Source organism: Nostoc sp. (genome assembly GCF_036917375.1).
Lineage (GTDB): Bacteria > Cyanobacteriota > Cyanobacteriia > Cyanobacteriales > Nostocaceae > Nostoc.
This window is the reverse complement of sequence record NZ_JBALDN010000105.1, coordinates 230,028-287,698: the sequence shown is the minus strand read 5'-3', so window position 1 is coordinate 287,698 and position 57,671 is coordinate 230,028. Positions and strand designations below refer to the sequence as shown.

The 57,671-nt window shown below is 41.5% G+C and carries 52 protein-coding genes (2 of these 52 cut by a window edge); 23 read left to right on the top strand and 29 right to left on the bottom strand.

What is annotated here, in order from left to right; translation table 11 throughout:
* From V7K45_RS29460 to V7K45_RS29450, 3 genes are all read left to right on the top strand, one after another.
* Nucleotides 1–33, top strand: partial view of a LysR family transcriptional regulator gene (locus V7K45_RS29460; RefSeq protein WP_335008966.1) — the 3' end only. The gene continues 885 nt to the left of window position 1, outside the view; the window shows 33 of its 918 coding nt (coding positions 886–918); the start codon falls outside the window, past its left edge; it ends in the stop codon at nucleotides 31–33.
* A 174-nt stretch (nucleotides 34–207) separates the two neighbouring features.
* A complete protein-coding gene (locus V7K45_RS29455; RefSeq protein ID WP_335008964.1) occupies nucleotides 208–948 on the top strand; it encodes an RNA methyltransferase in 741 nt (246 codons plus the stop codon).
* Nucleotides 949–1,122: 174 nt separating this feature from the next.
* Nucleotides 1,123–2,694, top strand: coding sequence for a serine hydrolase (locus tag V7K45_RS29450; protein WP_335008962.1), 1,572 nt, complete (start codon nucleotides 1,123–1,125; stop codon nucleotides 2,692–2,694).
* A gap of 148 nt (nucleotides 2,695–2,842) precedes the next feature.
* On the opposite strand, the gene V7K45_RS29445 is transcribed toward V7K45_RS29450, so the two are convergent.
* Both V7K45_RS29445 and V7K45_RS29440 read right to left on the bottom strand, forming a co-directional pair.
* Complete coding sequence (locus V7K45_RS29445) at nucleotides 2,843–3,379, bottom strand: peroxiredoxin family protein (RefSeq protein WP_335008960.1); 537 nt, start codon at nucleotides 3,377–3,379, stop codon at nucleotides 2,843–2,845.
* A gap of 156 nt (nucleotides 3,380–3,535) precedes the next feature.
* Nucleotides 3,536–4,147 carry a peroxiredoxin gene (locus tag V7K45_RS29440; RefSeq protein WP_322651784.1) on the bottom strand — a complete coding sequence of 204 codons (612 nt, stop codon included), beginning with the start codon at nucleotides 4,145–4,147 and terminating at the stop codon, nucleotides 3,536–3,538.
* A gap of 131 nt (nucleotides 4,148–4,278) precedes the next feature.
* On the opposite strand from V7K45_RS29440, the gene V7K45_RS29435 reads away from it, so the two are divergent.
* The 3 genes from V7K45_RS29435 (at nucleotide 4,279) to V7K45_RS29425 (ending at nucleotide 9,449) form a co-directional block, all read left to right on the top strand.
* Complete coding sequence (locus V7K45_RS29435; RefSeq protein ID WP_335008958.1) at nucleotides 4,279–6,501, top strand: amylo-alpha-1,6-glucosidase; 2,223 nt, start codon at nucleotides 4,279–4,281, stop codon at nucleotides 6,499–6,501.
* A gap of 466 nt (nucleotides 6,502–6,967) precedes the next feature.
* Complete coding sequence (locus V7K45_RS29430; RefSeq protein WP_335008955.1) at nucleotides 6,968–8,452, top strand: galactose oxidase-like domain-containing protein; 1,485 nt, start codon at nucleotides 6,968–6,970, stop codon at nucleotides 8,450–8,452.
* A gap of 61 nt (nucleotides 8,453–8,513) precedes the next feature.
* Entirely contained in the window at nucleotides 8,514–9,449 is a 936-nt protein-coding gene (locus tag V7K45_RS29425) for a hypothetical protein (RefSeq protein ID WP_335008953.1), read from the top strand.
* 592 nt (nucleotides 9,450–10,041) lie between these two features.
* Here the strand turns inward: V7K45_RS29425 and rpsU are convergent.
* Together rpsU and V7K45_RS29415 are read right to left on the bottom strand one after the other, a co-directional pair.
* Complete coding sequence (gene rpsU, locus V7K45_RS29420) at nucleotides 10,042–10,233, bottom strand: 30S ribosomal protein S21 (protein WP_069073774.1); 192 nt, start codon at nucleotides 10,231–10,233, stop codon at nucleotides 10,042–10,044.
* Between the two features lie 120 nt (nucleotides 10,234–10,353).
* Entirely contained in the window at nucleotides 10,354–10,674 is a 321-nt protein-coding gene (locus V7K45_RS29415) for an RNA recognition motif domain-containing protein (protein ID WP_335008951.1), read from the bottom strand.
* A gap of 378 nt (nucleotides 10,675–11,052) precedes the next feature.
* On the opposite strand from V7K45_RS29415, the gene V7K45_RS29410 reads away from it, so the two are divergent.
* The 4 genes from V7K45_RS29410 to V7K45_RS29395 all read left to right on the top strand — a co-directional run bounded on the left by V7K45_RS29410 (nucleotide 11,053) and on the right by V7K45_RS29395 (nucleotide 16,876).
* Entirely contained in the window at nucleotides 11,053–12,447 is a 1,395-nt protein-coding gene (locus V7K45_RS29410) for a TldD/PmbA family protein (protein WP_335008949.1), read from the top strand.
* Nucleotides 12,448–12,979: 532 nt separating this feature from the next.
* Nucleotides 12,980–13,510, top strand: a complete 531-nt coding sequence (locus tag V7K45_RS29405) for a pentapeptide repeat-containing protein (protein WP_335008948.1) — start codon at nucleotides 12,980–12,982, stop codon at nucleotides 13,508–13,510.
* Nucleotides 13,511–14,348: 838 nt separating this feature from the next.
* On the top strand, nucleotides 14,349–15,938 hold the full coding sequence (locus tag V7K45_RS29400; protein ID WP_335008946.1) for a DUF1565 domain-containing protein: 1,590 nt from the start codon (nucleotides 14,349–14,351) through the stop codon (nucleotides 15,936–15,938).
* A gap of 119 nt (nucleotides 15,939–16,057) precedes the next feature.
* Nucleotides 16,058–16,876: a hypothetical protein gene (locus V7K45_RS29395; protein WP_335008944.1), complete on the top strand. Its 819-nt coding sequence runs from the start codon at nucleotides 16,058–16,060 to the stop codon at nucleotides 16,874–16,876.
* Nucleotides 16,877–16,880: 4 nt separating this feature from the next.
* On the opposite strand, the gene V7K45_RS29390 is transcribed toward V7K45_RS29395, so the two are convergent.
* On the bottom strand, nucleotides 16,881–18,776 hold the full coding sequence (locus V7K45_RS29390; RefSeq protein ID WP_335008942.1) for a tetratricopeptide repeat protein: 1,896 nt from the start codon (nucleotides 18,774–18,776) through the stop codon (nucleotides 16,881–16,883).
* A 484-nt stretch (nucleotides 18,777–19,260) separates the two neighbouring features.
* On the opposite strand from V7K45_RS29390, the gene V7K45_RS29385 reads away from it, so the two are divergent.
* Nucleotides 19,261–19,521: a hypothetical protein gene (locus V7K45_RS29385; RefSeq protein WP_179068682.1), complete on the top strand. Its 261-nt coding sequence runs from the start codon at nucleotides 19,261–19,263 to the stop codon at nucleotides 19,519–19,521.
* A 182-nt stretch (nucleotides 19,522–19,703) separates the two neighbouring features.
* Here the strand turns inward: V7K45_RS29385 and V7K45_RS29380 are convergent, their stop codons facing one another.
* A complete protein-coding gene (locus V7K45_RS29380) occupies nucleotides 19,704–22,043 on the bottom strand; it encodes a PhoX family protein (RefSeq protein ID WP_335008940.1) in 2,340 nt (779 codons plus the stop codon).
* 252 nt (nucleotides 22,044–22,295) lie between these two features.
* Between V7K45_RS29380 and V7K45_RS29375 the strand changes: the two genes are divergently transcribed.
* Entirely contained in the window at nucleotides 22,296–23,255 is a 960-nt protein-coding gene (locus tag V7K45_RS29375) for a glycosyltransferase family 2 protein (protein WP_335009025.1), read from the top strand.
* 144 nt (nucleotides 23,256–23,399) lie between these two features.
* Nucleotides 23,400–24,359, top strand: a complete 960-nt coding sequence (locus tag V7K45_RS29370; protein ID WP_335008938.1) for a pentapeptide repeat-containing protein — start codon at nucleotides 23,400–23,402, stop codon at nucleotides 24,357–24,359.
* Between the two features lie 286 nt (nucleotides 24,360–24,645).
* Here the strand turns inward: V7K45_RS29370 and recG are convergent, their stop codons facing one another.
* From recG to rpsB, 4 genes are all read right to left on the bottom strand, one after another.
* A complete protein-coding gene (gene recG / locus V7K45_RS29365) occupies nucleotides 24,646–27,195 on the bottom strand; it encodes an ATP-dependent DNA helicase RecG (RefSeq protein ID WP_335008936.1) in 2,550 nt (849 codons plus the stop codon).
* A 91-nt stretch (nucleotides 27,196–27,286) separates the two neighbouring features.
* Nucleotides 27,287–28,165, bottom strand: a complete 879-nt coding sequence (locus tag V7K45_RS29360) for a hypothetical protein (protein WP_335008935.1) — start codon at nucleotides 28,163–28,165, stop codon at nucleotides 27,287–27,289.
* Nucleotides 28,166–28,392: 227 nt separating this feature from the next.
* Nucleotides 28,393–29,337, bottom strand: a complete 945-nt coding sequence (gene tsf / locus V7K45_RS29355) for a translation elongation factor Ts (RefSeq protein WP_335008933.1) — start codon at nucleotides 29,335–29,337, stop codon at nucleotides 28,393–28,395.
* Nucleotides 29,338–29,598: 261 nt separating this feature from the next.
* On the bottom strand, nucleotides 29,599–30,393 hold the full coding sequence (gene rpsB, locus V7K45_RS29350) for a 30S ribosomal protein S2 (protein WP_190913288.1): 795 nt from the start codon (nucleotides 30,391–30,393) through the stop codon (nucleotides 29,599–29,601).
* On the opposite strand from rpsB, the gene V7K45_RS29345 reads away from it, so the two are divergent.
* Nucleotides 30,318–30,482 carry a hypothetical protein gene (locus V7K45_RS29345; RefSeq protein WP_335009027.1) on the top strand — a complete coding sequence of 55 codons (165 nt, stop codon included), beginning with the start codon at nucleotides 30,318–30,320 and terminating at the stop codon, nucleotides 30,480–30,482. The two genes, rpsB and V7K45_RS29345, sit on opposite strands and share 76 nt — an antisense overlap.
* 129 nt (nucleotides 30,483–30,611) lie before the next feature.
* Here V7K45_RS29345 and V7K45_RS29340 read toward each other — a convergent pair whose 3' ends face one another.
* A complete protein-coding gene (locus V7K45_RS29340) occupies nucleotides 30,612–30,776 on the bottom strand; it encodes a hypothetical protein (RefSeq protein ID WP_335008931.1) in 165 nt (54 codons plus the stop codon).
* 514 nt (nucleotides 30,777–31,290) lie between these two features.
* Nucleotides 31,291–31,485, bottom strand: coding sequence for a helix-turn-helix domain-containing protein (locus tag V7K45_RS29335; protein ID WP_335008929.1), 195 nt, complete (start codon nucleotides 31,483–31,485; stop codon nucleotides 31,291–31,293).
* A gap of 258 nt (nucleotides 31,486–31,743) precedes the next feature.
* Between V7K45_RS29335 and V7K45_RS29330 the strand changes: the two genes are divergently transcribed.
* Nucleotides 31,744–33,309: a nuclease-related domain-containing protein gene (locus V7K45_RS29330; protein WP_335008927.1), complete on the top strand. Its 1,566-nt coding sequence runs from the start codon at nucleotides 31,744–31,746 to the stop codon at nucleotides 33,307–33,309.
* Here the strand turns inward: V7K45_RS29330 and V7K45_RS29325 are convergent.
* From V7K45_RS29325 to V7K45_RS29315, 3 genes are all read right to left on the bottom strand, one after another.
* On the bottom strand, nucleotides 33,306–35,018 hold the full coding sequence (locus V7K45_RS29325) for an RNA-directed DNA polymerase (protein ID WP_335008925.1): 1,713 nt from the start codon (nucleotides 35,016–35,018) through the stop codon (nucleotides 33,306–33,308). The genes V7K45_RS29330 and V7K45_RS29325 overlap by 4 nt on opposite strands.
* A gap of 446 nt (nucleotides 35,019–35,464) precedes the next feature.
* Entirely contained in the window at nucleotides 35,465–36,226 is a 762-nt protein-coding gene (locus V7K45_RS29320) for a Uma2 family endonuclease (protein WP_335008923.1), read from the bottom strand.
* A gap of 50 nt (nucleotides 36,227–36,276) precedes the next feature.
* Nucleotides 36,277–37,074, bottom strand: a complete 798-nt coding sequence (locus tag V7K45_RS29315) for an HAD family hydrolase (protein ID WP_335008921.1) — start codon at nucleotides 37,072–37,074, stop codon at nucleotides 36,277–36,279.
* A 104-nt stretch (nucleotides 37,075–37,178) separates the two neighbouring features.
* Between V7K45_RS29315 and V7K45_RS29310 the strand changes: the two genes are divergently transcribed.
* Nucleotides 37,179–38,003 carry a hypothetical protein gene (locus tag V7K45_RS29310; protein ID WP_335008919.1) on the top strand — a complete coding sequence of 275 codons (825 nt, stop codon included), beginning with the start codon at nucleotides 37,179–37,181 and terminating at the stop codon, nucleotides 38,001–38,003.
* Nucleotides 38,004–38,076: 73 nt separating this feature from the next.
* On the opposite strand, the gene V7K45_RS29305 is transcribed toward V7K45_RS29310, so the two are convergent.
* The 4 genes from V7K45_RS29305 to V7K45_RS29290 form a co-directional block, all read right to left on the bottom strand.
* Nucleotides 38,077–38,784, bottom strand: coding sequence for a DevA family ABC transporter ATP-binding protein (locus tag V7K45_RS29305; RefSeq protein ID WP_335008917.1), 708 nt, complete (start codon nucleotides 38,782–38,784; stop codon nucleotides 38,077–38,079).
* A 128-nt stretch (nucleotides 38,785–38,912) separates the two neighbouring features.
* On the bottom strand, nucleotides 38,913–40,067 hold the full coding sequence (gene devC, locus V7K45_RS29300) for an ABC transporter permease DevC (protein ID WP_335008915.1): 1,155 nt from the start codon (nucleotides 40,065–40,067) through the stop codon (nucleotides 38,913–38,915).
* A gap of 168 nt (nucleotides 40,068–40,235) precedes the next feature.
* The gene (locus V7K45_RS29295) at nucleotides 40,236–41,660 is read right to left on the bottom strand and encodes an HlyD family efflux transporter periplasmic adaptor subunit (RefSeq protein WP_335008913.1); all 1,425 of its coding nucleotides are present in this window, start codon (nucleotides 41,658–41,660) and stop codon (nucleotides 40,236–40,238) included.
* 815 nt (nucleotides 41,661–42,475) lie between these two features.
* Nucleotides 42,476–43,213 carry a phycocyanobilin:ferredoxin oxidoreductase gene (locus V7K45_RS29290; protein ID WP_335008911.1) on the bottom strand — a complete coding sequence of 246 codons (738 nt, stop codon included), beginning with the start codon at nucleotides 43,211–43,213 and terminating at the stop codon, nucleotides 42,476–42,478.
* 201 nt (nucleotides 43,214–43,414) lie between these two features.
* On the opposite strand from V7K45_RS29290, the gene V7K45_RS29285 reads away from it, so the two are divergent.
* The gene (locus V7K45_RS29285; protein WP_335008909.1) at nucleotides 43,415–43,645 is read left to right on the top strand and encodes a hypothetical protein; all 231 of its coding nucleotides are present in this window, start codon (nucleotides 43,415–43,417) and stop codon (nucleotides 43,643–43,645) included.
* Nucleotides 43,646–43,708: 63 nt separating this feature from the next.
* Here the strand turns inward: V7K45_RS29285 and V7K45_RS29280 are convergent, their stop codons facing one another.
* The 5 genes from V7K45_RS29280 to V7K45_RS29260 form a co-directional block, all read right to left on the bottom strand.
* Nucleotides 43,709–44,305, bottom strand: a complete 597-nt coding sequence (locus V7K45_RS29280) for a Maf family protein (RefSeq protein ID WP_335009023.1) — start codon at nucleotides 44,303–44,305, stop codon at nucleotides 43,709–43,711.
* A 127-nt stretch (nucleotides 44,306–44,432) separates the two neighbouring features.
* The gene (gene psbP / locus V7K45_RS29275; protein WP_335008907.1) at nucleotides 44,433–44,978 is read right to left on the bottom strand and encodes a photosystem II reaction center PsbP; all 546 of its coding nucleotides are present in this window, start codon (nucleotides 44,976–44,978) and stop codon (nucleotides 44,433–44,435) included.
* 319 nt (nucleotides 44,979–45,297) lie between these two features.
* Complete coding sequence (locus V7K45_RS29270; RefSeq protein WP_335008905.1) at nucleotides 45,298–45,627, bottom strand: ribulose bisphosphate carboxylase small subunit; 330 nt, start codon at nucleotides 45,625–45,627, stop codon at nucleotides 45,298–45,300.
* A gap of 45 nt (nucleotides 45,628–45,672) precedes the next feature.
* Nucleotides 45,673–46,080, bottom strand: a complete 408-nt coding sequence (gene rcbX / locus V7K45_RS29265) for a RuBisCO chaperone RbcX (RefSeq protein ID WP_335008903.1) — start codon at nucleotides 46,078–46,080, stop codon at nucleotides 45,673–45,675.
* 137 nt (nucleotides 46,081–46,217) lie between these two features.
* Nucleotides 46,218–47,648 (bottom strand): form I ribulose bisphosphate carboxylase large subunit, encoded by a 1,431-nt coding sequence (locus V7K45_RS29260; protein WP_163930558.1) that lies wholly within the window; start codon nucleotides 47,646–47,648, stop codon nucleotides 46,218–46,220.
* 933 nt (nucleotides 47,649–48,581) lie between these two features.
* Between V7K45_RS29260 and V7K45_RS29255 the strand changes: the two genes are divergently transcribed.
* The 6 genes from V7K45_RS29255 to V7K45_RS29230 all read left to right on the top strand — a co-directional run bounded on the left by V7K45_RS29255 (nucleotide 48,582) and on the right by V7K45_RS29230 (nucleotide 53,534).
* Complete coding sequence (locus V7K45_RS29255; protein WP_335008900.1) at nucleotides 48,582–49,688, top strand: ligand-binding sensor domain-containing protein; 1,107 nt, start codon at nucleotides 48,582–48,584, stop codon at nucleotides 49,686–49,688.
* A 116-nt stretch (nucleotides 49,689–49,804) separates the two neighbouring features.
* Complete coding sequence (gene panB / locus V7K45_RS29250; protein ID WP_335008898.1) at nucleotides 49,805–50,575, top strand: 3-methyl-2-oxobutanoate hydroxymethyltransferase; 771 nt, start codon at nucleotides 49,805–49,807, stop codon at nucleotides 50,573–50,575.
* Nucleotides 50,572–51,096 carry a hypothetical protein gene (locus V7K45_RS29245; protein ID WP_335008896.1) on the top strand — a complete coding sequence of 175 codons (525 nt, stop codon included), beginning with the start codon at nucleotides 50,572–50,574 and terminating at the stop codon, nucleotides 51,094–51,096. Before panB ends, V7K45_RS29245 begins: the two co-directional genes overlap by 4 nt.
* A 693-nt stretch (nucleotides 51,097–51,789) precedes the next feature.
* Entirely contained in the window at nucleotides 51,790–52,626 is an 837-nt protein-coding gene (dapB, locus tag V7K45_RS29240; RefSeq protein ID WP_335008894.1) for a 4-hydroxy-tetrahydrodipicolinate reductase, read from the top strand.
* A 32-nt stretch (nucleotides 52,627–52,658) separates the two neighbouring features.
* A complete protein-coding gene (locus V7K45_RS29235) occupies nucleotides 52,659–53,345 on the top strand; it encodes a phosphate ABC transporter permease (RefSeq protein ID WP_335008892.1) in 687 nt (228 codons plus the stop codon).
* A 12-nt stretch (nucleotides 53,346–53,357) separates the two neighbouring features.
* A complete protein-coding gene (locus V7K45_RS29230) occupies nucleotides 53,358–53,534 on the top strand; it encodes a hypothetical protein (RefSeq protein ID WP_335008891.1) in 177 nt (58 codons plus the stop codon).
* A gap of 147 nt (nucleotides 53,535–53,681) precedes the next feature.
* Here V7K45_RS29230 and V7K45_RS29225 read toward each other — a convergent pair whose 3' ends face one another.
* The 5 genes from V7K45_RS29225 to V7K45_RS29205 form a co-directional block, all read right to left on the bottom strand.
* Nucleotides 53,682–55,094, bottom strand: coding sequence for a right-handed parallel beta-helix repeat-containing protein (locus V7K45_RS29225; RefSeq protein WP_335008889.1), 1,413 nt, complete (start codon nucleotides 55,092–55,094; stop codon nucleotides 53,682–53,684).
* 101 nt (nucleotides 55,095–55,195) lie between these two features.
* Nucleotides 55,196–55,825: a precorrin-8X methylmutase gene (locus tag V7K45_RS29220; protein ID WP_289799093.1), complete on the bottom strand. Its 630-nt coding sequence runs from the start codon at nucleotides 55,823–55,825 to the stop codon at nucleotides 55,196–55,198.
* 110 nt (nucleotides 55,826–55,935) lie between these two features.
* On the bottom strand, nucleotides 55,936–56,745 hold the full coding sequence (locus V7K45_RS29215) for a TPM domain-containing protein (protein ID WP_322673523.1): 810 nt from the start codon (nucleotides 56,743–56,745) through the stop codon (nucleotides 55,936–55,938).
* A 292-nt stretch (nucleotides 56,746–57,037) separates the two neighbouring features.
* Complete coding sequence (locus V7K45_RS29210; protein ID WP_335008886.1) at nucleotides 57,038–57,577, bottom strand: DUF948 domain-containing protein; 540 nt, start codon at nucleotides 57,575–57,577, stop codon at nucleotides 57,038–57,040.
* 11 nt (nucleotides 57,578–57,588) lie between these two features.
* Nucleotides 57,589–57,671 carry the end of a YtxH domain-containing protein gene (locus V7K45_RS29205; RefSeq protein WP_335008884.1) on the bottom strand. It continues 268 nt past the right edge of the window, so 83 of the gene's 351 nt are visible here — the last part of the coding sequence; its start codon lies off the right edge, out of view — the gene reads right to left on this strand; it ends in the stop codon at nucleotides 57,589–57,591.

Here is a 57,671-nt window from a genome sequence, read left to right as displayed (position 1 = left end):
GGTGCATTAAAGCGAGTTGATGTTGTAGATTGAAAGCTCGAACCAGTGGAAGAATGACTAGCCCAACGGCAAAGATTGCGCTGAACTCTTCAGACCTGACGCAGGCATTCACTTACACAGCTAAAATGATTTCAAGGAAACTCTTCAGCAGAACTACGATGCTGAAAATTAGTCTGTAAGTACTGGTGCGATCGCAGGAGGCAAAAAATGGGCTTGGCTGGATTAAGAATTGTGTTGGTAGAACCAGCTGGGCCGATAAATATCGGCGCGATCGCCAGGGTAATGAAAAATTTCGGGCTATATAATTTAGTATTAGTGAACCCCCAATGCGATCCGCTATCGACGGAAGCTCTGATGATGGCTGTTCACGCTCAGGAAATTATAGAATCTGCGGTAATAGTGGCAACCTTACCAGAAGCATTGCATGGATGTGTACGGGCGATCGCTACCACTGGTCGCGTTCGCAGTTTAGAAACACCCTTAGAAAATCCTCGCACTGCACTACCCTGGTTACTGGAGGAACTAGAAAAACCCACAGCACTGATTTTTGGCAGGGAAGACCGGGGATTAAGCAATGAAGAATTAAATTATGCACAGCGGTTTGTTGGCATTCCCACAAGTAAAGATTATGTCGCCCTAAATTTGGCTACTGCTGTCGCAATTTGTTGTTATGAATTGTCACAATCTGCCCAAAAACTTGACATTCAAACCTTACCTCCAACTGAACTCGCACCCTTGGATGTTGTGGAAGGATACTACCAGCAATTAGAATCAATATTACTGAAAATTGGTTATATATATCCTCATACGGCAGCTAGTCGTATGGGAAAATTTCGCCAATTGTATAATCGCGCTCACTTGAAAACTGGGGAGGTGGCTATGCTGCGAGGAATTTTGCAGCAGGTAGAATGGGCCCTGAAAAACCAGAGGGATAGTGAAAACTTGTAATTATTCGTTTAATATATACGCAATCATCCCCCCAAAATAATTAATATGGCTTAAACTAAACACAAAAATGCTACTTAGTGGCAAAGTGGAATTTGAGTATTAATATTGCTTAGAGATTAAGTTTGGGGTCAAGAGTCTGCAAGAAAACAGTCAAGTGGGTCACAAGGAGTAACGGTGTCAGAATCAAGTGGCGAACTAACAGCTTTCTCGCGGCGTCAACCCTTAAATCGCCGCCAGCAGCCACAAAAAGTTCAAAAAGTGGTAAAGAAGAGAGTTAAAGCTAACAGTCAGCAGCAAACTACAAATGGACAAGAAGGGGCACTAACACGCCCAAAAAATCAAATAAGTCCTCCCCCAATCTCTGGCGCTACACGTAGGGTAAAATCGGGGTTAGTTATGCCAACAGCAGTAAAATCAATACCTAGTGTTAAAGGAAAAATTCCTCCCTTTCGACCGGGTGCTGTGATGGTTAAAACAGTGCGGATGGAAAAGCCAAAAACAGGCAGACGCTCATCGCGAAAAACCCAGTTAAAGCCAATGGCCAAAACCGTATTGTATGTTTTGCGCTTATTGATTGTAGGTATTGGCATGGGTGCAATTGTGGGCACTGTATTGTCAGTATTAGACCCAGCCAATCGTATTAGCACGAACTCGGCGTCGCAATCTAATAATAATGTTAGTAATGTGGCGCGATCGCAGCCACAACCTACCCAAACTCCCCCAGATGGGGCTTCGAGTCTATACCTATCTCAAGAAATTACCTCTTTGAAAAATGCCGTGCAAAATTTGGCGGCCACCAACCCAAATCTCACACCTGGAATTTTCTTAGTAGATTTAGATACTGGTAATTATGTAGATATCAATGCCTCTACCAGTTTTCCGGCGGCTAGTACGATCAAAGTACCGATTTTGATTGCCTTTTTTCAGGATGTGGATGCGGGGAAGATTCGCCTAGATGATATGCTGACCATGCAACAGGATATGGTAGCCGGCGGTTCGGGAGATTTGCAATACAAACCACCAGGAACTCAGTACGCCGCTTTGGAAGTAGTCACTAAAATGATTACAATCAGCGATAACACAGCGACAAATATGCTGATTGCTCGACTGGGAGGAATGGACGCTTTAAACCAGCGTTTCCGTAGTTGGGGATTGACAACCACAACAATTCGTAATCAACTCCCAGATTTGCAAGGGACAAATACCACTAGTCCCAAAGAACTAGGGAATTTGATGGCAATTGTGAGTCAAGGAAATTTAGTCAGTATGCCATCACGCGATCTCATGCTTGATATCTTGCGTCGCACCCAAAAAGACACTCTGCTGCCAGCAGGTTTGGGAACAGGTGCCAGAGCATACCACAAAACGGGTGATATCGGCACAATGTTGGCAGATACAGGTTTAATTGTTGTTCCAACTGGCAAGCGCTACATAGCCTCTGTAATGGTACAACGTCCAGCAAACGATCCCCGCGCCGAAAAATTGATTAGCTCAATTTCTCGTGCAGCCTACCAAGAGTTTAGCCAAAATCCTGTCACGCCAAACACCACTACAAACATACCCACAAATGGTTATCAGCCCCAGGTTGCGAATCCTGCTTTACCTAACAGTACAACAGGCACTGCGCCCATGAGCATTTATCAGCCTCCTGTTGCCACTCCTGTACCTAACGGCATGGGAAGTACAATACCCACAAACGGTTATCAGCCCCAAGTTGCGAATCCTCAATATTATCCTCAAAGATAATTTGTCATTCGTAATTCTTTTTAAAGAAATGAAACTATTAAGATTTGATGATTTGATTAAGCTCTGAATTACCATTCAAATCTTAAGAGTTCCAATTCCTAATCCCTAATTTTCAACACCAAATGCAATTTATTTTGAATATTTATAGTCAATTGAATTGTTCTAACAATGTCTCAACACTAGCATTACGATCCAAAAAAGAAAATAAATGCCAGTAGCGCAGTTTTCCTTCTTTATCTAATACAAACTGTGCTGGTAAAGGCGCTCCCAGTGCTTGTCCTGCTTGATATGTTCGAAAAACTCGACAACTAGGATCGCTCAATAGTGGCATTTTTAATCCTAAATCTTTGACAACTATTTGACTTTGCTTTTCATCGGTACTAGTAATCATCAAAACTTCTATGCCGCGATTTTTAAATTGTTCGTAATTTTCCTTCAAAGCTTTGATGTGAGGAAAACAAAAAGGGCAATATTGCTTTTCGGTAAAAATGCGAGTAAAGGCGAGTAACACTGGTTGTTTGCCTTTATAATCAGACAACTTTACTAAAGTTCCGTTGGTAATATCTGGCAATTGAAAATCAGGTGTTCCCACTCCCAATCTGAGTTGATTGCTAGCTGGAACTGGTAAAAAATTACGGAAGAATCGCTCATTTAATAAGCCACTAAAGTCAGTTGAAGTCAACATATTTTTAGCCTTGATTATTTAAATACTATTTTATAAAAAACCACAGATATTGACGAGATTGACATTGTTTAATGTGTATCTCTGTTTATCTGTGGTTTTCATTGATTTTGCTTTCAACTCCAAAAGGCTGGATTAGAGTTGTTTAGCTAGCGAAATTTAGACGGCAGAGAAGTAGACTTTAGACTTCACTGGGTCAGGATTCATGGTCTTGTCACCAGGTTGCCAACCAGCTGGGCAAACTTCATCAGGGTGAGACTGAACATACTGAATTGCTTGTAATGTCCGCAGGGTTTCATCAACGCTACGACCAAAAGCTAGATTATTAATGGTGGCGTGCTGTATGATACCATCTTTATCGATGATGAACAGACCACGCAAGGCAATGCCTGCTGCTGGGTCAAGAACGTTGTAAGCGGCGCTAATCTCTTTCTTGATGTCAGAGACTAGAGGATAATTCAGGTCGCCGACGCCACCAGACTTACGATCTGTTTGAATCCAAGCGAGGTGAGAGAACTCACTGTCAACGGAAGCCCCAAGGACTTCAGTATTGATTTTCTTGAATTCTTCGTAGCGATCGCTAAATGCTGTAATTTCAGTAGGACAAACAAAGGTAAAGTCTAGTGGGTAGAAAAACAGGATGACATACTTACCGCGATAATCGGAAAGTTTGATTGTTTTAAATTCCTGGTCTACCACAGCCGTTGCTGTGAAATCGGGAGCTTGTTGACCAACGCGGAGGCTTCCTTCGGTTCCGTAAGTAAGGGACATTAACCTAATTCTCCTTTATCGGTTTAGTAGCGTTGGAATTTGGGTCAAGTAAAATTTACCCATCCACGCTCTCACAGTTTAATTACGATCTGTTACGACTATATCATACTCATAACGATTTTGAGTAGCAAATGCCTGATTTAGATACAAGAGAATGGTTGCTTACCAACGGCTTAGGAAGTTTTGCCAGCGGTACAGTTTCTGATGCCCGCACGCGCACCTATCATGGTTGGCTGTTTGCTGCAACAAACCCACCTTCTGGAAGGACTCTGCTGTTTTCGCACCTAGAAGCTAGCTTGGAAATATCAGGGCACATTGTGGCACTGGGGACAAATGTTTGGGGTAACGGTCAGATTGAGCGGACAGGCTACGAACAGCTACGCCGTTTTGATATTAACCCAGTTCCCAAATGGACTTGGGGTCAAGATAACTGGCAATTAACTAGACAATTGGTGATGCCTTATGGTTTGGTGTGGACTGGGGACGAAGGGCAGGGGAGCAGGGGAGCAGGGGAGCAGGGGAGCAGCACTTCGGCTACGCTCAGTGACCAAGGAGAGGTTGCAGTAAGTTTTTCCCCTCTGCCCCTCTGCCCCTCCGCCCCTCTGCCTCTTATACCTAATGCCCAATTTTGCCATCGAATTTTAATCCAGTATCGCTATGAGGGAACTGAAACAGCGATTTTACGGTTGCGGCTGTTGATAGCAGAACGTGACTTTCACCACCAGCAAATTGCTAGTCAAGAATTACAGTTTTCACAATTGCTAGGGCAACAGCACGTCTGTTTACAAGCAATCAATTCTGGGCGCTTCGGCATACCTTGGCACTTGCGCTGGACACAAGGAAATTATCAACCAGATGCAGTTTGGTATTGGGATTATAGATTGTCTGAGGAGACAAAACGGGGATTAGGCGACAAGGAAGACCTCCACAGTCCTGGTTACTTGATAGTCACACTTCAACCAGGAGATACGGTGACTTTAGAAGCACGAGTAGGTTTTCCCGACTCAGTGCCAGGTGTTCTCAGCGTCAAAACTTTCGCAGAAGCTGTAGAGGCAGAGCAAGAAAGGCTCTCACAGATTTTTGGATGGAGAGACTCAGACAGGGGAGCAGGGGGGCAGAGGAGCAAGGGGGCAGGGGAGCAGGGGAATAACTACGAATATCCAGTGCCCAACGCCCAACGCCTCATGCCCAATGCTCAATTCCCAATCTGGCAACAACTACTCAAAGCAAGCGATCGGTTTATTGTCTATCGAGCCTCAATTGCAGGCCCTACGGTCATTGCTGGTTATCACTGGTTTAATGATTGGGGACGCGATACATTAATCGCTTTACCAGGGTTGGCACTAGTTCCACAGCGCTTTGACCTAGCAAAAAGAGTATTGCAAACTTTTGGGCATTATTGTCGCCACGGTTTGATTGCGAATGCATTTCCCGATCTCAATGGCGAACCAATTTATAACAGTATTGATGCGGCATTGTGGTGGATTGAAACTTTAGGACTTTATTTAGAAGCTACCCAAGACTGGGATTTTTTAGCAGAGCAATTCCCTGTAGTACAGCAAATCTATAAAGCGTTTGTCGGTGGTACACATTTCAATATCCAGGTCGATGCTACCGATGGGCTAGTTAGTTGGGATGCTCGTGGTGTAGCTCTCACCTGGATGGATGTGGTAATTGGGGCACAACCCGTCACACCCCGTTACGGGAAGCCAGTGGAAATCAATGCGTTGTGGTATTCTGCTTTATGTTGGCTGAGTCAGTGGGCAGAGCGCTTGAGCCAAATGGAATATGGCTCACCAGTGCGTCTCACTAAGCAAGCACAACGTTATGCTAACCAAGCACAACATGTGAAAACCTCACTGCAAAAATTCTGGAATCCTCAGCTAGGTTATCTGTACGATACTATTGAGCCTGACGATCGCCGGAATTTTCAAATTCGTCCGAATGCCGTTTTGGCGCTGTCGCTACACCATTGTGGGTTTTCGGAACAGCAAGCGTGTCAGATATTAGATTTGGCAACTACCAGCTTGCTCACACCTTATGGTCTTCGCAGTCTCGATCCAGGAGATCCCGAATATAAAGGAAAATATGAGGGCAATCAACAACAACGCGATCGCGCTTATCATCAAGGCACTGTTTGGACTTGGCTAATTGGGCCGTATATTCGAGCTTGGCAACGTTTTTATCCACAACAATCGCTGCCTTTTGATTGGCAACCCTTGCTAGATCACTTTTTCTTTGATGCTTGTCTTGGTTCTATTTCTGAGATTTTTGATGGCGATTCACCTCACACACCCAGAGGAGCGATCGCTCAAGCTTGGTCAGTTGCCGAAGTAATCCGCTACATTAAATAGTTGTAGGGATAGAGATGGTCTTGGATAATTATTCTTGATTACTATCCGTTCACAAATTAATGTTGCTAATTTTAACCTATAAAACCTTTAATATACAAGCTTTTTATCAATTTATCTAATTATCTAAAAGTGACTAGAGATTTTCGATGATTTCAGAAATTGAGGCTGCAAAACCAAAAATATTTATTTTATTCTGCGAGAAAATATTCTATAAGAAAACTTCGTGAATGAGATGTAGTATTATTGATAATAGCAATGTAGTTAAAGCTTAATTTAAATACTCTCTAGGATGTATGATTGATAGCCCAACTACTATTGATAACATCTAATTTTACATTTCCTTATTATGAAACACATCATATCTTAACGCTAAATAAGCCTAAAGAAGTATAGATATAAATTGAGAAATCAATTAATAAAATAAAGTATAAAAAATGAAGTTCACGTAGGAATAATTGTAAATAAAGTGACTCAACCTAATAACAACACTAACCTTCAAGAGGCAACAGATTTAGGGACTTCCATTGCTCTAGCTACTACTACAGATAAATGGCAAGTATTGTCGTACAAGGCTCCAATCCTACCTATACATGCCGCTTTACTTCGTACTGGTAAAATATTCTTTTTCTGTGGCTCAGGTAACGATCCCAATCGGTTAAATACTCCCTATGACAGTGTGGTCTGGGATATAAACAAGGGAACCTTTTCGCGTCAAGCGCCTCCATTGGATAGTAACAATCAACCTATGGATCTTTTTTGCGCTGGTCACTCCTTCCGCCCTGATGGTCTGTTACTGGTTGCAGGTGGAACTTTGCGCTATGACCCATTTTATGGTTCACCCTATGCTCTGATGTTCGATCCCATTGCTGAGAAATGGGTCAAGATACTATCAATGAATAATGGTCGCTGGTATCCTACTGTGTTAACACTAGGCAGCGGTCGAGTCTTAGCAGTGTCTGGGCCGGATAAAGATGGCAAGCTCAATAGACAACCAGAAATTTATTCTGCTTTCTTTCCAAATGGTTGGAAAGCTTTTCCCACAACTAGTGCCATACCGCCATACGCGCATCTGTTTCTACTAAATAGTGGAAAAATTTTTTATTCAGGTGCTCAGATGGGTGTTAGTGGAGTGACACCAAGGATATTAACTCTGCCAGAGACATTTACACAATCCATTACAGAAAAAGTGGTGACAGGGCTGCAAGACATAGCTTTTGGCGATCAAGCTGCCAGTGTGCTTTTACCACCTGCACAAGATCAAAAGGTGATGATTCTCGGTGGGGGTAGTGGTAAGACAGCAACCAAGAGGGTCAATATTGTCGATTTAAAAGCTAGTAATCCAACTTACGTAGCAGCAAAGCCTTTAAACTATGCCCGGATGCATCACAGCGCAGTTTTGTTGCCCGATCGCACAGTGTTTGTTTGCAATGGTAGCAAAATGAATGAAGACACAACACAATCAATGCTGCCAGCAGAAATCTACAATCCAGTTACAAATACCTGGACAGTAGTAGCTAAACAAACTGTCCCCCGCGTATATCACTCGGTGGCCTTGCTCCTACCAGATGGTAGGGTCGTCACAGCTGGGGGGAACCCTCAACGGACGGTCAATGAACTGCGATTAGAAATCTATAGTCCTGCGTATATGTCGCGATCGCGTCCAGTTATTCAGAGCGCTCCTCAAACTGTTACCTACGGGCAGCAATTTACGATTCAGACACCCCAGGCTGCGAATATTAAATGGGTTAGTCTGATTAGACCAATGGCAACTACCCATTCCTGCGATACAGAACAAAGGTTAGTGGATGCACCCATTGTTTCTAGAAACGCTACTTCTCTTAAAGTCACGGTCATAAACAATCGAAACGTCGCACCCCCAGGCTGGTACATGCTTTTTATTAGTGACAACAATGGAACACCCTCAGTAGCAACCTGGACGCAAATATATTAGCCCTATCTGTTTGTGTTCGCACTGCTACCTAATAAAAGCCATTAATTTTAGGAAGGAAAAGATGAATTACAAGGTATCACGTCGACGGTTTGGACAGTTGGCACTTGCTGGAACTGTAGTATCTGGACTTAGTTATCTAACCAAGAAAGCCTGGGCAGAAACACCAAGTTTAAATATTGTAGGTATAGGTTCTAGCCCAATCGTTGATACTGACCAAACGGCTATTACAGAGGTAAACACCACTGAATTAGTAGAGAACACTGCCCTAAACAGTGTAAGCACAGAGATTAAGCCTGTAGGACTAGTTTTGCAATCCTTAATGACAGGCAAGACTCAGGTATTTACGGATAAAACTACACCTCTATTAGAGCCTAATGAGATATTGAGTGGTTTTACCTCTTTAAGCGATGGCACACTCGTTGTAGCCATTACTCCGGTTGCGCTTAGGCGAAGACAGGCGACACCTACTCGCATTACATTTTTGGGTACGTCTATAAAAACTTTGATAGTCTCAGGACTTAAACCAAATCAACAGCTTGGGAGCTTGCTAGGTACTAATGATGGGCGACTCATTGGTCTAGTAGGTAAGAAGAACGGTACACCACCAATCAGATTGGTAGATATTAACCTTCAAACAGGAGAGATAAGTTCTATTAGTAAGGTTAAATTCCTGGAGGATGAGCGGGTCAGCAATCTAGCTGAGTCCCCAGATGGAATACTTTACACCTCTATAGTTGGTGCGTATGGTGAGACAACTCTGGTGCAGCTAGATCCAAATCAAAAAAAGCCCATCAGACTGGGACAATTGAAAGTTAATGGTCAAGCATGGAATAATGGCTTACAAAGCTTAGTTTGCTCTACAACAGGTCAACTCCTCGCCTTTGGAGCGATGAGATATGAGACACCTAATGCTGTGTTTATTGTTGATAAAAACAGTGGAAATATGACTCGGCTACAAGACTTTGATACTGCTCAGATTACGCGTGCTCGTACTTAGAGGTCGTTTGAAAAGTGGTTGGCTGTGATTTTAATCACCCCCCTTAATCCCCCCGATGTATTAGGGGAAACCGAAAAATCCAGTTCCCTCACACCACGTGCTTCAAGTCGGGTATTGCCCGCCCAACGCAGTGGCTCCCCAATACATACGGGGAGGGTTAGGGTGGGGTAAAAAATATTTGATACATCAATCATGACTTTTCAAACATCCTCTTAGAAGAAATTAATATCTGGTTTTGGGGGAAAGGAAAAAGGTTAAAGGGCAAAGAAAAATCTTAATATATCGAGCCTTCCACTCCTTTTTCCCCGATCCTTTTTTCTTTAACCGAGCAGTATTGGGTGGAGCTTATTATTAAGAATATTTTTGACTTATTTTCTAATTAGTTGATCCTGGAAATTCTGATTAATACAGAACAGCAGTAACTCAAACAAATTTATAATGATTTTGATAGATAGCTTATATCAGGAAAGGTTGCCAAAGTTCAAAACTTGCTCATTAGATTCTCCTTTGGAGTACAGCGATCGCCTTTTCGACAGCCAAGAATCTAATGAGAGAGTGTGTTAGCATAACTAACCAGAGGTATCGCTAATTATTAATTACGACGGAAATTTCTTTTGCGTTGTTTGTGTCTAGCAACTTCTTTGCGCTTGTGTTTTTCCAAAGGTGTTTCAAAGTGACGATTCTTTCTCATATCTGGAAAAATACCTGCTTTGGAAACTTCCCTCTTAAATCGACGTAAGGCTGACTCAATTCCTTCATTTTCGCCCACAAATACTTGGGTCATTTATCATCTCCTACTTAATTGGTACTGGGCAATTTAAGCTATCCAGTAGACCGAAGCGCAAAAAGGGCAGATAATGATTCTGCCCTCTAGACGTTAAAACTTAATTTTTGATCTTAAAGCTTAGTAGCGCGATCTATTGTATCCACCGCCACCGCCGCCGCGACGATCGCCACCACCACCAAAAGAACCACCTCTATCTTCTTTTGGTTTAGCCTTATTGACTTTCAGGTCGCGTCCCATCCATTCAGCTCCATCAAGAGCATCAATGGCAGCTGTTTCTTCAGCTTCTGTGCCCATCTCTACAAAGGCAAAGCCGCGTGGACGTCCTGTTTCACGGTCAGTAGGTAACTGAACCCGCTTTACAGTACCGTGTTCGGCAAACACAGAATTGAGGTCATCTTGTGTGACCTCGTAGGATAGATTACCTACATAAATTGACATGCATTATCTCCAAAATCATAGGTGTGTAGAGATTTAGATTTCGGAGGCAAGCTTGTTAAGACCAAAAGGAAAAAGCCTGTCAATACTAAAAACAAAGAATGTAACCGAATTTTATTCTCACTTGATTATCTTAGCACATCATTGAGTTCTTACCCACCGTAACTCAAGATTGGGCATGGGGCATGGGGCATGGGGCATGGGGCATGGGGCATGGGGCATAAGCAGAGGGGCAGAGGGGAAAAACTTTCTGCAACTTCTCCCTTGCTCCCCTGCTCCCCTGCTCCCCTAGCCCTCATGGGCGAACCCCGAACATTAAGTAGCAGAAATTCCCCAAATAATTGCAAAATAAATGCAGTTCGTCATTGTTACTAATTGAAAATGCCGACTACACTTGCTGACGCACAAAATTTACTTTCTGACCTGATCGCTCGCTACTCAGGGCGTGTAGATTATCTGATGATTCGCCTTGAAGAAGCAGAAGGGACTGATATCTTGTTGCGTGGCGACAAGGTAGAAACCCTCAGTGAAGGCATCTCTATTGGCGGACATATTCGCGCTTGTTATAAGGGCGGATGGGGGTTGAGCTGCTTTAACCAGCTGGCAACAATCGAGGAGCGCATAGAAGAAGCGATCGCAGCTGCGCGGATGGTTGGTGATGAAGAAACTTTACTTGCACCCATTGACCCGGTGCAAGCAGTATGCACTCTACCCCTAAAAGGTACCGATCCCCGAAATATCCCCCTCTCGCAGAAAAAACAATTGTGCGATCGCTATGCCCAATTGCTTAAAAGCGTCGATCGCCGAATTACCACTACCTCGGTGCGTTACGGTGATAGCACCCAAAAAGTCATCATTGCTACTTCCGAAGGTACTTTGATCGAGCAATCTTGGGTGGATATGGAAATGCGCTTTGCAGCCACCGCCAGAAATGGCGAAACTGTACAAACTGGACGGGAGACTACTGGCTCTCGCAAAGCTTACGAAGATTTAACTAGTTTGGATGAACAGGTACAAGGTGCTGCTCAAAGAGCGATCGCCGCTTTATCTCTACCACCAGTCAAAGGCAATACTTACACTGTAGTCATTGACCCAATTCTCGCGGGTTTATTCGTCCACGAAGCCTTCGGACATCTTTCTGAGGCTGATATGGCTTACGAAAACCCCGATCTGCTAGAAGTTATGACCATCGGACGGCGGTTTGGGCCAGAAGAACTGCAAATTTTTGATGGTGCGGCTCCAGAAGGACATCGCGGTAGCTATTTTTACGACGATGAAGGCACACCAGCTACTACCACTCAACTCATTAAAGATGGAGTTTTAGTGGGACGTTTACATTCTCGTGAAACTGCTGGCAAATTGGAGGAAGCGCCTACGGGTAACGCCCGCTGTCTCAACTACCACTTTACTCCCATTGTGCGGATGACAAATACCTGGATTGAACGGGGTAAAACACCAGTTGCAGACTTATTTACCGATATCAAAGAAGGAGTATATGCCCGTAATTGGTTAGGTGGGATGACGAATGGGGAAATGTTCACCTTCAGTGCTGGGGAAGCGTGGATGATTAGGAACGGCAAAATTGCTGAACCTGTCCGAGATGTGACGCTTTCGGGAAATGTATTCCAAACTTTAGCGGATATTGAGGCACTTGGTGATGATTTCTATTGGGATGAATCCGGCGGTTGTGGTAAAGGAGGGCAAAACGGCTTATCAGTGGGTTGTGGTGGCCCTAGCCTCCGAATTCGAGATGTAGTGGTTGGTGGGGAAACATGAACTATCTGCTTCAGTCGTAAGAATCATAATCTGCAAAAGAATAGGAATTGGTTTTGCCATAACCTTTAGCAGACGAACACCACAATTGAGTATAGCGATCGCCTTGCACTAATGCTTAACGTGAGCCTCCGTTGGAAACTCACGTTAATGCTTAAACTTTTAAGATGAGCGACATCCCTCGCAAGTATGAAATTAACTCACAACTCTAGGTAGTGGCACTAGTAGTTAAAAATAGCTAGTCTAAACAAAGTTGATTCGATATTTACTCTAGTTTGATTCATCGCACTAATCCTCCGTAGCGCGTGCTGGGGATTTACTGTTAGTCTGGATAGTCCAAAATTATTCATAATCGATTTCTTGCAGACTCGCTACTACTGCGCTAACGTAATTCTAATTAAAGACTGTTTCAGACTCTTATTTAAACACTCAAACTGAAAAAAGCCACGTATATATAAATAAAGGGCAATTACACACAAAAATTACGAATTACGAATTACGAATTAGTTAAACGTTCCTTAGCACAGCGACAGATATGAAAGCAGATCAACTCCTGAAAAACTATGCCGCAGGTGTCAGAGACTTTACTGGTATCAACTTGAGCGAGGCCAACTTAAGAGAAGCCAATCTTAGTGGCGTAATTTTAGATCGAGCAATTTTAGATGGAGCTAATCTGAGTCACGCTAATTTAGCCCACGCCAGTTTGATTGAAGCAGACTTAAATGGAGCAGATTTGAGCAATGCGGATCTTAGTGGTAGCAACTTAAGCGGAGCAATTTTGGATGGAGCAATTTTGGATGGAGCAGCTTTGGATGGAGCTAATTTGAGTCACGCTGATTTGACGGTTGCTAAATTGATTGAAACTAATTTGAGTGAAGCGGATTTGCAGGAAGCAAACTTGATAGCGGCGAATCTAGATGGAGCGGATTTAAGTGGTGCAGACTTAACTGTAGCCGACTTATCCCAGGCAAATCTCACTCAAGCAGATTTGAACCAGACAAATTTGAGTGGAGCAAATTTGGATGGAGCCAATATAGAAGGAACTATTCTGGATGAGCATGTCTAATTTCATTTTTTTACACTGACTCAATACATTAACCAGAACAGTACCTCGGAACACCGAGATTAAAACTCGAAACTTGAGCTTCATTTTATGTTTGTTTGATTACTTAATTAACCTCGGAGAACCTCACACGCCAGATACTCTTGGGGAGACTCTAGACGCTCGCGGTATTGCTCTTGGAGTCTTCTCTTCTCCCAAAGGGAGAGACTAGCGCCAAGGGAGAAGACCGCGCTGGTTTCCTTAATCTCCTCTGCGCAGACGCGACAGCTTACACACAAATTTTTTAGAGTTGCAATGGCATTGTTTTGACTGACAATGCCATTGTTCTGGCTAAGGGACTTCCAGTTAAATAAATATTTCATTGTAGGGGCGCAAGGCCTCCATACGTATCAACTTAAGCTGAAGCCTTTTCAAATCTCGTTTCCAGCCTCTGGGCTGGAAATGCACTTCAATTGCGGCTCTGCTGCCAGCAAGGGAGGCGGAGCCTCTAGGACAGCATTCCCAGTCGGAGACTGGGAACGAAACAAACGAGAACAATATGTAAAAGCTGGTTCTGGGCTGGCTTTCACGTTAAGTTGACACCAATGCAAGGCCTTTCGCCCCTACAAATATACAAATAATTTGGGATAATTTATTTTTTGCAAGTCCCTAATAATGCCATTGAGATGAGAGCTTGGAATGTTGCACAAGAGTCTATAACTTTTGTGTACACACGAGCTGCTTGTCAGAAAAAGTCAGGTGGATATATTTTTTATACACAAGGATATTACTGTGAAAAAGTTTGCTACAAGTAGTGTTATTTACGATTGTCATAATTAAAACAATTGACTCTCAATTATCAATGGTGAACTCTACCCTCGTCGTCACACTATATGTCAACCCTATGACAGGGAATGATAGCAATACTGGTTCACGGTTGAGTCCATTTAAAAGCCTCACCCGTGCTTTAAAAGTAACCAAAATCCCGACGATAATTCATCTAGAGTCGGGGACTTACAACGCTGCTAGTGGTGAGGTGTTTCCACTAATCGTCCCTGGAGAAGCGACAGTGGTGGGTAATGAAGCTAACAAAGGTATAGGGATTGTAATTTCCGGGAGTGGTGAGTTTCAAAGTCCCAGTTTTGGTATACAAAATATTACACTGCTCTTGCTAGATAATGCCAGTCTTTTAGGTGTAACTGTTACTAATCCCTCAGCCAAAGGTACTGCTATCTGGATTGAATCGGCTGTACCTACTGTAAGTAACAATACTCTGAGCAACTGTGGGCGGGAAGGTGTGTTTACAACTGGTACAGCCAAACCCACAATTGTAGATAACGTATTTGTGCAAAATACTGCTAGCGGGTTAGTAATGGCAGGTCATAGCCAGGGAGAAGTACTGCGGAATGTATTTCAAAGAAACCCTTTAGGTATAGCAATTAGTGACTTTGCTGCGCCAACGATCGCCAATAATAAATTATCAGAAAATCGCACGGCGATCGCACTTTCTCGTAATGCCCAACCTGTACTGCGTCAAAATCTGCTTACTAAAAATACCCAAGGTGGTTTATTAGTCAATGGCAATGCAGTCCCAGATTTAGGTAATAGCGCAGATCCAGGTGATAATATTTTTCGCGATCATAGTGAATTTGATTTATATAATGCCACTACACAAAAGCTAGTTTCCGTAGGTAATCAATTAAATCCGTCTCTAGTCAAGGGTTTGGTAGAATTACTCCCAACCAGTCGAGTAACGGTTAACACCAGTCTCTCTGATAGCTCGACAGAATCCCCACCTCAAAAACCCCCCTTGTCCCCTTGTTCCCTTGTCCCCTTGTCTCCCCCTCCCCTTCCCGCCTCTCCCGAACTAAACGGGCATTGGGCAGAACCATTTATTCAGGCATTAGCGAGGATGGATTTAACTCATGCTTTTGCCGATGGTAGTTATCAGCCAGATAAACCCATGACTCGCGCCCAATATGCAGCTTTGGTAGGGATCGCTTTTAATCCATTTCCCAAAATCCCATCTCCTGATTTTACGGATGTACCCAAGGATTTTTGGGCTTATAGCGCTATCCAAATCGCAGCTAGCGGTGGCTTTGTTAGTGGATTTAGCGATCGCACTTTCCGTCCCGATCGAAGTGTGCAGCGGCTACAGGTGATTGTCTCCTTAGTAAACGGACTGGGATTACCAGCTGTTGATAGCGGTGTTGTAGAAGTATATAGCGATCGTCATACTATTCCCGACTATGCCCGGACAGCCGTTGCCACTGCTACACAACGGGGAATAGTTGTCAACTATCCAGATCCGAAAGTACTTGCACCTTTACGTTTTGCAACACGCGCCGAAGTTGCAGCGATGGTTTATCAGGCATTAGTCGCCATTGGGCGAACATCTGCGATTAAATCAGTCTATGTGGGGTTGCATTCTAGAAGTTCACAAGTAGAATAAGGAACACTGCCTATCGGCTCGGCAACTCTTGGAAAAATAAACCATGTAGTTAAAAGCACGCTAGGCTAATATGCGATGGGTGACAAATCTTAGACCTATTGCCTAAAGCTAATAGCCCCATGTTAACAACACTTCCAGACACCTCTGCCAACTTGGCGATCGCCTTATTAATTAACTATAGTTTCGATCTCGGTGGGTATAGTGCCAATGAGCTAGTTGAGCGTTGGCAAACGCAATACCCCCTTAATTGGCTACACCTGGCAGTGATTGAGGCACTATATCAAGGTCGTTATAAAGCGGTTTCTGTGCAGCAAATTTTAGTATTTTGGCAGCGCCGGGATCAGGCTACATATCATTTCAACATGGAATTTGAACGGATGATTTGTAGCAAGTTTCCCCAAAACTTAACGTCATCGGCTGCGCCAGCTCTACCGCCAGCCAAGAGAAAACCCACTGTAGAGCAAGTGACGAGTCCTCAATTACCACCAGCTAAGATTCGCAACGGCTATCAACACAGCAATACTGCAATTCTCCAACTGCAAAGTTATCAACCAAAGACATCTTTGAGTGAAGAAGAAGGAAAGCAGGAAGATAAAGACAATAAAACCGCCTTAAAGTCTCCGCTTTCGGCGAAATTTACCTCTTCAGCAACCCTTGAGCGATTATCTGCTGTCAGCCAAAAGCAAACTTCACAAGAAAGTCCAGTGCCTTTCCCATCACAAAACCATCATCAACGACAGCCAAAACTGCTCCCACCTGCTCCTATTCATGCCCCAATCGAGCAATTTACCCCCGAAACAAGCGATCGCTCTGATTCTTTTACATCTAAACTCAAAGCGATGTCTAGCGAACATAACCCAGGTGTGGGGAGCAGAGGAGCAGAGGAGCAGGGGAGCAGAGGAGCAGAGGAGCGCGGGAGAATGACGAATGACAAATGACATTTTATTCTGCAATTAACAGCTTAAAACGCTCATCGTCGGCAATATCATCAAAATCGAGGTCAGTTGCTGCGTCTTCTTTATACCTGGGATTAAGTTCAATCGCTTGTTGTAAAGTTAACAGAGATCGGTCAACTTGTCTTTGCAGTGCGTAACAGGCTGCTTTGTTATAATAGGCACTAGCGTAATCTGGCTTAATTTCTAAAGCTTTGTTAAAACTAGCGATCGCTTCATCATCGCGTCCCAATCTTACCAATGTATAACCATGTTTATCCCAAATTTTGGGAGAATTAGGTTGGAATTCCAGCGCTTTCTCAAAGGAGATTATTGCCTCTTCGTATTGCTCTAATGCTACTAGGGAAAGACCGCGATTTAACCAAGCAACGGCATCGTCAGGTTTGATTTGTGTAGCTTTATCAAATGAGGCAAAGGCTTGCTGATGCTGTTGTAAGTTCCCAAAAGCAACACCGCGATCGCACCAAGCTTGATGATAATCTGGCTGAATCGCAATCGCTCGATCGTAAGATGCAATCGCGTCTTGGTAGCGTTTTAATCTTCCCAGAGTTAGACCGCGTTTTAACCAACTCACAGGTTCATCAGGTTGGATTTTAACTGCTTGGTTGTAAGCTGCGATCGCATTTTCATAGCGCCTTTGAGAAAACAGATCGTCTCCCTGTTTTACATACTCATCAGCAGTCAATTCCGGTTGTTGCGGCTGTTCCTGTATTTCTTGTTCAAATTCAGAATTTACCACATCTAGAATCGATTCCGGCGTAATTTCTGTTAGTTCTTGAAGAATCAGATCCTTTCTTTCTTGGGCATCCAATTGTAATTCAGAAAGTTGAGAGACAAACTCAGTTTCTAATCTTTCTAACTTTTCTAAAATGAGAATCTTTTGTTGTTGAGCATTCCATTGTAATTCTGAAAATTCCGAACTAAACTCAGAACCAGATTTTTCTAAATTCTCAATGATTAGCTCTTTGGCTTTTTGAGCATCTACCTGTAATTCAGATAATTGAAATTTAAATTCTGACTGCAATACTTCTAAACTGGCAAGAATTTTATTTTTTTGTTCTTGAGCATCTAACTGTAATTCAGATAATTGAGATTTAAGTTCCTGCTCAAATATACCTAAACTGTCAACGGCAATCTCTTTTTGCCTTTGTGCATCAACTTGTAATTCGGATAACTTTTCTACAAATTCTGACTGTAATTTTGTTAAAATATCAAAAATTATATCTTTTTCTTGTTGAGCATCAAACTCTAACTTAGATAGTCCCGAAGCAAATTTGGATTCTAAATTTTCTATATTTTCTTGAGATTTTTTTAGTTCAGCTTCTAATCTACTTAATACCTGCGCCTTAGCTAAATCTAGATCGGATATCAGAATAGATACATTTTCTTGTTCGTGTTTAATTTTTTGTTGTAAAGCAGTCGTTTGCTGTTCTAATTCATAATTTATTTTTTTCCCATCTTGAATAACATTTTCAGCTTCTTGTTTAACGGTGGTTAGCTGATTTTGTAATTTTTCCATTCCCTGGACTTGTTGCATTGCCCTATCAACAATTTCCCGAATTATCACCCGTCGCAACAGCCATAACAAAGCAATGACTGCGACTGGAAAGAGACTTAGTATAACTAGCCAAACATCGAGTAATATGGTTGTGCGACTAAAAGTATTCTTAAAATCAGATTGGACTTGCTGTTGAATTCGTTTTTCTGCTCGTAGTCGTGCTAACTCTTCCCGTTCTGAATTCGATAACACCGGAGTCGGAGTTAGTGCTGGGTTGGGTGATGGTGCAGATTGTCCACTGGCAATTCCAATGGATAACAATAAGGGTAAAAATACAATAGTACTTTTTCCAATTAAAGCGAAAACAGCTTGATTTTTGCTCTGCATAACAACCATCTGCGTCTGTTGGTCAGTTTTTGAAGCGGCGTGCCTCTCTCCAATCTATAACAGAATTAAGTGGTTAAATGTTGTAGAGGCAGTGTAAAATTCTGAGCAATCCTTAACTAATCCGTTTTCTCGTCCTGAGTGTACGTACAACTTTAGTCGTAGAGTGTAGTCAAGTTTGTGACACTTTTTGGTGAGGTACTACTATAATATTACTATGTTGTGATTACTGCTAAAGATGTTGAAAGTCAATCAGTACAAATAATAATTTATCAGCCAGTGCAAGACAAATTGCGAAAGCATCGGCACTTTCTTAAACCATCCACCGAACAAGGTTCGGATCTTGTTTTTACAGATAACAAGGCGTTGAAACTGGAAGTTCTACCTGTATGGGAAGTGTCATGTGTGGTTACTTCGCATTAACATTAGATTATCTACGGTCAGTAGATTACTTGTCCTCAAATTAACTTAACAAAGGTGGTAGAAAATGGGTCGCATAAATCCTTACACACTACAATTGCAGATTACCCGAATGTTTGAGCAAGGTCAATCATTTTTTGCCACAACCAAGGTACAGGAATGGTTGAAAGAACATAAACACAATCCAGAAGATTATGACATTATTTTCCATAAAAAACCTGCACCTCCTGGTTCCAAAGAAGTGATGGTTGTGGAAATTGAATTACGCCGCAAAGATGGACAACCTGTAGATCCGTGGTTGCAGGAACAAGCAAATCTCCATGCCTGATTTTTGCAACTATAGCAGTCCTAAATTAACCCCAGATTATATCTTGATTAATTGGGATTTATTCTGTAATTGACTAAAGCCTTTGTTGTCTATAAAATTTCACAAGAATAAGTCACGTTGCATTTCTTAGAGATGCAACGCGTAGCTTTTTCGTTCAAAATTTAACTCTGAATTCTGTCTTGTTAAATAAACTTACTGCGAGAATTTTTTGGGCAGATACCAATTACAGATGGTCGGGGAACACCTGTCGCTTGCTCCTTACCACCATCAGTTTTCGATATATTACTCGGCCAACTACTGCCACGAGGTAAACTCCGAGTTTGATTGAATGTAGTACCATTCAAATCTAATAATTCAATGCTGCGACTCAGCATTGTGCCATCGTTAATTGGACAATCTTCACCAGGATGCTGTACTGAAATAATCAGTGTATTTCCAACAAAACTTGGCCCGGTCATTTCGCAACGCACTGGCCCATGAGCAAACGGTATTACCTGTCCGGCATTTGCACCACTGGTAGGGATATAAAACAGCCAGTTATTACCGAATACTCCGGTAAAATCAGAAACATTACCACTAACTGTATGATCGATTTTCGTTTGCTTACCTTCAGCACCTACATTAAAACCGTTGTGAGTGTCGGTAGACATATCCGTGACACCCCAAACATTTCCCTGATTGTCAAACACTAGATTATCAACGTTGGCAAAACCAGCACCATTAACTGAACCGGCTTCGCCACCTTGGACAAATCTCTGCCACCGGAAGGTTAAACCTGTAGCATCGGCACTATCTTCAATAATTTTGTACAGTCCTCCTGATTGCTGAGTCGCATTGGCATCTGTGCTTAACTTAGCAACTTGAAAAATCCGCGAATCAGGATAACCATCACTTCCCGGCGCACCATCAGTATAGGCAATGAAGACTTCTTTGGTGGTTGGATGCACTTCTATATCTTCGGGACGCGCTGTAGGAGTTCCCCCGACTAAGTTGGCAGCTAAAAAGGCATCGCTTAGAACAGCACCTTGGCTAGTGTAGAAATCAGAGAGTTTCTTATTTTGATAATCAGGTAGTGCTTTTGCTTCGTTAGTGCGATCGCATTTAAATGTACCACCATCTTTGGTTTCACCTGCAATCCCATTGCGTTTCGGTAATGGTAAAAGACCTTCTTTTTGTACCTTCTGCAACGCAGCAAATTCTACGGAAGATAAAACTGTCGGTGTAATTGGATTGGTCGCAGTAGTTAAAAGTAACGGTATCCATTTACCTGTACCGTCTGGATTGTAACGGGCAACATACAAAGTTCCCTTTTCCCACAAGCTACTGTTCGTTTTACTGCTGGGTGAAGAAATAGTATTTGCGCTGACAAATTTCCAAGTGTGTCCCCCACGTCTGTCATCACCCAAGTAAGCAACCAATTTCTTGCCTTTTTCAACGCGCAGGGCAACATTTTCATGGCGAAAACGACCCAACGAAGTGTGTTTGCGGGGACGAAATTTCGGATTTTTCGGGTCAATTTCTACAATCCAGCCGTATTTTTCGCCAACTAATCCAAAAGTCTTGCCGATAGTTTTCTCTGTATAATCTATCTGAGTACCATTAGCTTTGACTCCTTCTGTGAAGCTATTTTGGAAGTTCTCTTCCGCAGATAAAATCGTTCCCCAAGGAGTTTTACCGCCAGAACAGTTGAAAGCTGTACCAATAATTTTGTTGCCCAATTCATCAGAGGAGAGATTAAAAACTTGGGTTGCAGCCGGGCCAGTTCCAATTAAATAATTTTTGTCACCTTTTTGGTGGTTGCGGCTTCCCCAAGCTGTGATACTTTTGTAGTCATCATTGCGTTGGCTATTGATTCCTAACCCAGAAAGGCCATGAATGCGGCGATTTTTGGCATCTTTGACTACAGCAAAACGTTTATTCTTATTTTGGCGAGAGATGCGGACAATTGAGCCGCCTTGATTATATAAAAATTCACCTTCAACTTCAATATTTCTGCTGGAGGGTAAAGCCCAACCAATTACGTTTTCAAATGCGTCGGGCAGTCCTTTCAGATCGGATGAATCTTCTACAACTAAAGTAGAAAATGGAAAACTAATGTATTCATGATTCACCCATAAATACCCGACATCATTAGTTTTCCCAAGGGGAATAAACCCAGTGAAATCGTTGTTGTAGCCGAAATAATCATCTTTGTTAGGAAAGACGCGATCGCCCCAACTCACAATTACATAACGTTCGTACTCTGGCGGTACTATCACATCATCAATAACGTTATAGTTACCTAACTTAATATCCGCAGATGCATTAACAACTTCTCCCTGACCAATTCCTGTTGGCAAGAAATTTTTCTGTTGTTGATAAATTGGTAGGGGATGTGGTAAGCGTACAGGTGTAAAGCTGATACCGGGCGTTTTTGCTTCTGCTCCACTAGCAAAACTATTTAGAAGTTTGTCTCCCAAAATAGCAGCACCAGCACTGCCAGCAAGAAATATTAAAAGTTCTCTCCGACTTAATTTAGACATTCAACTTTCCTCTGTGTGACAGAAAAAACTAATAGAAATAAACTTTATTTCTGAAAACTGGCGGTATTTTAAATACCTAAATAAATTATTAATAATAAAGTGATAATTATTTTATTATTTACTTTAGTTGAAAATGATTAAGCTGAGGTTATAAGTGAATTAACTAAAAATTATCTCTCTTACTATTTCCTTAGCCCGATATCAAGTAAGGAACAGTGTCAGCGCCCCATCTGTCCTATCCTGGAGATGGATATAATCAATAGTGTTGTGGGTGAGACTGTGTTTTTCAGCGTTGTGATACCGACTTATAATCGCCAACCGATTTTAGAAAAGTGCCTCCGCGCCTTGGAGTTGCAGGAGTTAAGTCAGCCAAGTTCAGTTACTGATTACGAGATTGTCTTGGTAGATGATGGTTCTACTGATGGCACATTGGAGTGGTTAGCAGCACACAAAGAAGAGTTTCCCCATGTGCGCTGGTTTCAACAAGATCATGCTGGCCCAGCTGCGGCTCGGAATTTGGGAGTAAAAGAGGCGCTGGGAGACACAATTATCTTTATTGATAGCGATCTTGTAGTGCTGAAGAATTTCCTGCAAGCTCATGCTGACGCACTAGTGCAGGGGAAAAAGAAATTGGGGAGCGATCGCTTTTTCACTTACGGTGCAGTTATTAATACTTGTAATTTCAATAATCCAACTGCTGAACCCTACAAAGTCACAGATTTTTCAGCGGCTTTTTTCGCTACGGGAAATGTAGCAATTCCCAAACATTGGTTAGATAAAGCCGGACTTTTTGATACTAGTTTTCAACTCTATGGCTGGGAAGATTTAGAATTAGGTGTGCGCCTGAAAAAACTAGGTTTGACACTAATTAAATGTCCAGAAGCCGTAGGATATCACTGGCATCCAGCATTTAACTTAGAACAAATTCCCCGATTAATTGACCAAGAAATTCAACGCGGACGGATGGGAGTTTTGTTTTATCAAAAGCATCCCACATGGGAAGTACGAATGATGATTCAAATGACTTGGCTGCATCGCTTACTTTGGGGAATTTTATCACTTAATGGTGCGTTAAATGAACGGACAATGGCTCCGTTATTGCAATGGCTAATTAACTTAGGTAAACCGCAATTAGCTTTAGAAATTGCCCGAATTTTCCTCAATTGGTACAACGTGAAGGGTGTCTATGAAGCCTATGCCGAAATGCAGTAAGCATTGTGATTTAAACACCTTTGGGAAGTACCACCGTGTAATCAACCGTGTAAAGATGCAGGATGTCGGGTAATGGGGGGAAGACGACATTGGGCTAGAAGCAGCTAATTTAGAACAATATACGTTGGTTAATGCAGGGGTCGAGTGGTGGATGAATTTGAAGAATTTATCAGGGGACGTGCTTTGGCTGAGGAAATTATTAAACGTTATAAAACTGGGGAGCGAAACTTTACTGGCATCAAGTTGAAGCATACTACTATTTCCGACACCTGTTTTATGGACGTTGATTTCAGCAGAGTCAATTTGCAGGAGTGTTTGCTCAAAGTCGCCTATCTGGTTAATGCCAGCTTTACTTATGCCAATTTGGAATGGACTAGTTTCAGTGCTTCTCTGATTAATGGTAACTTGAGTAACGCCAATCTCCGAGGATCTAGTTTGAAAAGTACTAGATTGATTGGTGTTGATTTGACCAGTACTGACCTCAGTGGTGCTGATTTGAGGGAAACTAAATTGATTGGTTGTAACTTGAGGAATGCCAATTTGACTGGTATTAGAACCACGGAAGGGACTATTTTCTGCGACACTATTATGCCAGATGGAAGAATTGAAACCAACTCCCCCAAAGTTGTTAATGCCCAGGAACTGCTCAAGCGTTATGCTGATGGGGAAAGAGATTTCCGAGATATTATCTTGCATCGAGTTGACTTGAGTGGGGTCAATCTGCGATCGATTAACTTGTGCGGTGCTTATTTTAGCCACGTCAACTTGCAAGGTGCCATCTTGGAGGGCGACGATTTGTCGGCTCACTTCATTTGTTGCGATATGAGGGATAGTCAGTTGATTTGTCCAGATATTGACTATAGGGGAAAGGCTCCAAAGTTGATTTGTAGTGACTTGCGACGAGCTAATTTGAGATGGTTTGAATGGTGTGGTTCTGAATTCATTGGTAATAACTTTCAAGAAGCCGAGGGAATTTCCGATGGCAGTGGTGAGGGGTTTGCCTTTATTCACAACACTACTTGGATTAGTGGCGAGTTTGTCGCTGGCCCCACCTTGGGATTGCAACCACTGAATTTCAGAGATATTGACCCCAGTAGCTTCTAAGAAATTTGTAGAGTTTCTCTGTGCCATTAGAGCAGCAGAAGGATTAGGAAGCTAAAATTCGGATCTCCTTTAAAAGGCAAGCAGAAGAAAATAGCCCATGTTGTCTACAACACTGGTTGAAGCTCCGACCGGGCAATAGAGATGCACAGCATTGCTTATCATAACTCTTGCTCTGGCTCGTTTGCAGCAACTACAGTAAGAACCTTCAGGGGACTCCAAAGAATAAATTACTTTTAAAAGTTAGGAATGCATAGTCTAGTTTCTCTCTTAAACTAACTCAGATATGTTATGTCAAAATCGCCCCACCCATTAAGCGCTCATATCGATACTTCAACTCTTCTTTCATTAAATACCAACGCTCTAAAGTAACATCCATTTCTATTATTTTCTCTGCTGCTTGCCGTGCTAAAAGTAAAACTTCTTCATCGTCAACCAAACTTGCCAAGGTAAAATCTGGCACTCCAGATTGACGAGTTCCCAGTACTTGCCCTGGGCCGCGAAAACGCATATCCATCTCGGAGATGAAAAAGCCATCCTGAGATTGTTCCAATACCTTCAACCGTTGTTGAGCATCAGGGCTTCTGGAACTGCTCATCAACAGACAGTAAGACTGAGCCGCGCCCCGACCAACACGCCCCCGCAGTTGGTGTAGTTGCGATAAGCCAAATCGCTCTGCATTTTCAATGAGCATCACCGTAGCATTTGGTACGTCTACACCTACTTCAACAACAGTAGTAGAAACCAAAATTTGCGTTTGATTATCGCGGAATTTGGTTATCGCATCGTCCTTTTCGGCTGAACTCATGCGACCGTGCAGCAGCCCTACTTGAAAGTCGGGAAAAACGCTTTCTTGTAGCTTTTGATGCTCGTCAACAGCCGATCGCAAATCTAATTTTTCTGATTCTTCTACCAAAGGCAAAACCACATAAACTTGTCTACCTTGGACAATTTCTCGGCGGATCAGGTCGTAAGCATGGTTGCGTTGCTGACCTGACAATACTGTTGTCTGAATCTTTTGCCGTCCCGGTGGTAACTCATCAATTTGACTCACATCCAAATCCCCGTGTATCGTCAGTGCTAAGGTTCGGGGAATTGGGGTAGCAGTCATAGTTAACACATGAGGTTGATTGCCTTTTTGCTGCAAACGTGCCCGTTGTTCTACGCCAAAGCGATGCTGTTCGTCTATGACTACTAACCCTAATTGCTGAAAGTTTACAGGGTCTTGAATCAAGGCATGGGTTCCTACTAACAAAGGTAATTCACCAGTTCCTAACTGAGAATGTATTTGTCTTCGTTTAGCAGCTTTAGTCGAACCTGTAAGTAATTCCACTGGTAAATGCAAGAGGTTAAACCAACTAACCAACTTGCGATAGTGTTGTTCTGCCAAAACTTCTGTGGGAGCCATCAGCGCCGCTTGGTAGCCAGATTGAATTGCTGCAAGGATAGCTAGCACGGCGACGACTGTTTTACCAGAACCGACATCACCTTGCACCAAACGATTCATTGGCACGGGTTTTTGTAAATCGTTGAGAATGTCGTTGAGAACTCGTTGCTGTGCGCCAGTGAGTTGAAAAGGCAGTATTTCGTGAAATTTCTCTACAAGTTGACCGCGTGGGACAAGGATGGCGCTGGTTTGAATCGCTCTTGCTTGCTGTTGACGTTGCAGTAACCCAAGTTGTAGGTAGAAAAATTCATCAAAAACTAGGCGACGACGGGCAACTTGTAGGGCGGCGCTATCGCTGGGAAAATGAATATTAGCGATCGCATCTTTCAATTCCATCAAACCATACTTCTGCCGCAAACCACTTGGCAAGGGGTCTTTCAGGTTAGCCGCAGCAGGCAAAGCAGCAATTACCGCCTGTCGCACTGTATTCGCCACGACACCTTCAGTTAGTCCATAAATTGGTACTACCCGCCCAATATTTAACGATTCAATCGTATCTCCTGGACTTGCCAAAACCTCTAGTTCTGGATTATCTAATGTCAACCCATATTTACTTTCTTTCACCAATCCACAGGCCGCCAGAATGCTACCTACTGGATAACGGCGTTTTAAACTTTCTTGCCAAGCGCGACTGCTAAAGCGCGTACCTGCGTAAAAACGGCCAATTTTGATTTGACCGCTGTTATCTTTTACTACCAATTCTAAAATTGATAATTTCTGATTTTTAGGGCTAGAAAAGCAGTTGCAACGCTTTACAGTTGCCACTATTGTCACCGTTTCACCCGCCTGTAACTCGCGGATATTCACCTGACGCGCATAATCAATATGGTCACGAGGATAGTAGAAAAGCAAGTCACGGACGGTATGTAAACCAAGGCGTGCCAAATTATCAGCTTTTTTAAAGCCTATTTCTGGTAAATCACTGAGTTTTTGTTCAATTTTTGGTGCAAGTCTCCGACTCACCTCAGTAACAATTGGAGATTTTGGACTTCGGCTACGCTCAGTCGAACGATTTTGAGTTTTGGATTTATAAATTCTCCCTTGCTCCTCTGCTCCTCGGTCACTGAGCGTAGCCGAAGTGCTGCTCCCCTGCTCCCCCTGCTCCTCCTTCCGCTGCTCCTCTTGCTGTAATTGGGAAAGATACCTACGAGTCTCTGCTACTAAATGCTGCCTTTCTTCCAGTGCTAGATGTGGATAACTAGCAAATTGCACCGCTAATCCTTGCCAACGGCGGCGTTCAGTATGAGGTAAGCCTGTTGGAAATTTGCCCAAAGTTAGGCTCAGAAATTCACTGAAACGGTATTCTCTGCCCATCAAGTCTGTAAAGCCACGTTCAGCTTCTATTGCCAAGGCTTTGTGCAATCGTATCCAATCTGGTTTTTCATTAGTCATTGGTCAGCAGAGTTAGGAGTTAGGAGTTAGGAGTGAGGAGTTAAGAGCTAGGAATAAATAACTCATAACTCATAATTCATAACTCATAACTTTATTCAAACCAACTAGCGCGCCATGCAGCTTCCGCTTCAGCGATCGCCTTTTCTTTATATCTCTTTTTATACTCTCGTCCTAGTTTGTTTAGCTGAACTAAAATACTGCGGATTCGCTTGCGATCGGAGGAAAGTGTCACATCTGCAAATTCAATTTCTCCTAGCCGCAGGTTAATAGCCATAATTTGAGTCAGTCCAGAATCTTCTGACTGTTGCTCATTTTCAATTTCAATTACTAAGTTTAATAAATTGGGTGGCCCTGGCATGACCTCAGCAGATGCTTCTGATGCTGCCGCCGCTGCTGCTAAAATCGGTTCTGGTAATTTTTTCGGCAATACTCCAGCTTTTTGTAACAAAAGATTAGCGTCATGCGAAAGTTTTTTCAGTATCTCTTGCGCAACCTCTTCTAATTTCTGCTGCCATTTTGCCAGTTCTATAGGATCGGAGGTGTTGGCAGTGAGATACTGAGAATTAGAAGCATTCAGAAATAGTGAAGATGAAGAGGGTGTTACTTCCTCATCCACCTCATCCATCTCATCCATCTCATCTTCCTCATCCATATCGTCTCCCTCATCCACCTCATCTTCCCCTGATTCTTCACTTGTAAGATAAATGAGCAATTGTTCAGCTGCCAGTTGACCCAACTTGCGGATGGCTTGTTGCAATTGTTGGCGCTGATTCAATGACAAATGCAAAAAGTTTTCGGGATATCCTTGAGTGCAGAGGTGGTAACTTGCGAGAATCAACTGTTTGCGTACAGCTAGCCCCAAGGTATTTAGATAACTAGCATAAGCGCTTTGTAGTTCGATTGCGATCGCCCGGATCGCTTCTTGGAGTGCTGCAATATCCTGCTCAATTCGCTCGATTGCTCTTGCCATATTTTTTCGCTCTTGCCCATCTGAACCATTACATAGTACAAATGTACAAACTTATTTTAGGATAACTTTTCAGAGAATTTTATATTTTAAATTAAATGCGATATTTCACGTCTTTTACTAAATAAAAGACAGGCCAAGCAAATAACCTGACCTGTTTTTTAAAGAGTCATTAGTCATTTGTCCTTTGTCCTTGGTAAAGGCTAATGACTAATGACCAATGACTAATATTACTTAGTGCCCATTTGTGCAGCGACTTCATCAGCAAAGCTGATTTCTTGCTTTTCAATGCCTTCGCCCAATATATAACGGACAAAGCGAGTCACTTGAATCTCTTCGCCTAATTGTGCCTTCACTTGCTTTATCAAGTCTTCTACGGAAATACTCTGATCGCGAATGTAAGGCTGATCGAGCAAAGTCAATTCTTTCAGGCGTTTTTCAATCCGTCCCTGAACAATCTTTTCTTTGATGTTTTCAGGCTTGTTCGCCAAATCATCCTTGCCCATTTCAATGTCTTTTTCCTTTTGGGCAATTTCGGCGGGGATTTGGTCTACGCTCACATACTCGACATTGGGACAAGCCGCAACTTGCATTGCAGTGTTCCGTGCCAAGGTTTGGAACTCTGAATTAGCAGCCACTGACTCAGTTTGGGAACCCAGTTCTACTAATACACCAACTCGACCGCCAGTGTGAATGTAGCTGTCTACTACGCCTTGTGTGCCTTCTGCTATTGCAAAATTAACAAAGCGGCGCACTTGGATGTTTTCACCAAGGGTGGCAATAGTTTGCTTGATGGATTCTTCTACAGTCGCACTTTCATTCTCAATATAGGGTTGAGCCAGCAAATACTCAACACTATCAGCTGTCGCTGCTTGCTTTGCTAGATTCTTAACTAAAGCTTTAAAAGCCTCGTTACGAGCAACAAAGTCGGTTTGACAGTTGACTTCTATGAGTACACCTACTCGACCTCCGGGCTGAATGTAAGTCTCTACTAGACCTTCTGCCGCAATGCGATCGCTTTTTGCTCCCGCCTTAGAGATGCCCTTTTTCCGTAGCCAGTCTGCGGCTTCTTCTACGTTGCCTTCAGTCTCTATCAGCGCCTTTTTGCAGTCCATCATGCCGGCACCAGTTTTTTGGCGTAGCTCTTGGACGAGTTTTGCAGATATTTCCGCCATGTTCCCTCAATTCCTAACTTGACCTCGAGTTGTAATCACTCACCTAATTTAGTACTGAGTACTGAGTTTTGTTAGCGTTAGCTCGGCTTTAGCCCGTGCTGAGTTTTGAGTGTTCAGTTATCAATTTTATTCTTCATTGACAAATCACAACTTACAACTTCAAAAATCAAGACTCAGCACTATTCAATTTGCTGAGTCTTTCTATCTTACTCAGGACTTAGCACTCTTCACGGGCTAAAGGCCCCGCTTCCGTTAACAGCACTATTCTTCTGTTTCCTCGTCGGGAATTACGGCATCAGTATATTCGGTTTCTTCGTAGTCATCGTCATACTCACTACCGTCGTAATCTTCGTAATCATCTTCAACATCCAGCTGACCATGACGACCTTCATAAATGGCATCTGCCAATTTTCCGACTATCAGTTTAATTGACCTGATAGCATCGTCGTTTGCTGGGATGGGGATATCTACTACATCGGGGTCACAGTTTGTATCCAACATGGACACAATGGGAATATTCAGCTTTTGGCATTCTTGAACTGCGTTATATTCCCGGCGTTGGTCTACGATTACCACGATATCGGGCACTTTTCGCATTGTTTTAATGCCGCCCAAGTATTTCTGAAGCTTCGTCATTTCCCGACGTAGCATTGACGCTTCTTTTTTCGGCAATAAATCTAGCGCGCCAGTTTCTTCACGGCGTTCTAAATCTTTTAGACGGTCAACCCGTGTTTTGATGGTTGCCCAGTTGGTCAACATTCCGCCCAACCAGCGTTGGTTAATGTAGTGGGAACCACAACGGCTAGCTTCTTGGGCAATAATTCCAGCTGCTTGACGCTTAGTGCCGACGAAAAGAAATTTCTTCCCTTGTTCCGCGTGCGATCGCATATAGTTGTAAGCATTATCCATCAACTGGGCAGTTTGCACCAAGTCGATGATATGCACGCCATTGCGGGAAGTATAAATGTAAGGAGACATTTTTGGGTTCCAACGCCGGGTCTGATGCCCAAAGTGAACCCCTGACTCCATCATTTGAGCCAATGAAACTACTGGCATATAATTTTCAACTCCGATTCGGGTTAAACCTCCATCCAAGTGTATTTCCCAATCGGGAAACACCCGAATTCTTAGATGTGCGAGATTAGTTAACCATACTAGGTTAGCATATTCCGAAGAGTTGTAGTTGCTTGACCGAGTGAGGGCAAGAAAATAGTGCTGCCTACTCAACAATTTGGCAGCACTATTAATGAAAATCTTGCTGTTTTAAAGGTCTACTAGCGGTCTTCTCGCTCTTCAGGTTTGGGTTTTTGTCGCCTTTGTTCGATCTGATCGTCGATAGTTTCTCTCATTTTGCGATCGGCAGCGTCCATCGCAGAATACTTAAAGCGGTTGATTATGCCACTGAACAAGTTGCCAAAAAATCTTTCAATTTCTTGCATAATTTTATACCTCGTTATTTAAAGGTAAATTCTTGACTTGACATTGGTCTTGGACTTTTTAGTGGAAGTTAGAAATAAAACACCAACCTGTCCTCTAAGTATCTATTAGTCTCTTAGCGTCTCTAGGTGCTTAGAGGGCTGGCGGTTTATTTATTTTTTAATTCAGTTTTGCTTGTGAATGACTGTATAAAACAGTCTTCTCAATAAAATCAGTATTGTTGAGACTTACTAGATTGAAACGTGCTAGAGATTCATCTATTGTATTCTGTCTCAGGTAAGAAATGTGGCAAAGACACAGGTAACAAATTGTTTACTTGACATTGGACTGAGATATAACCAAAAACCTGCAAGATGATCTGGAAAAGCTTGATTTTTTGTTGTGAAAAATTCAGATATAGCAAGTTTTCAAACCCAGAGAAGATAAAGTTTTTCAGACCGTCTTGCAAAAAACTACACATGAGGTTTTATGTATGGTCTAAAATACTACTCATTTCTTGCTGATAACGCTTGGGAGTTATGTGTAGCATTCGTTGAAACACAGATGTAATGTGCTTTGGTTGCCAAATCCCGCTTCTGCGGCTACCTGTGCAAGCGATCGCTTTTGGTTTTGTAACAGTTGTTGGGCAAGTTCCAGCCGACACCGAAGGACATATTGATAAGGTGACAGTCCATCTGTGACTTTACAGCAGTTTTCATGTATTTGAACCACACCTCTCGTAGGGGCGCAAGGCCTTGTGCCCCTACGAGAGGTCTATTTACTTGAAAATAGCTGTAAATGCTCGTGCGAAATGATCATGTTTGTGCAACTAAACCAATATTCATACTGAATAATACGCAATATTTGTTTAAGATGTGTTATATAATTTACTTAAATTTATAGCACTAGTACTGCTTGTTAATAAATTTGCAAAAAATCTGACGCCGACATCTTCATCGAACTCAAGCTAAAAGGCAAAGGTTAATCTTTATGGCAAGAATAATTCCTGAAAAGTTATCGTCAACAACAAAAAGTAATGCAGAAAAAAAGCTATTTCAGATTTTTGCAAAAAACTTAAGTGATGATTACATTGTTTTTCATGGGGCTTGGTGGCAACACATCAAATACGTTGTACAAGATAGAGAAGCTGACTTTATTATTGTTCATCCTCAAAAAGGAATACTCATTATAGAAGTAAAAGGTGGAACGATAAGTTATGATGCAGTTAACATGGCTTGGTATACAAATGATAAAAAAATGAAAATATCACCATTTATCCAAGCTAAAGAAATTAAACATAAGTTTTTTGAGTTTCTTTGTAAGTATAACGAATTTAAAAAGCGAGATTTTTGTATTGGGCACTGTGTAATTTTTCCCGATGTTGATGAAGTTATAAACGGACTTCCTTCTGAAGCACCTCCAGAAATATTACTATTACGCCCTCAAATAGAAAATATTAGTAAATGGATCTCTTCTGTCTTCCATTATTATGAATCAAGCCCCAAAAGCAGAGTCTTAGGAGATGCTCGCATAAATTTAATCATTCAACTTATATCTCCAAGTACTGGATTCAAAAAATATATTGCCAATGATATTGGTGAAATCCAACAAGAGATTATTCAATTAACAGAACAACAATTCAACATTTTGAATAATCTGTATCTACAACCTCAGTCCATAATTTTAGGATGTGCTGGTTCAGGAAAGACTCAGTTAGCAATAGAAAAAGTTAGAAGATTATGTCAACATCATATTAAAACACTTGTAATTTGCAAATCTAATAACCTTTCTCTTTATCTTTCAGCTTCTTTACCAAATGAAATTCAAGCAGGGAATTGTGTAGTTTATAGCTATGAAGAAATACAGGCAAACAAATCTAAGCTGCAATTCAAATATACGGCAATCATTGTTGATGAAGGACAAGACTTTGAACGTCACGAAATTAACGAATTGAGTAATTTAATTCCAGATGACGGAATATTTTATATATTTCAAGATAGTAATCAGAATGTTTCAAAGAATGCAAATCAATTAGCACTCCAAGTCAACCCAAATGTTTTAGACAAAAACTGCCGAAACACTCACAATATCTTCAAGTATGCAGAGCCATATGTATCCTGTGTCCATCCAATCAAAAGTTCATCAATTCGAGGAAGAGACGTAATAGAAAGAGAATACAAAAATATAAATGATCTCTTTAAAATGTTAGAAGAAGATATTTTAAATTTAGTTAATCATGAGAATATTAGACCTACTCAAACTGTTGTCTTAACTGATATGTATCCACTTTCAAAGTCCATACTTTCAGGTTATTCGCATATCAACCGTTTTCATCTCAAACAGTATTCATTTTCTAATAAAGACAAAAATACTATTCAGTGGTCGAATATAGGAATGTATAAAGGATTGGAAAACGATATTATACTTCTATTGTTTGAGAAGCCGAAAACATTAATACCAAGTAATTGGGATATTGCCAACAAATATGTTGGGGCAACCAGAGCAAAAAGCTTTCTTATTATTTATGAATCACCTGATATAGAAATTGATTTTTAATGGAAGATAAAACCGTCAGATTCTATTTCACTTTCTTCCAAAATCTCTTCAAAAGAAACCAATTTTGGAGAACCTTGATAACATAAAGACCTAATGTGATACACCGCATATTGAATCGGTTCTGGTATTGGACGTTTTAAGTTATTAGATACAAAATCTTCAACAGTTTTATGGTCTTTTAAAATTAGATAGTAAGCATATATACAATTTAATTGTAATGCTATACAACTGATTGTCATTAACTGAGTTATATGTTCAAGAATTCTTTCTTTTAAAACTTTTCTTTTTGATATTCTTTCTATATAAGTTAATGCTCCCTTTCGTGGCTTAACTAGATGATGAATGACTCTAGTCTTAATAAATGTATTTACAAGTTCATCGTTAAATAATAAAAAAAGATATTTAAGGCTAATCATCTGGATATCATTACTATAATCAAGAGATAAAAACTTTACAAACAGCCAAGAGTATAATTTCCAATGTTTTGGATATCTTTTTGACAATTGATAAAGCCATTCCATATGCTTAGTAAATATTTGAGGTTCTAACTTTGTGCCTAATGGGATTTCATTTAAAAACTTACAGAATTGTTTAGCTTTATCTTCATCATCAATATCTTCTAAATCTTCAAACAGTATTTTCTGCTTTGAATCATTGAATATTTCATTTTGCCTGCTTGCTTTTGCCGAATTAATTTCCTTAATTAAGGCTGTTTTATCTAATTTATTTTCTTGCTTGCTTTGCTCATAACTATCTTCTTGAAATGGCATTGCTGAAACGCTGCCGTCTTTTGACTCTTCAATGAATTCAATTATTTTTTCTTGAGCTTCTATGATTTTTGTTTTTGAAGCATTCAAATTTACACCTATCTTTAAAAGAAATTCTTGTAACACTATTGAAGCCTTTACTGCATCATTCTTATTGTTAGTAAAAATGCGGTAATCATCTACATATCTTCCAAAGTTTATACCAAGATTGAATAATGCTTCATCAGCTTCTTTGAGAAATATATTGGCTAGAAATCCTTCTGCTTCATTTCCTATAGGTATACCTTGGCTATTATGTGTTTCGTTTAATTTACCATCCACAATTGAGTAATAGCAGATTTTGAACTTCAAAGTTTTATCAAAAAGAAGCATAAAATCTGTATCTCTTCTTATATTGATTTGTTTTGATATTGCTGAGAGCAAGTATTCGTGTGATATGGAATCATAAAATGATGATATGTCAGTTTTAAGCATACAAGTGTTTTTCTCAACTTGTGCTAATTGCCAAGCTATGAAATCTTGAAAACCTTCATAATAATATTTATATAAATAGCCTTTTGATTTTTTGTCTTTTTCGGTATTTCTATTAAGCCGATATGAAAAACAATGTCTAATAAAAGTAAAATCTAATAATTCAGCCAGGACAGATACAAAAATGAATTTAATTACTAAATCTTTAAAAGGAGTATGTATCATCCTTCTAAAAAACATATTTGACTTTGGTAAATAAAAAGAGAAGGCAGTTTCTGCTTCGTATAAATTTGGGTTTTCAAGAACTAACTCAATTTCTTTAAACAACTTTTCTTTATTTTGTCTGTAATAATCTATTTCAATAAAATTACAGTAGGAATCGTGGGTAATTCTGTAAGATATAGAATACACATATGCTTTTTCAAAAACTTCTCTCTTCCTTATCTGTCCAATCCAAAATTCTTTACTCATTAGATTATTATCTGATTAAAATTTATTATTTATTTGCGACTTTAATTTAAGTAGCTTTTATCGCTACTGTTTACGCATAAAAATATTTTTGAATCTCCTTTGAAATCTAATAGTGATAGTTAAATTTACTAATATCAGTTTTATCTAGCAAGGAGTCTAAAATTTAGTATTCCCTATATAATTCAAAAAACTATAAATCACTAATATAAAAATAAACTACACAGGTGTCACAAAGTCATTGGTGATTTTAATAAAGTTAGAGATGCTAGTACCTAAAAGGGAATTTTAACTAAAGCTGTAAACTGCTTGAAGAGTGCCTTAATTCTACTTCTCTGGCTATGAGTATTATTACTCGTCAAGAAAGTGGAAAAAGGTATCCTTGGCAATCTGGGTTGTCTTTACTACAGCGTGCAGCAATTTTTATAGTCCAGGGACTACCCTATATGTTACTCAATAGTATCGGGGTCTACATTAAGCGATCGCAACCTTGCCTTTAACTGTTCTATCTGCAATTCTGCCTGTTCAGCTCGTTGGCGTTCTTGTTCAGCTCGTTGGCGTTCCTGTTCAGCTCGTTGGCGTTCTTGTTCTACCAGTTCTTCTGCGTGCTGTCTTGCTAAAACTTCCTGCCTTAAAGCCTGTGCCAGTTCATCAGGGATCAGTAATTTTTCCCCTGTATCCTCTTGATAAAATCCAATTAGTCTTCCCTCAACTACCAAGCGCAGTTGTAAGGGTTCACTGCGTCCATCCTGTATAGGTTCGTAGATTTCTCCCCGCAGGCGATAGCCACGTAACTGTTGTTCCACCCACTCGCTTTTAGGGTCAAATAGCCAGTATTCCTTGACACCTAGCTGCTCATAGAGGGTCTTTTTGAAAATTTCGTCTTGTCCCTTTGTCCCAAAGGATGTCATTTCAAAAATAACTGTCGGTACTTGACCCTCTTCCCAGATTTTATAGTTGTCCCGACCGCCAGGTGCAACATCAAAAATCACCATCACATCTGGAGCTACCCGCAACTTGGGAAAGCCTTGTGCATAGTAAAGAAATTGATTTGCCAAGACTGTTGCTTGACGATTTGCCAGATACTGTTTCAGGACTTCTAAGGTAGTTAGTAAAGCATAAAGGTGGTCGTAGGTTTCTGCCACTGGTTGACCATCAGCACTGGGGTAGAAGATTTCTGATTCGACACTAACAGGTACAGTAGCCGTCATGGTTTTAAACTCAGTGCTACGAGATTATTGTAGAACAACTCTACTTCTGCCTAACTTGGGATGTACAAGCTTTTCAAAATATAACTAGATAACTCACAAAATCCTTCCCCTTCGGCAGCAGTGGTAATGTAAGCAGGCTGATATTTCAACTGATTCACATATTCCAGGACATTTGCCACGCCTACAGAAACAGGAAAATAATGCCGATTAAATAAACTTTCATCATTAGGGCTATCGCCCACAGTGACAATTTGTTCTGATGAATACTGGGGCAAATATTCGCGCAATACTTGCAACAATCCCACGGCTTTATCTTGTCCTTGGGGTTTAATATGACACTGCACGTTGCTATAGGTAAATCCCCAACCCATTTGTTGACAGAGATTATCTAGGGTTTGTAGTTCGTCTTCACGCAAACCAGCTACATCAAAAGTCCAGTCGGTGATGCGAAAGCGATTATCAGCAGATTCTTGGATTTGGGGAAATTTAGTTTGTAAATTCTCAAAAGTCGTAGCCAAGTGCCAACGATGTTGAACTAAATCAGGAATGGGTGTTAAGACTATTGGTTTCTCATTTCCAGGTGGAAAGAACAAACCGCCATTTTCTGCCATCCCACCTGCCACTGGCATCAAACTACTCAATCCACTTACCCACCCGGCAGAACGTCCAGTGACAATTAGCACTTTAATATCAGCTGCGGCTAAATCCTCTAAAGCTTGTAGCAGTGCAGGAGTAAATTTTCCTCGTCTAGTCAAGGTGCCATCCATATCTGTGGCTATCAGACGAATATTGTTCAAGCTTGTAGATGAAACCTCAGATAGGGGAGAGAGGCTCAAATGTCTGGACATATACGGTTTGTAAAAGGCTGTAAAAAATATTAATCATACAGCAAGATGACCTTGAAGATTTGGGCATCCTAAACATCAGGAGTCAAGTTTTTCAGTTTCCCACCATGTCCACTTCAATGTTTCTTGCCCAATCCTCTGGGAAAAAGGCTACTAAAAAGGCATCCCAGGAAGTGCCAGCAAGTAATCCTCAAATGCCACCATTATTGTTGGTAACTTCTGGAGGACTGGCTTTAGTGGTGATTGCTTTGATTGTGTATATTAAACTCCAGAAGGATAAGCTGGAGAAAAAACTTAAGTTTGAACAATTCCGCGCCCGAGAACTAGAGAAAAAGTTTAAGCTGGCGCTGGAAACAATTCGCAAAATGGAAACTAATCCCGATTTGGTGAACTCACGGGATTTTAACCTGGATTATCTGCGGATGCGGATGTCAGAGGAGGTGTTTCACTTTGCAATTCTTAATCAAATAAAGATTCAGATCAAAGAAAAAATTTCTCAAGCCCTGCGTCCAAGTCAAGCCCAACAAGGATCGGTTGGAATTGCTAATAGTGCTGGACGGCAAGTAGATGAAATTTTTGATGTCGAGTATGAGACTGGTAGTCCAGGGAATTCTGCTAAACGGGTGCTGTTTCGGATTCAAATCAAGTTAATGAAGTTACCGACGCAAGCAACTTCTGCGACTATTAGTCAAATTATTGATTGTATAGAAACTTACTTAAGCCCGATAGAAGACGAAGATAGTTGGCAACCAATAATTCAAGGTCGGATTGCTACCATGCATTGGGATCAAAAGGCTAAACCTACGCCTTTACTAGTGCTCGAACAATCGAATGAAGGGGTGAATGTAACTTTCCGTACTAGTCGCCAACCAAATACTCCAACTCCACCAAAGTCACCCGGAGTTAAAAAATCAGGCTCGGCTAGACAATAAATTATGACTGTCATTAGTCATTGGTCATTGATCATTGGTAGTTCACAAAGGACAAATGACTAATGACTAAAAATCATGACTGAATAACTGTATTGGGGGAATTACGGGTTAAAAGACCATCTTCCATTTCGACGATGCGATCGGCTATGTCTAAAATGCGGTTGTCGTGTGTCACCAATAAGATAGTAGTTCCCTGATTTTTGGCTAGACTCTGCATTATTTCCACAACATCGCGTCCTGATTGTTTATCTAATGCTGCTGTTGGTTCGTCTGCTAGTACCAAGGGAGGACGATTCACTAAGGCGCGGGCGATCGCTATTCTTTGTTTTTGTCCACCAGAAAGATTGTCTGGGTAGTAATCAACTCGTTCTTCTAGACCAACAGACCCCAGCATAGCTTTTGATTTAGCCATTGCTTCTGCTTGAGAAATATTATCGTTCAATTCCACTGCCATTTGCACATTTTGCTTGGCTGTCAAGAACCCTAGCAAATTGTGAGCTTGGAAAATATAACCAATGTTGCGTCGCATCTGCACTAATTTGTTTTGACTGACGCCAATAAGTTCTTCACCTAAAAATTTTAAACTTCCCTCTTGTACAGACCGCAAACCGCCAATTAAGCTCAGTAATGTTGTTTTACCTGAACCTGATGGCCCGGTCATAATCACAATCTCACCTGGATAAATGTTTAGGTTGATATCAAATAATATCTGTTTTCTCAGTGCGCCTTTGCCATAGAAGTGATTGAGATTTTTAATGGCGATTACAGGTTCTTTTTCCATGATATTTTTGTTAGTTATAAATTAGTAGTTCCAAAATTTAACTTTAGTGAATGTCAGAAATTAAATTTGCTTAGTTTTTATCATAATCCAAACTTATTGGTTACATCTTTTAATTAATATTGTATTAATTAAAAGATATCTGCTGGATCGGCAGAGCGTAATTTTCTAACTGCGATCGCACCAGAAATAATGCACATCAGCATAGTCAAAATCAATACCATTACAGCCCGTTCAAAACTCATAAAAACTGGTAAAAGTGTTGCATTTCTGGCGCTGCTATACATAAATAAGGCAAAAACTATTCCAGGGAAATAGCCTAGAACTGCTAACAATAAGGCTTCTTGAAGAATGACTGTCAATAAATAGTTTTGTGTGTAACCTATCGCCTTGAGGGTAGCGTACTCGGCTAAGTGATCTGCAACTTCTGTATAAAGAATTTGATAAACAATCACAGTTCCTACAATGAAACCCATGACAGTCCCTAATGTGAAAATAAAGCCAATAGCTGTACTATTCGCCCAGTAACTCCGCTCAAAATCAATAAATTCTTGTTTAGTTAAAACATTTACTTCATTAGGTAAATACTTTCGTAATTGTTGGGCAACAACATTAGCATCGGCTCCCGGCTTTAATCTAATTAGCCCAATATCAATTAATCCTTTTTGACGATTGTTGAATATTCGGAAAAAGTTGAGGTCGCTCGTAATTAAATTACCATCTGCACCAAATGATGCACCTAATGTAAAGAGTCCTCCTACTTTAATTCTCCGTCTTCGTACTTCTGCCGTTACAGGCTTTCCTTGATCATAATTAGCAGCGATCGGTCCATACTCTACCCTAGAAGAGCGGTCAAATAGAACTACATCAGGTAGTTTAAGTTTATCTAAATTTTCCTGAACTCCAGGTAAATTAACTAGATTAGTTTCTGGGTTCATTCCAAAAATTAGGATACTCCGAGGACGCCCTGTTACAGGATTTTTCCAGATTGTAAAGTCCAAATAGATCGGATGTACTGATTGAACTGCGGGTAATTCTAAAGCTTTATATAATCGTCGTTGAGAAAAGCTTCTCATTGCCAATATAGCGTTAGATTGACTATTGATTAAAACAATATCGCCTTGTAAGCTGTTATGAAATCGAACGTTACTATAATACAGAGCATCCCGAAAGCCGAGTTGCATAAACATTAAAATATCGGCAAAAGCAATTCCTGCTAAAGCCACAGCTAGACGAGTTTTTTCTCTTGTCAGTTGTAGCCACGACAGAGGTATTTTTTGATTCATTTTATAGGCGTCTCAACAAAAGTAGCGATTTGAGATTTTCAACCCATTATGGTGACACCCGTACCGGATTGATAGAATGTTTAAAATTGATTAAACAGACTATTAAAGAATATTTTTAATCCAAAATATCAAATTATGGATTGGAATTACTGCTCACCTATAACCTAATTAGTTATTAATATCGACAAGAACTTTGGCGTAAGTTAAACCAGAAACTTTCAGGCTATCTTCTGGAGACAGAGCAATTTTAACTTCTACAACTCTGGCATCCACATCTGCGGCTGGATCTGTATTCAGCACATCTTTTTTACCAATTTTTCTGCCAATATCAGTGACAGTTCCCTTTAATTCGCCGCTAAATGCGCCGTTATCACTGGTGATAGTAGCATTTTGACCAAGACGCACTTTACCAATGCTGTCTTCAGCAACTTCAGCAATTACAAACATTTGCTTGGTTTGGCCAAGTTCAGCAATGCCATTTGCGCCGATCGCTTCGCCTGATTTGGCGTAAATCTTTAAAATTTCTCCAGCGATTGGTGCTTGAACGTAGCTTAATCTTAGTTCTGCTTCGGCTTTTCTGACATTTGCGATCGCATTACTAACTTGGGCTTGCGCTACTTGCACATCCGTAGGACTAACATCTAAAATTCTGCTCAGTTTGGCCTTTTCTTCATCGATTTGTCTTTGCAAAGTTGCGACAGTTTTATCGCGGTTAACTCTAGCTTCAATTAACTGCTGTTGCAAAGTTGCTAAATTTTGGATTTGGGTAGCTCTGGCCTCGGCAAGTTGCTGTCGTATAGTTGCCAATGTCTGTTTCAGGGTAGCTTGGCTTTCAGCTACCTGCTGATTAGCAGTTATTGCACTCAAGCGTCTTCTGTCCCGCTCTTGCTGAGAAATAGCACCTTCTTTGTATAAATAATCATAGCGTCCGGCATCGACTTGAGCATTGCGCTGTTCGGCTTGAATACGTACAACGGTTGCTCTGAGGGCATCTCTTTGACCACTGAGTTCAGCTTCTAGGCGATTCACGGTTGCTTGTTGGACAAGTTTATCACCACTTAACTGAGCTGCAATCCGGGCGATCGTTGCTTGCGCTGCATTCCTTTCTCCAATTAACTGCGCTTGTAGGCGAGCAATAACTGCTCTCTGAGCTTGAATATCTCTTGGAGAGCCAGCCCTGACTTGCGCTAAATTCGCACGAGCTTCTTGGACTTTCGCTTTTGCCTCTTGTAGTCCGGCTATTTGGGTATCGCGGTTGTCCAAAATTGCCACAATTTGACCTTGCTTTACTTGTTCACCCTCTTTCACCAGAAGTTGCTGAATTCGTGACGATGGCGCTAATCCTGATGATGGGGCAGACAATTTAACAACTTCGCCTCGCGGTTCCAAACGCCCTACAGCACTAATGCTATTGGTAGATGGCATTACTGGTACGGATGTAGTTAGTTTTCTTAACTGCTCGATTTTAGCCGTACCTAGTATTCCAGCAGCGATTACTACTGGCACGGCTACAGCGATACCCCACCAAATCTTAGGTTGTTCATGATTTAGGGTCTGTTCACTTGGTTGCGGCTTTTCAGTCACCCTTGACATAGTATGTTGCCCATTTACCTGAATTGTGCTGATGGAAGTAAAAATAAAAAGGTTTTTAATCAACAGCCAGCTGTTAGGACAAACAACAGTGGTTTCAAGCTAGGTATGGCTTAAAAATCCATTGTGTGATGAACGTTCAACACTATGGCTTTACAAAATGGTGTTTTCTATAGCCGCTCATTATGTATGCAATACACTTTGACCTCTCTCCAAACCTCTTTGAGGCTTACTAGAGGGTGGGGTTCGGTGTGTATTGAAACTGAGAAACGCTATAGTAGCTAACTATTCAATAACTCTGAGTATTATTGAGACATGAGTGCAATGGGTATTAGCAGAATTCACAAGCAGTATGAATTTAGATATAGAGACGCAATATATCGCATCTCTATAAAAAATTCTAAATTGGTATGATGCGGTACTTTACTGCTACATTTACTACAGCTATAGTTAGTCACAAAATTGAAAAGAAACATCAAAAATAGACTGTTGCCTTTGTTAGACACAATCTTGCTACAAAAGTTAGTCTTCCTTAAGTGAATCAACGATTAACTAACTAAAAAATGTCTGTCAACTTGAACATTCCTAACATCAGAGTTTCCTTAACTTTCTGGTCAATGAGTTAGCTGTCTCTAGTTGTTTACACCTACCAAGACAACAAACCATTTTGTAATATTCGCTTCAAAGACCTGGCTATTCTCCCTGTTGTTGTTTTGGAACTCCATAAAACTCTCGTTGAATGAATTCTACATTTATCCGTTAGCTGAAAACGTAGCAGAGCCTACAGATGGGAGAGATGAGGGTGATGGAGAAGATGATTAAGTTGGGAGGTCGAATAAAACTGTGGTCATATAATTTTCTGCCCAAGCTGGCCCAAAGGCTTTTTCTAGGACGCGGCGGGTTTTATCGTTTTGCTGCTGTTTGGTGCAGTAGTTGTGTTGTCCGGCGAGATTTTGGGTGACTTGTTCAACTGAAACAGGATGTGATGCGATCGCTTGGGTACAATGAATGTCTAAAAATTCTCGCACCCGTGACAGAAACATTGTTTCTTCTTCTGGGGAACTGGGGCGCACAAAGATGCAGAAATCTGAAAAAATATTTCCCCATTCAGGTAATTCACGGGGTTGGGAAAAGTTAAGCACTGGTAGCTGTGTCAGTGCCGAAGTATAAGATTCTGGTAAAGTGCGTTCTACTCGGATAGGAGAAAGGTCTGCGATCGCCGCACTAATTTGACCTCTACCCCCAACTAAATCACAACCAAACATCGGCAGGTTGTATTCTGGACGGGGAAACATGACGCAGTGCAAAATATCCAGCATATTGCCGATTTTTGCCAGTTCCAAGTGCATTTTCCGAAACTGGGGCGTTTGATAGCAACGGTTTTCAATCGTCAGTTTTTCGCCTTCTAATCTACCTTCCACATACCCCAACTCATTAGGCAAATGGTAAGGGGATAAATCCAGGTGCTGATGCCAAGCTGCCTCAATACAATCAGCTAGCTGACGAATTAGGGGATGTTGTTGCTCGCGCAGCGAGGGCATAGAAGTAAATGACATATTCTAGTTGGGAATGCGATCTAATGGCCAGTCTACAACCTGTCGTGCCATACCTGTTGTGGTCTGCAATATAAGCAAACAGTTGCACTCAGCCAACGTAAATTTATAAGACAGATACTTTTCAGAAGGATTATTTATTTTGTAGTCTAGGTTACAGAAATAATTTTAGATTAGCCCATTTGTGAAGGTTAATAGAAAGCTATGAAACTAGATTCTCATAGACCGGATTTTGCTGTACATACAAGAAAACACAATAATCTGGAAGGCTTACACAGGTTCAGAGCTTCTACTTGGGTAAACCTTTTGCAACTTCCCAACCCCTTTAGTTTTGACGAAGCACTTTTATTGTGTCCGGTTTCAGCAGATGAGTGGCTAGCCTGGATTCCAGATCATGGCGAAGCAATACTCAATATCAGGCAATTTAGTTATTAGTTATTAGTTATTGGTAATTGGGCATTGGGCATTGGTTATTTACTTTGGACAAATGACAAATGACTATTGCTGCCAGAAATCAGTGACATCGTATCCCAATTCACTTAGCATCTGGCGCAGCAGGGGTAAACTGAGTCCAATTACATTGCTGTGACAGCCTTCGATTTTTTCCACGAAGAAACTACCAAAACCCTCAATGGCAAAGGCTCCAGCACACTTGAGTGGTTCACCAGTGGCAACATAAGCTTTAATTGCCTTTTCGCTCATTTGAGCAAAGTAAACTCTTGTAACTTGTGACTTGACTAAAGTCCGGTTTTGCTCGTGGTCAATTAAGGCGTGACCTGTGTACAAGTCGCCAAAGTTACCTTTCATTATCTGCCAACGGGCGATCGCTTCAGAGAAGTCTGCTGGTTTGCCGTAAATTTCACCATTGATGGACAAAACTGAATCACAACCTATAATCAAAGCTGATTCAAACTGTGGGGCTACAGTTTCCGCTTTGTACTGGGCAAGACTTTTGACCAATTCTGCTGGTTCACTTAGTTGAATTTGCGACTCATCAAAGTCACTAGGTTGAACTATGGGTTCAATACCAACAGTTTGCAGCAAGCGGCGTCGGGCTGGAGAAGCTGAAGCAAGTACAAAAGGTGGAATTTTCATGATCTGACCAACTTGGTAATTGGGGATGGGGTACTGGGCATTGGGCATTGCTTATTTCCCTTGTTCTCCTTTCCCCTCAGTCTTTTTTTAATTTTTAATTTTTAATTGATTTCTGCCTACTCCCCAATTAATAAACAGAAAAAGAATTAACAACCTCATCTATCATCCGTTTAACTTTTTTCCAGCGTTTTTCAGGAATTGAGGCGTTGAAGGTAAAAAGTTTACCACGGCTAACAGCAACGCTGGCAATATTGTGTCGTTGCTGTTGATTGGGGAGTTTAACCTCATACTCTAAAAGATAGTATGTTTTACCGTCTACTTCTCGTTGTGCGGCATTGACTAATTCCGCCGAACGACCAGAGTCAGGAGGCGCAAGAGCAGCTTTTCCTAATTTGTATCCTACTTCTGTTGGGGTTCCCAATTCTGACAAAGTTTTGCCTTCAGGAACTGGGCTAATCACAACCGAAACATTTTCAGACACCTCAATTAAATCGTGGAAAACCACATCTGGCCCATCGGCAACTTTGACTGGCAGCCAGCCGTTAGGATATAAAAACTGATAGCCATCACTACTATCTACAAAGCTTTTGAGTCCAGCCGCAGCCGCTACATCCGAATTACTCAGACTGAAGCTCAACACCAATAGCAAAATTAATACAATTCGTTTCCACATTTCTACAGATTCCTTTGGGCTGGAGATAACACAAGGCTTGCATCATTTCTCGTCTTTATTCTCCCACCAACCGGGACGCTTCGGATAATAAATACATTAGATGGTGAGTTATAAATGCTTAAAGTTTCCAATGATCTTAGTCTTTCCAGTTTGCTGATAGTGGAAAGCAAACATTGAGCTTCATGATAAAACTCATCATGAAGCTCAATGTTCCGTAACACCTGATTATAAAAAAGGAGAGGCAGATAATTCTACCTCTCCTATACAGGGATAGACAAATTACTTGAACTACCCCATGATTAATTCCAACTAACTAGACTTAGTATCTGTTGGGTTTGTGAACAAGGAAGCTGAGAACTTGGCACTGCTTGATGTTGTCAAAACCCACAACACGGATATAGCTGCTGTTAAATTGAGAGCGGCATCCTTGAACTTCGCTCAATACTTCTTGAGTGGATTTAGCACCAAACAAAGGCAACTTCCACATTGTCCAATATAATTCTGTTGGTTCAGAAGTTTCGTTGAACTCGATCGCAGGAATGTAACCTTGATTCAAGATGTACTGGACTTGTTTCGCAATTTGAGCATCAGACAGAGGGGGAAGATAAGAAAGGGTTTCGTAACGACGCTCTTTTGGTAAAGTTTGCATAGCTTTTGATAATGGGTTGCGATTTTTACTAGTAGATTGACCGAACTAATTGGATAAGTTATCCAAATCCCGATCTGAAGTTGTTTGCTGTTCTGGTTGCAGACTGGGGTTAGATGTGTCTATTCGTGTGATGCGTTCTAAATGCTGGCGACGTTGCTCCATGTTGGCTTGCTGAATACCAGTACGAACCATTTCCGGTAAAAATTCTGCAATTTCTTCGGCAATATGTTCTCTGACAGTCATGATTCGCAAAGCCAAATCTGGTTTTTCCCGCAACAATTGCTCAATGAATGACTCACCATTTTGAATTTTGCCAGACGAAAAGTTATGCAACCAAAGTTCTAATGGCGGATTAGTTTCGCCTAGCTGTGCCAATACTGTCCTTAGAGCCTGATAAGTCAGATAGCTTTGGAGAGTTTTGGCTGTGTCCTTCGCAATTTGCTTAAGATTCATGCTTGACCCCAGCCCTGAAGAGTTATGAGTTATGAGTTATGAGTTATGAATTAATGCAAAGCAAATCCTAACTCTTGTACAGACGCGATGAATCGCGTCTCTACTTCTAACTCTTAACTCTTAACTGTTAACCCAGATCAGACGGTATCCATTGCTTCAAACTCGAACTTGATTTCTTTCCACAGTTCGCAAGCAACAGCCAGCTCAGGAGACCACTTGGCAGCTTCGCGGATGATATCGTTACCTTCACGAGCCAAGTTACGGCCTTCGTTACGAGCTTGAACAACGGCTTCCAAGGCGACGCGGTTAGCGGTTGCACCAGGAGCGTTACCCCAAGGGTGTCCCAGAGTACCACCACCGAATTGTAGTACGGAATCATCACCAAAGATTTCTACCAGTGCGGGCATGTGCCATACGTGGATACCACCAGAAGCAACTGCCATTACACCAGGTAGAGAAGCCCAGTCTTGGGTAAAGTAGATACCACGAGACTTGTCTTGCTCAATGTAGTTTTCACGCAACAGGTCAACGAAGCCCATTGTGATGCCGCGCTCACCTTCCAACTTACCAACTACTGTACCAGTGTGGATGTGGTCGCCACCAGATAAACGTAGGGCTTTAGCCAATACACGGAAGTGGATACCGTGGTTCTTTTGACGGTCAATTACAGCGTGCATCGCACGGTGAATGTGTAGCAAGATACCGTTATCGCGGCACCAACGAGCCAATGTAGTGTTGGCGGTGAAACCTGCGGTGAGGTAGTCATGCATGATGATGGGCATTTTGAGTTCTTTAGCGTACTCAGCCCGTTGCAACATTTGTTCGCAGGTTGGAGCGGTGACGTTGAGGTAGTGACCTTTGATTTCACCGGTTTCAGCTTGAGCTTTGTTGATAGCTTCAGCTACGAACAAGAAGCGATCGCGCCATCTTTGGAATGGTGCGGAGTTGATGTTTTCGTCGTCTTTGGTGAAGTCCAAACCACCGCGTAAGCACTCGTATACAGCGCGTCCGTAGTTCTTAGCGGAAAGACCCAATTTGGGCTTAATGGTACAACCCAATAAAGGACGACCGTATTTGTTTAACTTGTCACGCTCAACTTGGATACCGTGAGGAGGCCCTTGGAAGGTCTTGATGTAAGCTACTGGGAAACGGATATCTTCTAAACGTAGTGCCCGTAGAGCTTTGAAACCAAATACGTTACCAACAATTGAGGTCAATACGTTGGTTACAGAACCTTCTTCAAACAAGTCTAGAGGATAGGCAACGTAACAGATGTACTGGTTGTCTTCACCGGGAACTGGTTCGATGTCATAGCAACGACCTTTGTAGCGATCGAGGTCGGTGAGCAAATCTGTCCACACAGTTGTCCAAGTACCTGTGGAGGATTCAGCCGCAACAGCCGCACCTGCTTCTTCGGGAGGAACACCAGGCTGAGGTGTCATACGGAACGCAGCTAGAAGATCGGTATCTTTTGGTGTGTAATCCGGTGTGTAATAAGTTAGTCTGTAATCTTTAACCCCGGCTTGATACCCAGATTTGCTCTGAGTCTTCGTTTGAGCGTAAGACATAATTTTATCCTTCCCTGAAATCACTCTTTTTAATTATCAAATCACGTTTTGTGCAACTTCCCCCACCCCGCTCTTGCCCCCCTTGAGCGAGGGGAAGATCGGAAAAAATTTTTTGTTAGGAGTTGCCTTTGGCAAAGGTTAGCAGTTCTTTTGCGGCGGACACTTTGGTAGCGGTGGTAGCCCTCCTCACCAGTGTTTTCCCCTTCTAGGGGTACACGACCTAGCGCTTCTACTGTTTCCTCTTGCTAAAAATCAAAATTTTTGTTTACCTCTTCTTCGCACCCAACTAAACCTTCTCAATTTCACCAAAACTTCCGCCTTTTGTGGGCAGTATTTAGATAATTCCCCCATAAATCAGGATATTCAGGGGATTGGGCTGGCTGGCACACATTCCCGCCTTTACACTCCTTATATCTTTCCCTTTGACGGAAAAGACACCAGAAAAGAATTTACTTGACAGAGATTTAGCAGAGTGGTGAGCAAAAGATAAAAGAATTGCACACCACGTAATTTGTAACTTGTTTCACAATATATCAAGAATTCGATAAGTTATTCTTTGAAAGTTTTTAACTTATCTATTTAATTTTGTTATTACATAAAGATTTAAACTTTTTGTTACAAATACTTTACAAAATGTCATTAATAACTGTAAAGAACTGAAAAGATGAGGGAGATGGCGAAATCCCCAGTTCCCACCAATACACTGAGTTTCGAGCGCGCGGTAATCGAGCGACTTGTACTGAGTTTCGACTGCGCTCAACTACCGCGTAGTCGAAGTAAGTCGAGATTCAACTACCGCTTGTCGTAAAGCCTGCGGCATAGCTACGCTTCGGGCATAGCCTCTCCAAGAGTTGTGTCCCCAATCCCCAATGTTTAAAAAATCCCAGCAAGGGGAACACTGAAATTAACCCAAAGCCAGTTTAGGTAAATGCTATGGGTACTGTCTCCAAAGGAAATGTCACCGTGGTATTGTTTTACAAGCGTACTAGTTTATTAATTACTTCTATCTTGCTGGGGTTGATAGCTTTGCCAAATATGGGATGGGCGCAAAAAACCCCTGAGATTAATTCATCTGATGTAACCCCCGCTTACCCAGCTTCCGCACCGCCACCGCGAGTAGAATCTTTGCCTGATGAACGGGGAGTTGAAGAAAATTCGCCGAAAACTGATTATCGTGTTGGTAATTTATTGGGAGATGTTACAGGTAATCTTTGGGTAGGTTCTTGGCGCGGGCTATCGCGAATCGATCCTAAAACTGGGAAGATTATTTCTCGTGTTAGCTTACCGAATGTTGCCATTGGGGCTTTAGCCCAAGACAAGGTAGGACGTTTGTGGGTAGGAAGTTATGAGGGACTAGTTCGAGTTGACCCTCGCACTAACGAAATCACCGCCCAAAATTTATTTTTGCCTTCTAAACGCGTGTTGTCACTGTTACTTGACAAACGGGGTTATTTATGGACTGGAACCGATAGCGGTTTAGCTCTAATTAGTCCCGACCAAGGCTTGATTATGACAACATTAAAAAATCTGCCTGGTGTCAGTGCTAATGCCTTAACTTTAGATGCTGAAGGTCAATTGTGGGTTGGTACTCTGGATGGATTGGTGCGGGTAAATACTGCTAGTGCTGCGATTATGAAGCGAATAGCCGATTTACCTGGGACAACTGTACAGGCTTTAGCTATTAGTCCAGAAGGGTTAATTTGGGCGGGAATGCCGAATAATTTGCTAGTTATTAACCCAAAAACTGGTGCAGTGTTGCGGTCTGTAACCCGCTTGCGTGGGCGTGATGTAACGGCGATACGTTTTGCTAAAGATGGTAGTGTCTGGGTTGGGACTAATAATGGTTTGTTACGATTAGATCCAAATACAGGAGCCGTATTAGACGGAGAAGTTGCTGGACTCCCTTCTAGTCGGGTTATTACCCTTGCACCTGATATCGGCAATAAATTATGGATTGGCACTAGTGAAGGTCTAGCTTGGTTAATGCCCAAAACCTACAGTGCAAAACCCCATATTGCTTTCAGTCGCGCTGTTAAATGATTAGTTAAGAGTTATGAGTTAGGAGTTATAAGTTAAAAATTTTTTAAATTCAAAACTCCTCACTCCTAACTTTTAACTTCTAACTCAGCACTCACTCACTACTCAGCACTCAAAAAATGGCAATCACTACCCAGCAATTAATTCAATGGAAACAACAGGGACGTTCAATTGTCGCGTTGACCGCCTGGGATTATGCGATCGCTCAACTCCTCGACGCAGCTGGTGTAGACTTAATCCTTGTGGGTGACTCTATGGCAGTAGTTCTAGGGTATGAAACAACACTGCCAATAACTTTAGATGAGATTATCTATCACGCTAAAGCTGTGCGCCGTGGGGTAAAACGGGCATTAGTAGTAGTAGATTTACCTTTTTTGACGTATCAAGAAAGTCTCCAACAAGCGATGCACTCAGCTGGGCGGGTACTAAAGGAAACGGGCGCTCAAGCGGTAAAGTTAGAAGGTGGCTATCCAGCAATGGCTGAAACTGTGGCTCGTCTAGTACAAGCTGGAATTCCGGTAATGGGTCATGTGGGTTTGACACCGCAATCAATACATCAACTGGGTTTGCGCCAACAAGGTAAAACGCAAGAAGCCAGTGAAAGGATTTTACAAGAAGCGATCGCTCTCGAACAAGCGGGTGTATTTTCTCTCGTGTTAGAGCATATACCCGCAGATTTGGCAATGCAGATTTCACAAAAATTGAGTATTCCCACAATTGGTATCGGTGCGGGAATTCACTGCGATGGACAAGTTTTAGTTACCTCAGATGTCCTTGGACTGGCAGAAAAGCATCCACCATTCGCGAAAGTGTACACGAATTTGCGCGAGACGATTACCAAAGCTGTGCAAGATTATGCCGTGGAAGTGCGAGAGCGGAAGTTTCCTTGACTTCATCATTAACTATGGCTGAAACTGAAGCAACAAATTTTTTAAGAGTTCTACTTCAACAAGACCCAGAGCATATACAAACTTGGTTGAGAATGGTTTGGGCAGAGCAACAGCAAGTACCAGAAAAATTTAATTGGCTTGGTTTAGCTGAAGTCTCTACTTTCAGAGCGCAAGAACTAGCCAATGAAGAACCTAATGAATTTTATTTAGAGAGCCTTGCTTGGGCAGAGATTGCAAGTTCAGTTTACGAATTTTTAGCTGAAAATAATCCTAGTTTTTCTGAACGATATCTAGATTCTTTAATGGGACTACGAGCTTACATGATCTTAAAATTCGGTGCTATTCCAGAAAATCCAGTTCTCGATATATATCTGATTATTAATTGGTTTTTCGATAATTTACACATTTCCTACCAAGAAGCATTAATTAAAGCAGCAGATTGGAGAGAAGCTTTAGCATCCAAGAATCCAGAAGAAACTCAAAAAAGTTTGATAGCGAACTTGAAGATTTCAGAAAACTAAGGTTGATTAAAAATCGGTTATCAATCATTAAATATTTATCTAAGAGTAAAGATTTTCTTCCAAACGAGGAACTCAATATTTGGATTTCACTTTGGGAGAAATTGCCCTGAGTCATGCTGCCTAAGTCTTTTTAAAATCCTTTGATATACGTAGTATTATCACAACCTAAATGATTAAATCAACAATAACTACTAACGAAAAGTTAAATAAAGGGCTAATCGAGAACACAAAAAACCCCGACTTGATAGCCGAGGTAAATGGGAGAAGTCCAAATGTCGATGGGATATTTCAAAACCGAAGTCTGTTTTTCTTAGTTAACACCTAATGCAACCAAAACTATGTAGGTAATAGACAAGGTGCAATTTTAGCTATGCAGCTTATTTTAGGGCTTTACTAAGCTATGTAAATAAATATAACAATAATATTACAAATGGTCAACTAGACTTGACAAATAAAGGCTGATATATTTTATAAGGAATACTTATCAAAGCAGTACGAGCGGCAAATAAAACGGATTACTGAGTAAGATAGTGGGATGAAAACGACAACCGATCTTTTGGGGAGTAGAAAAAGTAAGCGATTAGCTGCACAATTCAGGGTAAGTGGAATTAAGCCAAAAATTTGAGAAGCTAGCTACTAGATCGCCAAAGTCTTTACAATTCCCTTGTTGACTCAAAAAGTATTTCTCGACCTATGACGAATCAAGCTCCTATACCGGTTATTGTCAACGGTGCTGCTGGCAAAATGGGCCGTGAGGTGGTTAAGGCGGTGGCACAAGCGCCTGACTTAAACCTAGTGGGTGCAATTGACTACAGTTTAGAACATCAAGATAAAGATGCTGGGGAGTTGGCGGGTTTAAGCGAACCTTTGGAAGTGCCGATTACCAATCAATTAGAACCAATGTTGGGGTATGTGGCTGGTGACAGACAGTCTCCTCCAGGGGTAATTGTAGACTTTACCCATCCCGATTCAGTTTATGACAATATTCGCAGTGCGATCGCTTACGGTATTCGTCCTGTAGTTGGGACTACTGGGTTAAGTCCAGAACAAATTCAAGACTTGGCAGATTTTGCCGACAAAGCTAGCACTGGTTGCCTAATTATTCCCAATTTTTCCATTGGCATGGTACTGTTGCAACAAGCTGCGATCGCCGCCTCAAAATATTTTGACCATGTGGAGATTATCGAACTGCATCACAACCAAAAAGCTGATGCTCCCAGTGGTACTGCGATTCAAACGGCGCAGTTACTAGGAGAGTTGGGTAAAACTTTTAACCCTGCTCTTGTAGAAGAAACGGAAAAATTGGCAGGGGCGAGGGGCAGTATCGCAGATGAAGGGATTAGAATTCATAGCGTGCGCTTGCCGGGATTGATTGCCCATCAGGAAGTTATTTTTGGCGCGGCAGGACAGATATATACTTTACGACATGATACGAGCGATCGCGCTTGTTATATGCCAGGAGTGCTACTAGCGATTCGCAAAATCTTAGCGTTAAAGTCGTTAGTATATGGATTAGAAAAGATACTTTAAACACACAATTGGGCATTCATTACTTAGCACTCATGTTAGTACCACTGACTCGCCAGAAATTTGAACAAGTTGTCCCCTTAATTGCTACTGGTTTGCAGTACAAGTACTACTGGGGGAAGTTCTCAAATTTTTTGCAACGGCTGTTAATTTCTGTAGTTGCGGTAGTTGTTATTTTGCTTGTAACAGTTGTTTTCAAGCTTGAGTTTGCTTCAATAGTATTTATACTAGGGGTAATTAGCGCTTTTTTTTGGCTGTGGTATCCAGTGTTTCAAGCAAGTATGCGGAATTTACAATGCCGCCGTTATAAATACGGTGGCTTTTTCCGTGGTCGAGTCCTAGATTGGTGGATTACAGACCAGTTAATAGGTAAAACCGAAACAGTCAACAACAAAGGCGAATTGGTGATTGTAGAAAACCGAGAAAAACAGATAAATTTAGAGATAGGTGATGATACAGGATTTAGCATTGAGTTTGTAGCACCATTGCGTCCTGCCCACAAAGTTATTACTCGCGGTCAAATTGCAGAAATGGTAGTGATGTCCAATCGCCCAGATTTGAGCAGCATTGATGAATTCAGCGATATATACTTTCCCAATCGTGACCTGTGGGTTAGCGATTATCCTTATCTGCGCCGGGATTTCTTTAACGAAGTCGGTCGTCGCTTGCGTGAGGACCAACAACAAAAGCCGCGTCGGCGGCGTCGTAGAGTAGAGGATTGAAGAAGTAATTAGGTGATTTCTCACAAAGAATATACCCAGGTTGACGAGTTTCGACAACTCTTGCAGACGCTACGCGAACGCTCAACTCTCGATCCCCTAGTTGGTAGAGCGGAGTCGAAACCAACGGCGACGGTAGATTTATTAACGGAAATTGCCTTAGTAGACGACCTACACCTTGCATCTACGTAGGGTGCAAGTAAGTCATTTAATAATTACGAGATTACGAGCCGAATATCGCCAATATCTGGGCAGTTTGCTCTCAACCGCAAAAATTATCAATGTTCGTCCAGGAAGTTCGAGCATTTAAATTCGGGATAAATCTCTCCTGCTTTCTTGCTAACGAGAACATCCCACTTTGATGAGTTTTCCTTGCAAACGATAAGTCACTGTTCCGCAGGCAAAACCTGCCGACTCAGTTTCTACATAAGGCCGTGTTGGCGGATTTTGTTTATCTAACCGCGATTTCCAATTGCCAGATATTTTTTTTAGAGTGGGATACTTGCTTAAAAATTGTGAGCCTGCAACAATATCGCGAGGCCCCTTAACATTTATCTTAGAACTATTCATGTAGATATTATAATCATAAATAACGTTTTTATTTTTAGTCTTATTATTAATATTTTTTCCAGGAAAAGCATAGAGGATGTTCCTAAGAATTCTGACATCAGATGATGTATGAGCAAATATTTGCCCGCCATTAAGTTCTGGACTCTGATTATTTAAAACAGCTGTATTATTTACAATATCAACATGCGAGCTTAAAAATGCATGAATACCCGATCCACCATTATTAAATGCCAGATTATTTTTAACTAAAGTATATCCTTTATATGCATCCAATTTTGGGTTTTCATCATTTCTTGTACTATCGATAATAATGCCATTTCCATCTGTGATTTTTCCGACTGCAATCCAAGGGATGTACATACGATTGTTGTAGGTTTTATTGTTAGTAACAAACATCTTGTATCCCCGCTTATTGTCAGAATTCCAATTATTCAACATTGAAATCCCACTGGTACCGTAAACGCTATACCAGGCATTATCGAACACTTCGTTATTATCTATTGTCACATAGTCCGATTCAATCGCTGAAATGCCTGCTCCTCCACACTTATGTACCTTGTTGTTGACAATACGTATATGGTGAGTATGACCATTTGTTCGTCCATCCACACTGATGCAGTTTCCATTCGTTAGCGGGTTTACTTTGTTAGTCTTCTGACTCATCGCATAATCAAGGGTTATATTGGCATTATTTCCTATTACCTCCAACCCATTTATCTCGATATATGAAGCTCTATTTGAAATCGAGATACCGTTCCATGTATTGTGCTGAATTTTTGGGAAATGACCAGGATATGCTTTATACTTAATCCATGCTTTTGCAGTTCCAGAACGTTTAATACTTACTGCACTACCAGCTTTGCCTAAATTTGTGTACACTCCGTTCATAATCAATACTGTATCGCCAGGGTTAGTCAGATTTGCTGCCTTTTGAATTGTCCTAAAGGCGGATGAAGTAGAGAGTCCGCTATTTGTGTCATCTCCAACACCACTAACATAGTATGTTTTTGGAGTTGCCCTAGTGCTGATTAGCTCACCCTTGGATAGGATAATTTCCTTGTTAGTAGATACCTGACGAACGTTTTTAACTAAAGATACTTTTATTCCTTCTCCATCAGTCAAAAGACTTAATATCACAGGAATTCCAAGATATGCGCTTAAACTGAAACCTTGAATTACCACAAGAAAAGGCTCCTTGAACGGCACGACTTAACAAAAACATCAGGATATTCAATGATTAATGAATACTCCTTTGGATATAAAATACAAAAGAGCCGACTTTCCTAGCTCCCCCGATTTCCATCTTGTCCATAGGCTTGCCAAGCTAAGTCTACCAACCCATCAACGATCGCAGCTGCTACAACTGCATTACCTTTGCGGCCGTCAATTATAATGTGAGGCACTAGAGAGTCTTGTAAACGTTCTTTAGCTTCATCAACATTTACAAATCCCACTGGAGTTGCGATTATTAAAGCAGGTCTAATTTCCTCAACTTCAATTAAATCCACCAGTGCAGTCAGGGCCGTTTGCGCTTGACCCACCACAAAAATGCCCTCTGGATAACGCTTTGCTAAAGTTTCTATTCCCCATGCTGCGCGAGTCTTTTCTTTTTGAGGACGTGTTAGAGCTTCCATGCTGCAATACACTGGATTCGCAAAGGTATTTTGAATATCGTAGGCAATACCTACCTGTACCATCGGCACATCTACTACAATTGTGGTACGTGCGGCTAGCGCTGCTGCTCCAGCTTGCAAGGCACGCTCAGAAAAGCGAATCAAAGACTTATACTCAAAGTCAGCCGTGGCGTAGATTACCCGACGCACAATCTCATACTCTGCGGGTGAAAAGACATGATCGCCAATTTCACTATCAATGATTGCTAAACTTTGAGCATCAGTTACGTGCCATTCCATTTTTGTTGAGCTTCTCAAATATTTAGCTTTCAGCTTATCAGCTTCAGAGAGTTAAGAGTTAGGAGTTAGCAGTTATAAGTTAATTAAACTATTCACTCCTAACTACTCACTCATAACTCATTACTAGAAGAAGACCGACTGAAAATAGGAGATAGGTAGGCAACCAAGACGCCTATGAGAAAGCCAGAGATATTGCGAACTAAAGGCAACCAGTCACTTGTACGTGTCACAACTGGCCCAATGCCGAAGGCAATAAACAAGATTCCCCACAAAGGTGAGAAAATTAAAGCCCATTGCCAAGCAAAAACTTGTCCTTTTTGGCGGGGTTGAGCTGCAAATCCACAAATCACCCCACCAATAACTGAGGTAATCAAGGTGAGAATCCATTGCTCTCGTGGTAGTCCGGGGACAACATTGCAACCCCCTTTGAGCAAACAGCCTTTAACCGATTCTAAAGCTTGTAGAATCGCTTGATCTTCGCCTTGTTCGCGAACAAAATACAAATTACCGAAGCGGGTTTGCAATTCTATCCAAAAAGTTCGGGGTAAAAGTTTATAAACAGCATCACCGACGCTAAAACTGAGGATGTTACCGCCACGAGAATCGGCAACTAGTAGAATGCTTTTGTCATCTAAACCCCAATATTTGATAACTGCCCTACCTGGGGTGCGGTCATATTGGGTTAAGACTCGTAATTTCCAGCCCGTGTCAGCTTCAAACTGCTCTAAATCTTTGACAAGCTTTTCTTCTTGCAGCACAGGCAGAGATTTAGCTAAATCTACAACTGGGGTAAAGGTGTCAGGAAGTAACTCAGGATTGTCATAAGCCAGCGCTGGGGGAGAATGCATCACCCAAATTGACCCAGCCAGGAAAAATACTGCAATAGATACTAGAATTCGTCGCCAAAAACAAGATTGCATGGACGTTTTTATACAAATATTAACGGTAAAAGCGAACAAGTTGTTTTAAAAGAGTACTAGAAAAATGATAGTTCTTTACACTTGTTTACTTTACTCTAATCTAGGGGATCAAAGCAAAAGGTTTTTGGTGAGTAGGGAGTAGAGGGAGTGGGTAGATGAAGAGAAATAACCAATGCCTTTCAGGAGGCTGAGTGCTGTTAGTGTTAGCAGGGCTTTTAACCCGTGCTGATTTCTGAGTAGGGATCTCACTTATTTACTTACAACTCGTTACTGTTTTGCCCTATGCCCTAATTCAATCTTCGTCATCAAAATTGTTTTCCCAGTTAGCAGCGTCATTGTAACCGTCATTAGCACGGTAAACTTCTGCTTTTATCCGGCGATTTTCTTGCCTCAACACTTCCCGTTCTCGCAACGTAAGTGGTGGTTTTTCATTGCTTGGCAAGCGATCGCTCGTCCGCCTTACGGATTTTTGGCGCGTGAAGTTTTTCCAAGCAGCTTTCGCGCCAATAAAGATGCTGCGCGTACCTACTTGCAGATTTTGAGCTTGTTTTCTGGCAGTATCAAGACTTTGGTCAACTTGCTTCACGACTTGACTAGCACTTTTTACGCCCTCACTGACATCATCAGTTAAGTCAGTGATTTCTAAGCCAGTCACGCGGATAGCTTCTAAAGTGGGTGGTAACTCCCGCGAGAGAGTATCAAATAGCTTTTCTGCACTGCGAGCTGCGCGTGCTAACTCCTGCAAAGCCGGTATTGCCGCCACTAAAACCGCAGTCAAGCTTGTGGCGACTAAAAGTAAGGAAAGTCCCAACCAAAACAGGGGTTCAATCACGGTTATGTCATTTATGAGCGTTCTAATGGCTGGGGAAGCGAATCTGAGTCTTCAACAGATGTTTGCCGCTTCAAGACTTGGTTTTCTCGCTGGC

Bases quoted from the DNA above. Each gene is read 5' to 3' on its own strand.
- V7K45_RS29220 (WP_289799093.1), bottom strand. From the start codon at position 55,825: ATGGAATGGCACGTAACTGATGCTCAAAGTTTAGCAATCATTGATAGT.
- V7K45_RS29290 (WP_335008911.1), bottom strand. From the start codon at position 43,213: ATGTCATTTACTTCTATGCCCTCGCTGCGCGAGCAACAACATCCCCTA.
- V7K45_RS29415 (WP_335008951.1), bottom strand. From the start codon at position 10,674: ATGTCAATTTATGTAGGTAATCTATCCTACGAGGTCACACAAGATGAC.
- V7K45_RS29405 (WP_335008948.1), top strand. From the start codon at position 12,980: ATGAAAGCAGATCAACTCCTGAAAAACTATGCCGCAGGTGTCAGAGAC.
- rpsU (WP_069073774.1), bottom strand. From the start codon at position 10,233: ATGACCCAAGTATTTGTGGGCGAAAATGAAGGAATTGAGTCAGCCTTA.
- V7K45_RS29215 (WP_322673523.1), bottom strand. From the start codon at position 56,745: ATGCAATCTTGTTTTTGGCGACGAATTCTAGTATCTATTGCAGTATTT.
- V7K45_RS29270 (WP_335008905.1), bottom strand. From the start codon at position 45,627: ATGCAAACTTTACCAAAAGAGCGTCGTTACGAAACCCTTTCTTATCTT.
- V7K45_RS29400 (WP_335008946.1), top strand. From the start codon at position 14,349: ATGGTGAACTCTACCCTCGTCGTCACACTATATGTCAACCCTATGACA.
- V7K45_RS29280 (WP_335009023.1), bottom strand. From the start codon at position 44,305: ATGAAAATTCCACCTTTTGTACTTGCTTCAGCTTCTCCAGCCCGACGC.
- V7K45_RS29435 (WP_335008958.1), top strand. From the start codon at position 4,279: ATGCCTGATTTAGATACAAGAGAATGGTTGCTTACCAACGGCTTAGGA.
- V7K45_RS29325 (WP_335008925.1), bottom strand. From the start codon at position 35,018: ATGAGTAAAGAATTTTGGATTGGACAGATAAGGAAGAGAGAAGTTTTT.
- devC (WP_335008915.1), bottom strand. From the start codon at position 40,067: ATGAATCAAAAAATACCTCTGTCGTGGCTACAACTGACAAGAGAAAAA.
- V7K45_RS29260 (WP_163930558.1), bottom strand. From the start codon at position 47,648: ATGTCTTACGCTCAAACGAAGACTCAGAGCAAATCTGGGTATCAAGCC.
- V7K45_RS29285 (WP_335008909.1), top strand. From the start codon at position 43,415: ATGAAACTAGATTCTCATAGACCGGATTTTGCTGTACATACAAGAAAA.
- V7K45_RS29360 (WP_335008935.1), bottom strand. From the start codon at position 28,165: ATGGCAAGAGCAATCGAGCGAATTGAGCAGGATATTGCAGCACTCCAA.
- tsf (WP_335008933.1), bottom strand. From the start codon at position 29,337: ATGGCGGAAATATCTGCAAAACTCGTCCAAGAGCTACGCCAAAAAACT.
- V7K45_RS29455 (WP_335008964.1), top strand. From the start codon at position 208: ATGGGCTTGGCTGGATTAAGAATTGTGTTGGTAGAACCAGCTGGGCCG.
- V7K45_RS29425 (WP_335008953.1), top strand. From the start codon at position 8,514: ATGAATTACAAGGTATCACGTCGACGGTTTGGACAGTTGGCACTTGCT.
- V7K45_RS29330 (WP_335008927.1), top strand. From the start codon at position 31,744: ATGGCAAGAATAATTCCTGAAAAGTTATCGTCAACAACAAAAAGTAAT.
- V7K45_RS29445 (WP_335008960.1), bottom strand. From the start codon at position 3,379: ATGTTGACTTCAACTGACTTTAGTGGCTTATTAAATGAGCGATTCTTC.
- rcbX (WP_335008903.1), bottom strand. From the start codon at position 46,080: ATGAATCTTAAGCAAATTGCGAAGGACACAGCCAAAACTCTCCAAAGC.
- V7K45_RS29440 (WP_322651784.1), bottom strand. From the start codon at position 4,147: ATGTCCCTTACTTACGGAACCGAAGGAAGCCTCCGCGTTGGTCAACAA.
- V7K45_RS29305 (WP_335008917.1), bottom strand. From the start codon at position 38,784: ATGGAAAAAGAACCTGTAATCGCCATTAAAAATCTCAATCACTTCTAT.
- psbP (WP_335008907.1), bottom strand. From the start codon at position 44,978: ATGTGGAAACGAATTGTATTAATTTTGCTATTGGTGTTGAGCTTCAGT.
- V7K45_RS29410 (WP_335008949.1), top strand. From the start codon at position 11,053: ATGCCGACTACACTTGCTGACGCACAAAATTTACTTTCTGACCTGATC.
- V7K45_RS29235 (WP_335008892.1), top strand. From the start codon at position 52,659: ATGTTAGTACCACTGACTCGCCAGAAATTTGAACAAGTTGTCCCCTTA.
- V7K45_RS29320 (WP_335008923.1), bottom strand. From the start codon at position 36,226: ATGACGGCTACTGTACCTGTTAGTGTCGAATCAGAAATCTTCTACCCC.
- rpsB (WP_190913288.1), bottom strand. From the start codon at position 30,393: ATGCCAGTAGTTTCATTGGCTCAAATGATGGAGTCAGGGGTTCACTTT.
- V7K45_RS29340 (WP_335008931.1), bottom strand. From the start codon at position 30,776: ATGCAAGAAATTGAAAGATTTTTTGGCAACTTGTTCAGTGGCATAATC.
- panB (WP_335008898.1), top strand. From the start codon at position 49,805: ATGGCAATCACTACCCAGCAATTAATTCAATGGAAACAACAGGGACGT.
- dapB (WP_335008894.1), top strand. From the start codon at position 51,790: ATGACGAATCAAGCTCCTATACCGGTTATTGTCAACGGTGCTGCTGGC.
- V7K45_RS29395 (WP_335008944.1), top strand. From the start codon at position 16,058: ATGTTAACAACACTTCCAGACACCTCTGCCAACTTGGCGATCGCCTTA.
- V7K45_RS29315 (WP_335008921.1), bottom strand. From the start codon at position 37,074: ATGTCCAGACATTTGAGCCTCTCTCCCCTATCTGAGGTTTCATCTACA.
- V7K45_RS29390 (WP_335008942.1), bottom strand. From the start codon at position 18,776: ATGCAGAGCAAAAATCAAGCTGTTTTCGCTTTAATTGGAAAAAGTACT.
- recG (WP_335008936.1), bottom strand. From the start codon at position 27,195: ATGACTAATGAAAAACCAGATTGGATACGATTGCACAAAGCCTTGGCA.
- V7K45_RS29310 (WP_335008919.1), top strand. From the start codon at position 37,179: ATGTCCACTTCAATGTTTCTTGCCCAATCCTCTGGGAAAAAGGCTACT.
- V7K45_RS29385 (WP_179068682.1), top strand. From the start codon at position 19,261: ATGGGTCGCATAAATCCTTACACACTACAATTGCAGATTACCCGAATG.
- V7K45_RS29295 (WP_335008913.1), bottom strand. From the start codon at position 41,660: ATGTCAAGGGTGACTGAAAAGCCGCAACCAAGTGAACAGACCCTAAAT.
- V7K45_RS29255 (WP_335008900.1), top strand. From the start codon at position 48,582: ATGGGTACTGTCTCCAAAGGAAATGTCACCGTGGTATTGTTTTACAAG.
- V7K45_RS29380 (WP_335008940.1), bottom strand. From the start codon at position 22,043: ATGTCTAAATTAAGTCGGAGAGAACTTTTAATATTTCTTGCTGGCAGT.